This is a genomic window from Sphingomonas sp. EU05-FHT14C10 (genome assembly GCF_058790595.1).
Map to the genome: position 1 here is coordinate 49,877 of NZ_JBYTEN010000002.1, position 55,387 is coordinate 105,263.

Here is a 55,387-nt window from a genome sequence, read left to right on the forward strand (position 1 = left end):
TCATGCCCGCGAACGGACCGGGGCCGATGCCGGCAATCTCGATGATCCTTACCCCCGCAAGCGCACCTGCCATGCCGTCTCTCTCCCCATTTGTTCTCGTCTCTTTTACGCCGGCTTCCGCCGGACCAGCGCCATGCGCAGGCAGCGGCAGACCGTCTCGTCGCGCTGGTTGAGCATGCGGTGTTCGAAGGTGACGATGCCCGCCTCGGGTCGCGACTTGCTGTCCTTCAACTCGACCACCTCGGTCTCGCCGCGCAGCGTATCGCCGATGAACACCGGCTTGGGCATCACGACCTTGTCGTAGCCGAGATTGGCGACGAGCGTGCCGAGCGTCGTATCGCCGACCGACACGCCGACCATCAGCGCGAAGGTGAAGGTGCCGTTGACGAGGATGCGGCCGAACTCGCTGTCGCGCGCCGCCTCGGCATCGAGATGGAGCGGTTGCGGATTATGCGTGAGCGTCGAGATCAGCAGATTGTCGGTCTCGGTCACGGTGCGGCGGATTTCGTGGACGATCCTGTCGCCCACCTGCCATTCGTCGAACCAGCGCCCGGCCATCAGCTTCCTTCCTCAACGCGTTTGCAGTCGGGCTACAGGATCGCCTAGCTGTCGCACAAGGGACGCTGGGTTAAAGGGGACGAGTATGCGCGCTTTGGCGACGATGAGCCTGTTGCTGGTGACGGTTGGAAGCTCGGCACCGGTGCTGGCTCAGCAGGCGGCGAGCGCTCCGCAAAGCGCGGACGCGCGGCTGAAGGCGCTATACGACGGCTATTGGGCCTGGGCACAGGCCGACGACGGTCGCGTGAAACAGGGCGACCGCTGGGTCGGCATGCACCTTCCCGACGTTTCGGTTCCCGCGCAGGAGAAGCGAATCGCCAATTGGCGGCAGGCGATGGCGACACTCGACACGATCCCGGTCGACCAGCTTTCGCCCGAAGAGAAGATCAACGCCGCGGTGTTCCGCGAAATCCTGCGCGCCAATATCGCGCGATCAGCTTTCCGCGACTGGGAGATGCCATTCAACAGCGACAGCAATTTCTGGTCGGACCTGGCGCGCGAGCGCGGCACCGACGGCAAGGCCGATGATTATCAGCGCGCGATCGACCGGATGCGCGAGATCCCCCGCTATTTCGACCAGCAGATCGCCAATATGCAGGCCGGGCTGAAGCGGGGCTTCAGCGTGCCGCAGGCGACGCTGGCGGGCCGCGCCGATTCGATCGCGCCCTATGCCGACCCGAACCTCGACAAGAATCCCTTCTACGCCGCGTTCAAGGACCTGCCCAAATCGGTCCCGGCCGCCGAACAGGACAAGCTGCGCGCCGATGCGAAGGCCGCGATCACGACGTCAGTCATTCCGGCCTATACGAAGCTGCTTGCCTTCATACGCGACCAATATGTGCCGCAGGCGCGCAAGACCGTCGCGGCCGAGGCGATGCCTGACGGCAAGGCCTTCTACGCGACGCAGATCAAGGAATATACGACGCTCGACCTGACGGCAGAGCAGATCCACGCGATCGGCCTGCAGGAAGTGGCGCGGATCGAGGCCGAGATGAAGGACACGATGGTCCGGAGCGGCTTCAAGGGCAGCTTTGCCGACTATCTCACATTCCTGAAGACCGATCCGCAGTTCGTCGCCAAGACGCCCGACGAGCTAATGGGCGTCAGTTCCTACGTCGCCAAGCGCGTCGACGGGAAGCTGGCCGAGGAGTTCCTGATCCTGCCACGTTATCGGTTCACCATCATACCGGTGCCCGACGCGATCGCGCCTTTCTACACCTCGGGGCGCGGCGGGCTGCAGGCCTGCATGATGAACACCTACGACCTGCCCTCGCGCCCGCTCTACAATATCCCTGCCCTTACCCTGCACGAATGCGCGCCCGGACACAGTTTCCAGGCTGCGCTCGCGCTTGAGCAGCCGAGCAAGCCCGAGTTCCGCCGTGCGACCTATTTCTCGGGCTATGGCGAAGGCTGGGGGCTTTATTGCGAGTGGCTGGGCCGCGAAATGGGCATCTATCGCAACCCCTATGAGGAGTTCGGCCAGCTATCCTATGCGATGTGGCGCGCGGTGCGGCTGGTGATCGACACGGGCGTGCATCATTATGGCTGGAGCCGCCAGCAGGCGATCGACTATCTCGCCAGCCATACCGCGCTGTCGCAGCATGAAGTTGAAACCGAGGTCGATCGCTACATCAGCTGGCCGGGACAGGCGCTGGCCTACAAGCTGGGCGAAATGACGATCCGCCGGCTGCGCGCGAAGGCCGAGGAGGAACTGGGCGCGAAGTTCGACAAGCGGACCTTCCACAATGCCATCCTCTCGACCGGCGCGGTGCCACTGCCGGTGCTGGAGGAGCAGATCACGCTGTTCATCGCGACGGAAAAGGCGAAGCCCGCGAAGTCCGCAGCCCCGCCGACATCCTGACCCCCGCGCGCTATTCCGAGCGGGCGAGCAGGTCGATCAGTTCCTGCTTCCAGAATTTCGCCCAAGTGTGCGTGCCATGCCCCCGCGTGTCGACGCTGGCGGGGATGAGGACGAAGCGGCCCTTGGGCAGGCGCTTGGCCGCGGGCTCGGCGATGCCCAGATCATAGGGGTTGATGAAGTCGTCGGCCGAATTGACCCAGGTGACGGGCATGGCGGCGCGCTCCAGCCCCGCGATCGGGTTATAGGTACGCGAGGCGTCGATCTGGTAGATCAGATCGTTGGCGTCGGTGCTCTTCATGTAGCTCGTCACGCGCTCTTCCATATAGGTGCCTGCGGCATCGCGCGTGGGATAGGCCTTCTGCAGATAAAGCGGCGCGGCGCCCGCCACGGTCAGCAGGCTGGCCGCCGTGCGCAGCCCCTGCGCAGGCTGAGCCTGATAATCGCCATTGGCCCAGGCCGGATCGGCCTTGATGCCGTTGATCGCGCCTTGCCGCCACATGCGGTTGAGCCCGGCAATCTCCACGGGCAGGCAGGCGAGCGGCATCATCGCCTGGATCATCTCGGGATGCGCCTCACCCCAGACGAAGCCGTGCATACACCCCATCGACGTGCCCATCAGCAGGCGAAGCCTCTTCACCTTCAGCCCATCGACCAGCAGGCGGCGCTGCGCCTCGACCATGTCGGCATAATCATATTTGGGGAATTTCATCCGCAGCCCGTCGCTGGGCTTGGACGATTTGCCGTGGCCGATGCCGTCGGGAAGGATGATGTAATAGCGACTGATGTCGAGCGGCTGGCCGGGGCCGTAAAGCTCCTGCGCGAATTGCGGCGCGAGGAATTGCCGGCCGGTGCCGCCGGTGCCGTGGAGAATCATCACCGCGTTGACGATCGCACCGCTCGCGTCGCGGCGCGGCGTGCCAAGCGTCGCATAATGGATATTAAGCGCCGGAATCCGTTCGCCCGATTCGAACGCGAAATCGCGAATCACGAAATCGCCGTCCTTCAGTTGCGCGGCGTAATCGACCTGCGCCGCAGCCGGAACCGCGAGAAAAGCAAGGAAAAGGGCGAAAAGGTGACGCATCAGGCTCTCCCGGAAAGGCTGCGGCGCGACACTATGGCGCATCAAGAAAAGCACAAGGCGATGATGGTGCTTGCGCCGCCGCGCGAGCCCCGCTAAAGCGCCCGCCTCACGGGCGTGTAGCTCAGTGGTAGAGCACTGTGTTGACATCGCAGGGGTCGCAAGTTCAATCCTTGCCACGCCCACCATAAAACCCGCCATTCCAATGGAATGGCGGGTTTTATTATATGCCAATCTGAGAATTGGAGAAGTGTCCGGCTCAGCCGAGCGCAGTGCCCATTTCGAACATGCGATCGATCTCGTTGACCAGATCGCGCAGGTGGAAGGGCTTCGATAGCACCTTTGCCTGCGGCATCGCCGAGCCTGCCTTGAGCGTGACGGCTGCGAACCCCGTGATGAACATGACGCGCATGTCCGGCGCGATTTCGCTCGCGCGCTGCGCAAGCTCGATCCCGTCCATCTCGGGCATGACGATATCAGTGAGGAGCAGATCGAATTTGCCCGGCCCAATCAGCGGCATGGCGGCAGTACCGCGATCGACCGCGACGACCAAATAGCCAGCCTTCTCCAATGCGCGAGCGAGATACTCACGCATGATGTCATCGTCTTCGGCCAGCAATATGCGGATCATCGCCCCCTCGCGTCAGCGCCAGCCCATGCGGCGCACCCTGCCCCTCTATGATGCAAGCATTTAATTTTTTCCAGCCGGAGAGATGGTTGACGCCACGGCTCCAATCCCCAAGATCAACCTTAATGTTCGATTTCATCGCCCCGGAAGGCGCACCGACGCCGGTCATCGTCTCCGTACCGCATGCCGGCCGCACCTATCCCGACGACATCGCCGCGCTGCTGCGCGTGCCCCCGGTCAAGTTGCGCGCGCTCGAGGATCGCCATGTCGACCTGATCGCGGCGCGGGTGTCCGGGACCGGTGCCGCGCTGCTCGTCGCGCGTACGCCGCGCGCCATGATCGATCTCAATCGCGCCGAGCGCGACGTCGACCCTGCGATGATCGATCCTCCGATCGGGCTTGGCGCAAGCGCATCCGCCAAGGTGCGAGGCGGATTGGGGCTGGTGCCGCGCCGGCTGGCCGGTATCGGCGACCTGTGGCAGGCGCCCTTGCCGCGCGCCGCGCTCGACGAGCGGATTGCGACAGTCCACCGCCCCTATCATACCGCGCTTGCGAAGCTGCTGGCCGAGCGCCAGACGCGCTTTGGCGTGGCTGTGCTGATCGACCTGCATTCGATGCCACCGATCGTCACACAGGAAGGATCGGACGTGCCGGACATCGTGATCGGCGACCGCTTCGGCAACAGTGCGGGCGATCGCTTCACCGCCCGGCTGCGCGTCGAATGTGAAGCCGCGGGGCTGAGCGTCGCCGAAAACAGCCCCTATGCCGGGGGGCACGTGATCGAACGCCACGGCGCGCCGGGACGCGGCATCCATGCCGTGCAAGTCGAGGTCGACCGCCGGCTTTACCTCGATCCCGCGCTCGTCGAGCCCGACCCGACAGGCATCGCGCGCATGACGCGGCTCGTCGCCACGCTGGCCAGCGCGCTTGCCGAGGAAGCGCTGGACGGCGGCCTGCCTGTCGCCGCCGAATAACTCACCAAGAAAAAAGCCACCCCGTGCGATGCACGGAGTGGCCTAGGTTCAGGGAGGAGGTACATCCCGAAGGACGTACCGACCGGCGGGGGTGAAAGGGGGGGAACACCCCGGCGGGTCATCCGATATATGGATCGGAGGTCTGTGACTTTCAAGACACGCCCGCAATTTTTTTGTGCGGGCGCGTCTCGGCAGACGCGAAGGGCCGGTCCCCGAAAGAACCGGCCCGTTTCTTACTGGTCCGCGCCGATCATCATTTCGGGCAGCTTGCCCATCTGGACCTGGCGATCGAACATCTCGCTGAGCAGGCTGAGCGAGAAGAAATGCGCGTGGATGAGCGACAGTGCCCCATTTTGCTGCCACTTGCGAAGCTGGTCGCCGCGCGCATTCTGGAACTTGTCCTGATTGATCATCTGGAAGCCGCGATAGAGGAAGGGCTTGTCGTTCCCCGTCTGCTCGATCTTGATCTCTCCATCCATCAGCAGGTCGGCCTGCTTCAGCTCGTTCATGAAGAAGGCGGTGTGCGCGGCGCGCGTCTCGAAATCCTCGCAGAACTTCAGGATGAACTGCGTGACTTCAGCCGGCTGGCCGTCCTCGGTGAACAGCGCATCGCCGTCACCGTCGGGCGCGATCGCGTCGGCCGTGGGATCGAAGCAAAGCGACAGTTCCTCGGCCTGCGGCTGAAGGCGGGCGAGAATGAAGGGATAGCGGCGAATATAGGCAGGCACATAGGCCTCGCGGCGCATCGTGCCGTCTTCCGCGATCACGGTGTTCATGCCGGCATTGAGCGCCATGAGGGCGATCGGCACCGGATTTTCGCCGAGCGTGAAGACGATCGGATAGTGGCGCTGGATTTGGAAGAATTCATCCGTGGTTACCGGCACGGCGTGTTCGGTCGACGCATAGGGCGCCGTGTCGTTACGGCGTACCTTCCAGTCGCGATGATCGTCGCTCGAGAGCGGAACAAGGTCTTTATAGAGCAGCGGAAGGCCGACCGGCGGCAAGCTGGCCATGTGGAAATCTCCGAACATTATCGTTGTGCTTCCCGGCATGCGCCGGCTGGGGTTGCCGTCTATGGCGTCGGCGTGCCGGGCGCAAGGCGCACCAGCTTTCCGGGGTTCATGATCCCGGCGGGATCGAGCGCGTGCTTGATCGCCCTGAGCGCAGCGAGACGCGCCGGATCGCTCAGCCTTTCAAGCTCGTCGAGCTTCATCTGGCCGATACCATGCTCGGCCGAAATCGATCCGCCCGCGGCGACCACCATGTCGTAGACGCGGTGGCTGGCCACCTTTCCTTCGCCCTCGACCCAATCGCGCGGCGCGCCTGCGGGCGCCCGAACGTGGAAATGGACGTTGCCGTCACCCAGATGGCCGAAAGCCGTAGCATGCGCGCCGGGAAACTCGGCTTCGATCGCGGCGGCGGCGGAAATCATGAAATCGGGCATCGCGGCGACGGGAACCGAGATATCATGCTGATTGGCCGGGCCTGCGGCGCGCTCCGCTTCCGAAATGCTGTGCCGCAGATGCCAGAGCGCTTCTTCCTGTGCATGGCTTGAAGCCACCACTGCATCGTCGCCCAATCCCTCGCTCAGCGCCTCTGCCAATGCTTCCTCAAGCGCGAGGCGCGCCATGCCGGCGGCGCCGACATGCTCGATCAGCGCATTCCATGGCCATGCACCGTCCAGCGGCGCGCGCGTGCCGGGAATATGCTTCAGGACCAGGGCGAGCGAATCGGCGGGCACGAGCTCGAAGCTCTCGATCGATTCGGGAAGCGCTTTTTCGAGCCTGCGGAGCAGCGCAAGCGCGACCTGGGGGCTCTGCATTCCCACCCAGGCGACCGCGCGATCGGGGATTGCGGGCACGAGACGCAAAGCGACGGCGGTGATCAGGCCCAGCGTCCCTTCCGCGCCGATCAGCAGCTGCTTCAGATCATAGCCGCGATTGTCCTTCCTGAGCGGCGACAGACCGTCGAAGATCGAGCCATCGGGCAGTACCGCCTCGACCCCCACGACCAGCGCCCGCATGGTTCCGAAACGCAGCACCTGCGTGCCGCCGGCATTGGTCGACGTCAGCCCGCCGATCGTCGCCGATCCCTTGGCGCTGAGCGAAAGCGGAAAGCGACGCCCCTGCGCTTCGACCGCGTCATGGAGGTCGGAGAGGATGACGCCAGCCTCGGCAATGGCGAGATTATCTTCCGGCGAAATAAGGCGGATCCGGTTCATCCGCCGCGTCGAGAGGATCAGTGCGCTGCCGTCCGCGGGCGGGGTCGCCCCGCCGACCATCGATGTGTTGCCGCCCTGGGGGACGAGCGGAACACCTGCATCATCCGCAATGCGGATCGCGTCCGCCGCCTCTTCGGTCGATGCCGGTGCGACGATCGCCGGGCTTGAGCCATGATAGCGCCCACGCCAGTCGCTGAGCCAGGGCGCAATATCCTGCACATCGGTGATCAGCCCCTTGGGGCCAAGCCGCGCGGCGAGACGGTCGAGCAGGGCGGAATCGATCATGCCGACGCCTTAGCCCAACCGGACAATTAATCCCATGTTCAACCGCGCTGACGCATCGCCGGGTCGATGGCATCCATCGGAATCCGGATCGCGGCGGCGGCAGCCACGCTGGTCGGCGCGGCTGCGCCCGCGCAACAGGCGCCGCTTTCCTATGCCCAGCTCACCATCCGCCAGAGCGTGATCATCCGCGTGCCTATGGCGAAGCAGCGCCCGGAAGCGCCCGTGGAATGGAAAGAGCGCAGGGGGCCGTCGTGCATCGCAGCCGCCGATCTGGCTGGCGCGCAGATCAATTCCAGCGATCATGTCGACCTGATCCTGCGCGGCGGCGCGCGGCTGCGCGCGACGTTGCACGACAACTGCCCGGCGCTGCGCTATTATTCGGGTTTCTATCTGCGGCCGGGCGACGACGGGATGATCTGCGCCGATCGCGACACGCTCCACACCCGATCGGGCGGCGAGTGCGAGATCGACGCCTTCCACCTGCTGACACCCAAAAAAGGCAAAAAGCGCTGAAAACTTGACAAGCGCGCGCCCTTTCACCAAGCGCTGACCGTCCGGCACAGGGGCCGGCGCCATCCATATTTCCGGAAACGCGATGAGCTTTGCCGATCTCGGCCTGTCTGACGAATTGATGCGCGCGGTTGGAGAGGCCGGCTATAACGAGCCGACGCCGATCCAGCGCCAGTCCATCCCCAGCGTCCTCATGGGCCGCGACCTGATCGGCATCGCGCAGACGGGCACGGGCAAGACAGCTGCCTTCGTGCTGCCGATGATCGACATTCTCGGCCATGGCCGCAGCCGCGCGCGCATGCCGCGCTCGCTGATCCTAGAGCCGACGCGCGAGCTGGCCGCGCAGGTTGCCGAGAATTTCGAGAAATACGGCAAATATCACAAGCTCTCGATGGCGCTGCTGATCGGCGGTGTTTCGATGGGCGACCAGCAGAAGGCGCTGGAAAAGGGCGTCGACGTGCTGATCGCGACGCCGGGCCGTCTGATGGACCTGTTCCAGCGCGGCAACATCCTGCTCACCGGCTGCAACCTGCTGGTGATCGACGAGGCCGACCGGATGCTCGACATGGGGTTCATCCCCGACATCGAGGACATCTGCTCGAAGCTTCCCAAGAACCGGCAGACGCTGCTGTTCTCCGCGACCATGCCGCCGCCGATCAAGAAGCTGGCGGACAAGTTCCTCAACGAACCCAAGTCAGTCGAGGTTGCGCGCCCCGCGACCGCCAATGCGCTGATCGAACAGGCGCTGGTGCCCGTCACGTCGCGCAACAAGCGCGATACGCTGATCGACCTGCTGTCGGCCGAGGACCTGCGCACCGCGATCATCTTCGCCAACCGCAAGACGACGGTCCGCGACCTTGCGACCGCGCTCAAGCGCGCGCGCTTCGCCGTCGGCCAGATCCACGGCGACATGGACCAGCCCGAGCGGCTGCGCGAGCTCGATCGCTTCAAGACGGGCGAGATCAATATCCTCGTCGCCTCCGACGTGGCGGCGCGCGGGCTCGACGTGAAGGGTGTCAGCCACGTCTTCAACTATGACGTGCCCTGGCATCCCGACGACTATGTCCACCGCATCGGCCGCACCGGTCGTGCGGGCGCGAGCGGAAAGGCCTTCACGCTGGCCGCCACCGACGATGCGGAGGCCGTCGCCAATATCGAGAAGCTGACGGGGCAGAAGATTCCCCGCCTCGCCAAGGCCAATACGCTCGAGGCCGACGATGCCCCGGCCGACGCGGCACCCGAAAAGCCGGCAAGGAAGTCGCGCTCGCGACGCGGCGGCAAGGACCGGCCGGCCGAAGCGCCCAAGGCAGAGACGCCCAGGGCCGAACAGCCGAAGGCCGCCGAGCGCACGCCGCGCCCCGAGCAGCCCCGGCCTGCACCGCGCCGTCGCGAGGAACGCGCCGACGACGCGCCCGATACCGGCGGCTGGAACGGCCCGATCCCGAGCTTCCTCGACTTCAAGATCGGCGATTGAGCGCGGGCGGCGTCGCCTCGCCCTGCATCAATATCTGCAGGCTCGACAGGACCGGCCGGCTTTGCGTGGGGTGCCTGCGGACGATCGACGAAATTGGCATGTGGGGCGAGGCCAGCGATGCTGAGCGGCGCGCGATCCTCGATGCCGTCGCCGGGCGACGCGCGCTATTGGCGCCTCAAGCAAATCTGCGTCGCTGACCGGCGGGGCGCCTTTTAGGGAAAGCGGCAAAGGAGTCGCCAACCCAATGAAAAAAATGCCCGCTTTCCTCTGCATCGCCCTCCTCGCCTCGGCCGCGCAGCCGGCCTTCGCAGCGCCCGCGCCGCGCGTCGGCATCACCAGCATCAACCAGCTGAGCCAGCCGCTGCCCAAACCCTATGACGAAACCGCCAATGCCGATGCGGCGGTTGCCACCGCGCTCAAGAAGGCGAAGGCGACGCGCAAACGGCTGCTGATCGATCTTGGCGGCAATTGGTGCGCGGATTGCCGTATCCTTGCGGGCGTGATGGAAGAACCATCCCTAAAGAGCTTCATCGACAAGCATTTTGTCGTGGTGACCGTCGATGTCGGCCGCTTCGACAAGAATCTGCAGATCCCGGCGCGCTATGGCATCACCAAGCGGCTCGAAGGCGTGCCAGCGATCCTTGCGGTCGACCCGCGCACCAACAAGCTGCTCAATGCCGGCCGTGTCTCGGCGCTTGCCGATGCGCGGAGCATGAGCCCGCAGGCGCTGGCCGACTGGCTGGCACAATGGGCCGCGTGACGGCGATCAGTCGTTGAAGACGCCGAGCGGGGTTTCCCGCTCGGCCAGCCCTTCGAGCCGTGTGTCGAGCGCTGCATAGTCGACGCCGAAGCTCGCCTTGAAGGCGGCGAAATGCGCGGCCGTCTCCCAGCGATCGACGGTCAGGAAGCAGCCGGGTTGCCCGGCATCGCGCAACAGGCTGGTGCCCAGAAATCCGTCGCCCTGCGCAAACAGCCGGGCCCAATCGCCATCCGCCCGGTAAGCGCGCTCGAAAGCCGCCGCGCGATCGGCGGGGACGATGAATTCCCAGATCAGCACATGGCTCATTGCCCGCCACGATAGCGCGCACGAAAGCCGTCGGCGAATTCCTTCAGCCTGCCTTCGGCGATCGCATCGCGCAGATGCTGCATAAGTCGCTGGTAGTACCAGAGATTATGCTCGGTCATCAGCATCGCACCCAATATCTCGTTCGAGCGGACGAGATGGTGGATATAGGCTTTCGACCAGCCGGCGACCGGCGACTCCGGATCGAGCGGCGACTGATCTTCGGCGAACCTGGCGTTGCGGATGTTGATCGGTCCGTCCCAGGTGAAGGCCTGCCCGGTCCGCCCGCTCCGCGTCGGCATCACGCAATCGAACATGTCGACGCCGCGCTCGACCGCGCCGACGATATCGTCGGGCTTGCCGACACCCATCAGGTAGCGGGGCCGATCGGTGGGAAGCATCGCTGGCGCATAATCGAGCACGCCGAACATCGCCTCCTGGCCCTCGCCCACCGCGAGGCCACCAATCGCATAACCGTCGAACCCGATGTCGCGCAGCGCATCGGCCGAAGCGCGGCGCAACCCTTCGTCGAGCGCGCCCTGCTGGATGCCGAACAGCGCCGAACCCTCCGCATGCGCGCCACCCGCATCGAAGCCTTCGCGCGAGCGCCGCGCCCAGCGCATCGAGCGTTCCATCGCCGCCGCCTGCACCTCGCGCGTCGAGGTGGTGGGGACGAGTTCGTCGAAGGCCATGACGATGTCGCTGCCGATCAGCCGCTGGATTTCCATCGAGCGTTCGGGGCTGAGCATATGGCGCGTGCCGTCGAGGTGCGACTTGAAGGAAACGCCTTCCTCGCTGACCTTGGTCAAATCGGACAGGCTCATCACCTGATAGCCGCCGCTGTCGGTGAGGATCGGTCGATCCCAGCCCATGAAGCCATGCAGCCCGCCAAGCCGCGCGACACGCTCGGCGCCCGGACGAAGCATCAGATGATAGGTGTTGCCGAGGATGATGTCCGCGCCGGCGGCGCGAACGTCGGCCGGCTTCACCGCCTTGACGGTGCCTGCGGTGCCAACCGGCATGAAGGCCGGCGTGCGGATTTCGCCCCGCCGCATGCGGATGACGCCGGTGCGCGCCGCGCCATCGGTCGCGGCGATCGAAAAGGTGAAACGATCGGTCATGGCGCGCGGCTATAGAGGCTGATCCCCCGACGTGGAAGCGGCACTGGCCCGCTCACCACGATCAGGCGAGGCCAAGTTCCCAGGTCTCCCCCTGCTCGGGCTTGCCGAAATCATAATGGACCGAAACGTCGGTGATGACGAAGCCGCGCGCGGCATAGATGCGGCGCGCGCTTTCAAGCACGGTGTGCGTCCAGAGCACGATACGCCGGTAGCCGGTCTCGCGTGCAAAGACGATGCATTGGTCGACCAGCGCGGTGCCGATCCCCAGCCCACGCGCCCACGGCTCGACATAAAGGAGCCGCAGGCGCGCGACCTTCGCGCTTTCCTCGACGATGAAGACCGATCCGGCCATCACGCCGGCGCGCTCGGCGACCCAGCATTGCTCGCGCCCTTCGCGGAAATTGCGCAGGAAGGCCGAGGTGATCTCACCCTGCAGCGCTTCCATCGGGCGGCCCCACCCATAGGGCGCGTAAATGATCGTCTGGCGCGCGGCGATCATGCCCATGTCCCCCGGGCGGAAGGTGCGCAGAGACCAGGGCGCACCGCCCTCGCCGCCCAGCAGCGCACGCGTCGATCCGAGCGCTGCGACCAGAGTGCGCTGATCGGTGTCGGGCAGCGCTTCCAGCCGCGCCGCCGTATGATCGCGCGTGCGCGCATCGAGCGCATCGAACAGAGCGCGGCCATGATCGGTGAGCACGATCGGGCGACTGCGCGCATCCTCGCCGCGCGTGCGGACGATCAGCCCGTTCTTCTCGAAACGGCGAAGGATGCGGCTGACATAGCCCGCGTCGAGCCCGAGTTCGCCTTGTATTTCCGATGCGATCTGCCTTCCTTCACGCGCGATTTCATAGAGGATGCGCGCCTCCGCGAGCGAGAAGTCGCTGTCCATGTAATGCGTGTCGAGCACGCCGGCGAAGCGGGTGTAAAAGCGATTGAAGGCGCGCAGCGCAGCAACGGCATCATCCATGCCGCGCAGCATGGATTATTAGTTGCCAGAGTCAACTATTTCCGCTTGCCCATATCCGGCCGCTTGAAGCGCATGGTCAGCAATTCGGCGCGCGTGATGCGGCCGTCATGGTCCTTGTCATATTCGGCGAAGCGGCGGTCGAACTCGGCCTTGAACTCGTCCCAGCTGATCCGGTCGTCCTCGTTGCGATCGAAATCGAAGCGGCCGGGGAGCGCGCCCTGATCACCCAGCTCGGTTTCCGCCCAGTGGCTGAGCTCGATCAGCGAGATGAAACCATCCTTATTCTCGTCGCCTAGCGCGAAGCTCGCCTTAACGCCCGCGTCGAATTCGGCGCGCGTGACGACACGGTCATGATCGGCATCGAAACTGGCGATGAGGATCGCCGCGGGCGCGGCCATGACGGTGATGCCGGTATCGACGGGGGGAATGGATGGCGGCGCGGGTTGCTGGGCCGGTTGCGCCGGCTGGCGCGCGGCGGCGAGCAGCAGAAGGCAGGCCAGCGCGGCAGCGGGGCGCGTCGTCTTCATCTCGTCTCCGGTGCGGGCAGCAAAAGGCTCGCATCGCCATAGGAGTAGAAACGATAGCCCGTGGCAATGGCGTGGGCGTAGGCGTCCAACATCCTCTCGCGCCCCATCAGCGCGGAGACGAGGACGAACAGCGTCGATTTGGGCAAGTGGAAATTGGTCATCAGCCCGTCGATCGCACGGAAGCGATAGCGAGGTGTGATGAAGATGTCGGTGTCGCCCTCGAACGGGCGGATGACGCCATTCTCTCCGGCTGCGCTCTCGAGCAGGCGCAGGCTGGTGGTGCCGACCGCGATCAGCCTGCCGCCGGCTGTGCGCACTGCGTTGAGCCGGTCGGCAGTGGCGGCGTCGATCCGTCCCCATTCGCTGTGCATGCGATGATCGTCGGTATCCTCGGCCTTGACCGGGAGGAAGGTGCCGGCGCCGACATGGAGAGTGAGCGTTTCACGCCCGACGCCCGCACCGGCAAGCGCCTCGACCAATGCGGGGGTGAAGTGCAGCGCCGCGGTGGGGGCTGCGACCGCACCGGCCTCGCGCGCGAACATCGTCTGATAATCCTCGGCGTCGCGCGCATCGGTCGCGCGCTTGCCTGCAATATAGGGCGGCAATGGCATGGTGCCGGCGCGTTCGAGCAGCAACTCGACAGGCTCGTCGCCCTCGAAGCTGAGCAGCAGGCTGCCATCGTCGCCGCGCGCGCTGGCGATCGCGCTGACGCCTGCCGCGAAATCGATCCTGTCGCCGTCGCGCACGCGCTTGGCATTGCGGACGAAGGCGCGCCAGTCGCGCGGCCCCTCGCGCTTGTGGAGCGTCGCGCCGATCCGCGCATCGCCACGCCGCCCCTCGAGCTGCGCGGGGATAACGCGCGTGTCGTTGAAGACGAGGCAGTCGCCAGGGCGGAGCAGCGAAGGCAGGTCGCTGACGATCCTGTCTTCCCGCGTCCCACCGTCGATCAGCAGCAGCCGCGCCGAATCACGCGGCGACGCGGGCCGCAGCGCGATCGATTCAGGCGGCAGGACGAAGTCGAACAGATCGATGCGCATGGCCGGTCAGCCTTGCGGCCGCATCACTTCTTCGGCTTGGGAGCCGGCTTCGCCTTAGGGGTGGCGAGCGTGGTCGGGGCAGCCGGAAGGTCGGTCTTGAGAGTCGGCGCCGGGGCGAGCGCGACGGGCGGCGGCGGGCCATCCGACTCGATCCACGCTCGGGTAATGCGCGTGGGCGTTTGAGGGGGCTCGCCGCGCGCGATCTGGTCCGCCGCCGTCATGCCACCAATCACCCGGCCGAAGACCGTGTAGCGATTGTCGAGCTGAAGACGCGGCATGAGCATGATGTAGAATTGGCTGTTCGCCGAATCCTTGTCCTCCGCACGCGCCATCGCGACGGCACCGCGCACGTGCGGCAAGTCGTTGAACTCGGCCTTCACGTTGGGAAGTTTGGAGCCGCCCTGCCCCGTACCCTCAGGGTCCCCACCCTGCGCCATGAAGCCTTCGATCACGCGGTGGAAGGTCAGGCCGTTGTAGAAGCCCTGGCGCGTCAAGGTCTTGATCCGCTCGACCGTGAGCGGCGCCTTGTCGGGGCGTAGCTGGATGCGGACGGTGCCGCCAGTCGACAACTCGACGTCCCAGACGTTCTGCGCCTCGACGGGCGGGGGCGCGATCGTCTTGTCGACGAGCTTCTGCTCGGGGGGCAGCTTGTCCTTCTGCTGTGCCGATGCGCCGGAGGCGAGGGCAATCAGGGCAACGGCGCCGATCAGGAAACGCATCGAAATCATCACTCCGGCTTTGGTCGCGTGGCCAATGGCATTGGCGCTAGAATGTGGCGGCTTAGCGGCGACTGAACGCGCGCTCAACTGCCGCGACGCAATCCGACCGCTTCGATCCGCCCGGTCACCTCGGCCTCGACAGCCGGGGAGACGAACCGGTGGATCGCGCCGCCAAAAATCGCGATCTCCTTCACCAGCCGCGAGGCGATGGGCTGAAGCGCGACGTCGGCCATCAGGAACACCGTCTCTATGCGGTTGTTGAGCTGCTGGTTCATCCCCGCCATCTGATATTCATATTCGAAATCGGCGACGGCGCGCAGGCCGCGGATGATGACGCCGGCCCCTTCGCGTTCGGCGAAGGTCATGAGCAGCGAATCGAAAGCAACGACATGGATTTCGCCGTCGATCCCGGCCACTTCGCGGCGAACCATGTCCATCCGCTCGTCGAGCGAGAACATCGGCGACTTCGACGGATTGGTCGTGACGCCGATCACCAGCCGGTCAACGAGCGTAGCCCCGCGCCGGATAATATCCATATGGCCGAGCGTGATCGGATCGAAGGTGCCCGGATAGACGCCTGTCCTTATCAACGCCCTTCTCCCTTATCTGTCGCGATCAAGCGTGAAGCGCGCGATGGCGCGCAGCAAATCGGCTTCCGGCCCATAGGCGCGGAGATGATCGATCGCCTGACCGACCAGCGCCTCGGCCTGCGCGCGTGCGCGATCGCGGCCGAGCAGCGAGAGGAAAGTCGCCTTGCCGGCGGCTTCGTCCTTGCCCAGCTTCTTGCCGGCCAGCTCCTCATTGCCTTCGGCGTCGAGCAGGTCGTCGGCGATCTGGAAGGCCAGCCCGACATCGCGTGCATAGCCACGCAGCCCCGTGCGCCCTTCGGGGGGCACGCGACCCAGAATGGCGCCACCTTCGAGGCTGAAGCCGATCAGGGCGCCGGTCTTGAGCTGCTGGAGGCGCGTGACGGTCGCGAGATCGAATTGCGCGGTTTCCGCCGCGATATCCATCATCTGTCCGCCCACCATGCCGTTGATGCCCGATGCGCGCGCCAGTTCAAGCACGAGTTCGGTGCGGACGAAGGGGTCAGGATGAGTCTCTTCCGACGCCAGCAGCTCGAACGCGAAGGTCAGCAGCGAATCGCCGGCGAGGATCGCCTCGGCCTCGCCAAAGGCCTTATGCACCGTCGGTTTGCCACGGCGCATGTCGTCATTGTCCATCGCCGGCAGATCGTCGTGGATCAGCGAATAGACGTGGATGCATTCGATCGCGGTCGCGACGCGAAGCGCGGCGCGGCGATCGACATTGAACAGCTCGGCAGTCGCGACGACGAGCAGCGGACGCAGTCGCTTGCCGCCGCCGATCGCGCCGTGGCGGATCGCCTCGAACAGGCGCGCGCGGGGATCGTCGGGCACCGGGAAAAGCGTATCGAACGAGTCGTCGATCTCGCGGGCAATGCGTTCCAGCGCCGGCGCGAGGCTGATGGTGGCAGTGGTCACGCGATCACTCTGCATCGAAGGGCTTGAGGCCGGCCGGCTTGCCTTCGCCGCCGAGCACGATCTGGTCGATGCGCGCCTGCGCGGCCTTCAGCCGATCCTCGCAGCGCGCGCGCAGGCGATCGCCTTCGGCATAGAGCTCGATCGACCGGTCGAGCGGCACGTCGCCGCTTTCGAGCTGGGCAACGATCGCCTCGAGGCGCTTCAGGGCATCCTCGAAGGACAGGTTGGCAATGGGATCGGCCGTATCGGACATGCGCGGCTTGTGGAGCGGCCACCCCGCGCGGTCAAGCGGCTGTCGATGCCCCGCCCTTCCCCGCCGCGCGGTCGCGCTCTTCCTGCTGCAATTCCTTGCGGCTGAGCTTTCCGATCATCGTCTTGGGCAGCGCATCGCGAATCTCGACCGCGACGACGCGCTCATGCTTGCCGAGCTGCGGGTTGAGCCAGGTCTTGAGCTCGCCGCCCGTTGCTTCCACGCCCTCGGCCAGTGTGACGAAAGCCTTGGGCATCTCGCCATGATAGGAATCGGGTACGCCGATGACGAGCGCCTCCTTGATCGCGGGGTTGCGATAAAGCACCGCCTCGATCTGGCTCGGAAAGACCTTGAAGCCGCCGACTGCGATCATGTCCTTCACGCGATCGACGATCTTGATGTAGCCGTCTGCATCGATCGCCGCGACATCGCCCGTGCGCAGCCAGCCATCGACAAAAACCGCAGCGTCTTCCTGTGGACGCTTCCAATAGCCCTTCATCACCTGCGGCCCCTTGATGACGAGTTCGCCCGGCTCGCCATCGGCCACGGCCTTGGTCGGATCCTCCTTGTCGACGAGACGGACATGCGTGCCGGGGATGGGCTGGCCGATCGTCCCGTCCTTGTTGAGCGCTTCATAGGGATTTGTCGAAACCACACCCGAGCTTTCGGTGAGGCCATAGCCCTCGACGACGCTGGCGCCCGTGCGCTCCTCGAAACGCGCTTTCAGCTCGGCCGGCATCGGCGCACCGCCCGAGATGCAGGCGCGCAGCGAAGACAGATCGGCTCCGGCGATCTTTGGGTGATCGAGCAACGCCTGATACATGGTCGGCACGCCGGGAAGCGCCGTGCATTTTGCGCGCGCTATCGCCGCCAGCGTCTGCGCTGCGTCGAAACGCGGCAGCATCACGATCTCGCCGCCCCGCAGCACCGTGCGGTTGAGCACGCAGGTATTTGCGAACACGTGGAAGAAGGGCAGCACTCCCATGATCCGGTCTTCCGCATCGGGCTGCGGATCGATCGCCTGCACCTGCCGCGCATTAGCGGTGAGGTTCTGGTGGCTGAGCATCGCTCCCTTGGGCCAGCCCGTGGTGCCGCCGGTATATTGGATGAGCGCGATATCCTTGTCCGGATCGATGGGCGCGGAATCGCCCGATCCGTCATTGTCGATCAGCGCTGAGAAAGCGGTGATGCGCGGATCATGCGGCCGATGGGCGACCTCGCGCGAACGGAACAGGCGATAGAGAACCGACTTGGCTGGTGGCAGGACGCCGGCGACGGAGCCGACCACCAGCCGTTCGAGCGCGCTGTTCTCAAGCACCTTGATCGCCGTCGGCAGCAGCGCCGTGGCGGATACAGTGAAGATCAGCCGCGTGCCTGAGTCCGCGACCTGATCGGCAAGCTCGGCCGCGGTATAAAGCGGCGAGAAATTCACGACCGTCGCGCCGATCGACAGCGCGCCATAATAGGCCGCGACATAATGCGGCACGTTCGGGAGGAAGAGGCCGACGCGATCGCCCGGTGCGATGCCGAGATCGCGCAACCCCTTGCCGACGCGGCGGACGCCGTCCGCTACCTGGTCATAGCTATAGCGCCGCCCGAGAAAATCGAGCATCGGCGCCGGCCCGCGCCGTGCGACGCTGGCAAAGAACATGTCGGGAAGGGACATGGGCGGAAAATCCTGATCCCATGCTGTGGGGTGCTGATACGCCTGACGCCAGACCTGTTCGAGATCGCTCATTCACACGGGTGTAAGTGCGTTGAGCGGTCTCGGCAATCGCCTCGTCAGGCGCTGAACCACCAGACGTCGTCGCGCACGTCGCGGCGCGCGCGGCCGGCGCGCTCCAGCCAGCGGAGATGGGCAAGCGCCTCACCCGTCGCGAGCCCGATGACCGAATCGTCGATCTCGCGGCCGAAGAGCGTGACGAAGCAATCGACCGCCCGGCGCGGCGCCTCGCGCAGCAGCAGTTCAAGCGCATCGAGCCGGTCGGCATGGCCTTCGACGAGAGCGGCAAGGCGAACATGCGCGCCAGTAAAGGGCTCGCCATGCGCTGGCAGGACCAGAATGGCGGGATCTAGATCCCGCCGGAAGCGCGCGAGCGAAGCAAGCCAGTCAGCCAGCGGATCCGCCTCGGGCTCCATCGCGCCAAGCGAGATGTTGCTGCTGATCCGCGGCAGGAGCTGGTCTCCGGCAATCATCAGCCCGCCCTCGACATCGACAAGCGCGCAGTGCTCAGGCGTGTGGCCCGCTCCCGCCATCACCCGCCAGCGACGCGCGCCGATCGTCAGTTCGTCGCCCTCGGCGAATGCGATATGTCCGATGGGAAGCGGCGCGGCGATCTGCGCGAAACGCCCCCAGCCCATGCCACGCTCGGCATCGACCTGCGCCTCGCTCCAGCCCGCCGCGACGCGCTGCGCGACCTGCTCGGGAGGTGGCTCGGGACGCTGATCGGCGATGGCGAGACGCGCGAGCAGATATTCGGTGCGGTTCATCCACAGCGGCACATCGAAGCGACGGCAGAGCCAGCCCGCAAGACCGACATGGTCGGGATGAAAATGAGTGACGATGACGCGCGTCACGTGACGTCCGGCTAGCCCGCCGGCGAACAGCGCGTCCCATGCGTCACGGCACTGGGCGATGTCGAGCCCGGTATCGACGAGGGCGACACCGTCGCCATCATCGAGCGCCCAGACATTGATGTGGCGCAGCGAGCCCGGCACCGGCAGCCGTGCCCAGCCCACGCCATCGGCGACCGGAATCAGTTTGCCAGTCGCCGGGCCTTCGCGTCCGAAGGGATAGACCAGCCCTTCGTCCGGCTGGCGACGGGCGTCCGTCGCCACGCGATCAGCGCTTGAAGGGATCGACGACGCCCGGGGGCAGCAGCGACGAACTCGACGTCTCGACTTCCTCGACGCCACGCGCTGCGGCTTCGCGCTCGGCGCGGAGTTGCTCGATCAGCGCCTCGCGGTCGCCCGCCAGACGCTCGTCAACCGGCGCCTCGATACCCGCAGCCTTCGCGGCCTTGGCGACGATGGCGTCGAGTTCGCGCTGCGAGCTCAGGCCCAGCGTCACCGGATCCTTCGGCGTGATATTGGCGATATTCCAGTGCGTGCGGTCGCGGATCGCGGCGATCGTCGTGCGCGTGGTGCCGATCAGCTTGCTGATCTGGCCGTCCGACACTTCGGGGTGGTTGCGGATGATCCAGGCGATGCCATCGGGCTTGTCCTGACGCTTCGATACCGGCGTGTAGCGCGGCCCCTTGGTCCGGCGAACCTGTTCCGGCCCCTTGGTCATCTTCATCCGGTAGTTCGGATCCTTCTGACCCTTTTCGATCTCCTCCATCGTCAGCTCGTGTGCGCGAACGGGATCGCGGCCGGTGAGCTTCGTGGCGGCGGTATCGTCGGCGATCGCCTGCACCTCGAGGATGTGAAGGCCGCAGAAATCGGCGATCTGCTCAAAGCTGAGCGCGGTGTTATCGACCAGCCAGGAAGCGGTCGCATGGGGCATGAGCGGCTGGGCCACGGGGCGGAATCCTCAGGACAAAATAAGGGCCGCCCCTCACGGAGCGGCCGAACCATTGCGGCATGATCTAGTCGCGATGGCGGGCAAGGGCAAGCATTTGCGCTTCCTCGCCCGCCATTATCCTTTATTCGCGCCCGTCATGGCCCGTTATCCGCGCAGCGTGACGCCAAGAGTGACAGCCAGAGATTCCCGGCCAAGCACGCGCTTGCCTGCCATCAGATCGAGGCTGACCCCGCCCTTGGGGCTGTTCCAGCGCAGATCGGCCTGCCCGCCCGGCTTGCCGTCGTCATGGCCGAAGCCCTCGACGATCAGCTGCCAGCGCGGCGCCAGCGTCAGCTCGGCCTGCGCACCGGCGAACAGACGATGCCCGCGCGCGCCGCGACTCCATTGCCAGCCGAGATTGAAGTTGAGCCGCGCCCAATCGGTCGCGGGCACCGTCACCGGAACCGTGACCGAGGCGCTTTCGAGGCGGCCGCTTTCGATGCCGATTCCCGCCGTGCCCTCCAGCCCGATGCCGACACCCAAACTTTCCGGCCGCAGGTTGAGCTTGGGGGCGATGCCGATTTCGGTCGAAGTCGGCGCGCCATTGCCCCAGGCGCGGGTCATGAAGCCGCCAATCTCGAGATCGGGCATGGCCTTGCGCGTGCAGGCGGGCGCGATCGTGATCTGGCGCTGTCCGCCGCGCGCCAGCGTGCCCCAGCTTTCGAGATGGCACATGCCCGGCGTCTCGGGCGCGGAATCGTCGACGACGTCGCCGCCGCCAGCCGCCAATGCCGGGACCGCGGAGCAAAGCAGGATCGGCACGGTGAACAGCCGCGTGCGAAACCACCGTCCATATGCGGATAATATGCGAATGGCGCCCCGCCCTTCTCGAGAATCAACGCATCAGGGGATTATGTCCGGACCCTGGCAGTCGCCAATACTGCTTCAGGATTATCCGTACCGGGACAAGCTATGCCGCTCGATCCGCTCATCGCCTTCCTGATCACCTTCGCGCTCTGTACGATCGCGCTGCTTCTGGTGATCCGCAAAAGCCGGGAGGAACGCGCCGCGCGGCTCAGGCCGCGAGCGGTACGGCCGTCCGGATCGGTTCGAGCGCGTCGAGGAACTGGCGGGCGCTTTCCGCCCAAGTGAAGTCCGCCCCGCGCGCCGCGCAGACCGCGCGGTCGAGGCCGAGCGCAGCGCGGATCGCCACCGAGAGATCCTCGTCCATCACCCCGGTTTCAGGGGTCAGGATATCGATGGGGCCTGTGACCGGATAGGCGGCGACGGGCGTGCCGCAGGCCATGGCCTCGATCATCACCAGACCGAAGGTGTCGGTGCGGCTGGGGAAGACGAATGCGTCGGCACCGGCATAGGCGCCGGCCAGATCGCGCCCCGAAAGCATGCCGAGGAAGCGCGCCTCGGGATAACGCGCCTCAAGCTCGGCGCGTGCCGGGCCGTCACCGACCACGAACTTCACGCCCGGCGCATCAGCGGCAAGAAATGCCTCGATATTCTTCTCGACCGCGACCCTGCCGACGTAAAGCAGGATCGGCCCTTCGACATCCGCATAGGCGGGATGCGGCGGCACGCCCGGCCCGAAGCAATCGAGATCGACGCCCCTGCCCCAATGCTTCAGCCGGGTCAGGCCATGATCGCTGAGCGTCGCGCGGATCGACGGGGTGGAGGCGAGGATCGCGCTCGCGGGCCAGTGGAACCACTGGATATAGCGCCACACCCATTCGGCCGGCACGCCGGTGCGCTTCGCGACATAATCGGGAAACTGGGTGTGATAGGCGGTGGTGAAGGGATAGCCCTGCCGAAGGCACCAGCGCCGTGCGGCGACACAGAGCGGCCCTTCGGTCGCCAGATGGATCGCATCGGGATCGAAATCGGCGATCATCGCGCCCACCGTGTCGGTGCGCGTCATCGCCAGCCTGATCTCCGGATAGGTCGGGCACGGCAGCGAGATGAACAGGTCGGGCGAAATGACCTTCACCTCATGCCCCTGCCGCTCCAGCTCGGCCCGGACCGACTGGAGCGTGCGGACGACGCCGTTGACCTGCGGGCTCCAGGCGTCGGTGACGAGCGCGATCCTCACGCGGCGAGCTTCACGATCCGCGCGCCTTCGGCGCGCTCTCGCGCGGCGATCTCGTCGGCCCAGTGGAGCACTTCCATCCGGCCGTCGAAATGCTCGACAAGCGCGGTGCAGCCCTCGACCCAGTCGCCGTCATTATAATAGGCGACCCCGGCGATATCCCTGATCTCGGCAGTGTGGATATGGCCGCAGACGACGCCGTCGACGCCGCGCGTCCCGGCCTCATGCGCCACCACTTCCTCGAAACGGCCGATGAACTCGACGGCGTTCTTGACCTTGTGCTTGGCGTGCTTGCTGAGCGACCAATATGGCAGCCCAAGCGCCTGGCGCACGCGGTTCACCACGATGTTGAGCTTCATCATCAGTTCGTAGGCAGCGTCGCCGACGAAGGCGAGCCAGCGATGCGCGAGCATGATCGTGTCGAACTCGTCGCCGTGGAGGACGAGCAGCTTGCGGCCGTCCGCGGTCTCGTGGATCGCCTTGCGGCGGATCTCGATCGGCCCGAAGCTCATCCCCGTGAACTGGCGGAACATCTCGTCATGGTTGCCGGGAATGTAGATGACGCGCGTGCCGCGCCTCGCACGCTTGAGGATGCGCCAGACGACGTCGTTGTGCGCCGCCGGCCAGTAGAATTTCTTGCGCATCCGCCAGCCGTCGATGATGTCGCCGACCAGATACATGGTCTCGCTGTCGGTGCGGTCGAGGAAGTCAATCAGCATCTGGGCGTTGCACCCGCGCGTACCCAGATGGATGTCCGAAATCCAGATCGTGCGATAGCGGCGGCGCTCGATGCCCATCGGCTCGGGATGGTGCGGCGTGTCGGCCGTGAACTCAGCCAGATCGCCGTCGCCGGCGATGCGTGTAAAGGCGTCCATGCGTACCCCGTCGGACGTTTCTGACGCCCGGAGCCTATGACCTATTCTTGTTACAGGCGGACGCGATCGGGATGACGCTTTTGCGACAGTCAGGCGTCGATCGCGACATATCCGGGGCTGGCCGCGACCGTGGTGAGCCAGCGGCCGACGGCGGGATAAGCTGCAAGATCGAACCCGCCCTCACCCGCCAAATGGGTGTAGGCATAGAGCGCGATATCCGCGAGGCTGAGCGCATCCCCGACGAAGAAGCGCCGCCCGGCCAGATGCTTTTCCATGACATCCAGCGCAGCCTCGCCCGCCGCGCGCTTCGCCGCGATCTGCGCACGCTGGATATCGCTCAACGCGTCGAGGCCGACGAAGGCGATCCAGAAGCGTAAGGTCGCGATATTGGGCTCGTGATTATACTGTTCGAAGAACATCCAGCGCAGCATGTCCGCGCGGTCGAAGCGATCGTCGGGGATGAGGGCGCTGCCATCGGCCAGATAGAAGCAGGCAGCGTTGCTTTCGGGCAGGAAGGCATCGCCGATCTGCAGCACCGGGATGCGGCCATTGGCATTGACCGATGCCAGAAAGGCGCCGGTGCGCGTCTCGCCTTTCAAAATGTCATAGTCGCGGCGCTCGAGCGCGAGCCCGAGCAAGGCGGCGGTAAGCCGGATCTTGTAGCAATTGCCCGACGCGGCATATTCGTGGAGCACCAGCCCTTTCATTTATCCGATCTCCCTCACCATGCCGATTGGCGATCGCGCCAAGGCACGCTATGCCTCGTTTTTCATTATGGAAAATAAGGGGTGCGTCATGAAATATTTTGCCCTCTCGCTTGCTGCCGCGCTGCTCGTCGGGGCCGCCCCGCCACCCGTTTATGACGTGATCATCAAGGGTGGAACCATTTATGACGGATCGGGCGGTGCGCCCTATGTCGGCGACGTCGCGATCAAGGGCGACAGGATCGCCGCAGTCGGCACGGTGAAGGGCAGCGCGGCGAAGACCGTCGACGCCAAAGGCCTCGCGGTCGCCCCGGGCTTCATCAACATGCTGAGCTGGGCGACCGAATCGCTGATGGTCGACGGTCTGGGGCAGAGCGACCTCAGGCAAGGCATCACGCTGGAAGTGATGGGCGAAGGCTGGTCGATGGGGCCGCTCACCCCCCAGATGAAGAGCGTGCTCGAAACGCGCCAGGGCGATTTCCAGTACAAGATCGGCTGGTCGACGCTAGGCGATTATCTGAATTTCATGGAGAAGCAGGGCATCGCGCCGAACATCGCCAGCTTCGTCGGGGCAACCACCGTGCGCGTCAACGTGCTTGGCGAAGGCGATGTCGATGCCAGCCCGGCCCAGCTCGTCCAGATGCAGGGGCTGGTGCGCCAGGCGATGGACGAGGGCGCGATGGGCGTGGGCAGCGCGCTGATCTACGCGCCCGGCACCTACGCGGAGACCGGCGAGCTCGTCGCGCTCGCCAAGGCGGCGGCGGGATGCGGGGGCAGCTATATCAGCCATATGCGATCCGAAGGCGATCGGCTGATCGAGTCAATCGACGAACTCATCGATATTTCGCGCCAGTCGGGCGCCCCCGCGCAAATCTATCACCTCAAGATGGCGGGGAAGGAGAATTGGGGGAAATATGACGCCGCTATCGCACGCGTGAACGCCGCGCGCGCCGCCGGCATGAAGATCAGCGCCAACATGTACACCTATACTGCGGGCGCGACGGGCCTCGACGCCTCGATGCCGACATGGGTGCAGTCCGGCGGGCTCGAGGCGTGGATCGAGCGGCTGAAGGATCCCGCGACGCGCGCCAAGGTCGCCACCGAGATGAAGGCGCCCGGCAAGGGCTGGGAGAATCTCTTCTACGGCGCGGGGCCCGAAGGGATGCTGTTCACCGGCTTCAAGAATCCGGTACTGAAGCCGCTGACCGGCAAGACGCTGGCCGAGGTCGCCAGGATGCGCGGCAAATCGCCCGAGGAAACCGCGATCGATCTGGTCATCGAGGACGGCAGCCGCGTCGACACCATCTATTTTCTCATGTCCGAGGACAATGTCCGTAAGCAGGTCGCGCTGCCCTGGATGAGCTTCGGGTCGGATGCCGAGGCGCAGGCGCCCGAGGGGGTGTTCCTCAAATCGTCGACGCACCCGCGCGCGTACGGCAATTTCGCGCGCGTGCTTGGCCGTTATGTGCGCGACGAGCAGCGCACGTCGCTGGCCGATGCGGTGCGTCGCCTCTCCGCGATGCCCGCGGCCAATATCGGGATCGCCGACCGCGGATCGCTGAAGCCGGGCAATTATGCCGACGTCGTGCTGTTCGACCCGAAGACGATCGCCGACCATGCGACCTTCGAGAAGCCGCAAGTCTATGCGACGGGCGTGCGCGACGTGTTCATCAACGGCGTGCAGGCGCTGAAGGACGGCGTGCCGACCGGCGCCAAGCCCGGCCGCGCGGTGCACGGACCGGGCTACAAGCAGTGCCCGGCGGTGGGCGCCGGCTAAGCTGGACCTTCCAACCCCGATCGTGGTGGCCCGGCGATTGGGCCTCCCGTCATTGCGAGCGCAGCGAAGCAATCCAGCCAGACGCCGAGCACTCCTGGATTGCTTCGCTCCGCTCGCAATGACGATGCCGGACTGGGCGTCGCTTCCGGCGAAGCGAGGCGGCTAGATCGCCTCCCAGCTGCTATAATTGCTGTAATGGTCGTTGGCGCGGGCGAAGTTGGTGAAGCTCATGCTGATCGTCTGGTCGAGCCCTTCGACATGATGCCACCAGCCGATCGGGATGAAGAGCGCATCGCCCGGCTCCATTATGCACTCGATGACCTCGGGGCGGCCGGGCGCCGCCGGGCCGGGCACGAGTTCGCTCCCCCAGTCGCTGAAGCAATGGCGGCTGTTCTTCATCAGCGGCGTATCGTGCGCGGCGACCATCCGCACGCGCTTGCGACCAACGATCTGGATCAGCAGATTGTTAGTGAGATCGTGGTGGAAAGGCGTGATCGTGCCCCTCGGGCCGATCCACAGGAAACCCGCCTGAGGATCGGGATTGAGATAGCCGGGGATCGGCGCGATATCCTGCCAGAGCGGAGCAAGCGCGCGGCGGTTACGGCTATCATTGTTCGCCGTCATGTAGAAATCGTTGGTCGGCTCCGGGTCGCGGAGCCTTTCGATCACGCGGCCGAAGGGCATGGTGTGGGTATGCGCGCCCTTGTTGAGCTCATAGCCCGCGTCGCTCTCACGCCCCCATTGCACATCGACGCCCGCGTCGGCGAAGCGCTCCAGATAGTCGAGCGTCCAGAGCTTCGTCGCCGGCCATGCATCGATCAGGCCGCCGATCAGCACCGGACGATTGGTGCTGTAATGATCAGCGAAGAAGCTCTCCGGATCGAGCCGGTCGCGACGCGGGACGCCACGCCAGCCGGGTTCGGCAGCGGCAAGGCGCGTATAATTGTCGAGCAGCCAGTCGCGCTTGGCGAGGCGCGCGGCCAGCCGCTGCGACGCGCGGAAATAGGGGCTGGCCTGCGCACGATCGACTTCCTGCGTCGCGAGCGCGAAGGGAACGCCCTGCCCCGCCACGCGCTGCGCGACGCGATCGGGCTCCTCGCCGAAGAGAAGCGCCTCGGCGATGCGGCGGCGGAGGTCGTCATTGACCACCGCCCCCGTCGCTGCCGCACCGCGCCGCTTCGCCTTGTTCGACATCAGATCCCCTATTTCGCCAGGCCGGCGGCGGCGATGATCGTCGCCAGATCGATCGCCATGTAGCGCACCGTGCCCGGCCGATCGAGAATCAGCGATTCATCGAGTGCGTGCGATCGCTCGCTTTCGAAACCCGATCCGATGGTGATCGCCGGGATGCCGAGGCTCATCGGCAGGTTCGAATCCGTCGAACCGCTTTCGAAACCGGCCTTGCCGCCGCCCGCCTTGAGCGCCGCGACCGCGACCTTCACCAGCGGCGCATCTGCCGAGGTGTGGCCGACGGGGCGATCGCCCAGCAGGTCCATCTTGTAGCCGATCTTGCCCTTGGCGGTGGAGCGCGCCGCATTCTCGGCATCGACCGCGCCCGGGAGCAGAGCCTTCAGATAGGCATCCGATCTGGCGAGCGCCTCGGCGCTTTCGGAGCGCATGTCGACGGTCATGTCGGTTTCGAAGGGAATCGAATTGACCGAGGTGCCGCCCTCGACCACGCCGATATTGAAGGTGGTCTTGGGCGTCTCGGGCACGGGCATTTTCGCGAAGGCGACCATGGCGTTGCCCATCGCATAGGCGGGATTGACCAGCCCGAACGCGCCGTAGCTGTGCCCGCCCGGCCCCATGAAGCGCACCTTGTAGCGCAGCGACCCGACGCCGCCGGTAGTGATGCCGTCGCGGCCGGGCTCGACCGAGATGAACTGGGCGATGCGGCCCTTATATTTTCCTTGCGTGAAAAGGTGACGCATGCCGCGCAGATTGCCCGGCCCTTCCTCACCCACGTCGCCGACGAAGAGGATATCGCCCTTCGTCCTGATCCCGGCGGCGTCGAGCGCGCGCGCGAAGGCGAGCAGCACGGGCAGGCTGCACGTATCGTCGCCGACGCCCGGCGCGTAGAGTCGGTCGCCCTCGCGGCGGACCTTGACCGGGGTGCCTTCGGGGAAAACCGTATCGAGGTGCGCCGCGACGACGAGCAGCGGACCGTCGCCTACGCCCTTGCGCAGCCCCATGACGTTGCCGACCTCGTCCATCTCGACATCCTGGAGGCCGGCGGCGCGCATCATCTCGAGATAGGCCTTGCCGCGCGCCTGCTCCTTGAAGGGCGGCGCGGGGATTTCGGTCAGCGTGATGATCTCGCCGACGATCCGGTCATAATCCTTGTCGAGCGACTGGCGCGCGACGCCGAACGCCTTGCTCTTGTAGAGCGCGGCCATCTCGGCATCGGCGCTCTGCGGTGCAGCGGCAAGCGCGGGAGCGGACGACATCGCTGCGGCGGCGACCAACGGCAGTGCGAGGCTGTTCTTCATGAGTCTCCCTTTGATCCCGCCGAGAATCCGGCCGCCAGAGGCTTAGCGCGCCCGGGCGGGCTTCGCACCCCTGCAAACGGGGCTGCATTCCCAATTCAAATCGTCATTGCGAGCGCAGCGAAGCAATCCAGGGGCACACCGGCGTCGTCTGGATTGCTTCGCTGCGCTCGCAATGACGAGAGGCAGCGTGACGATGGTTGCTGTAGGGAATGGCGGAAAAGCGTGATTCCGGTCCTCGGAAGTTGACAAAGTTGAGAGGCTGGAGGGGTGTTCTCAACATGTAAGCGCGGGCGTTGCGCAAGAGCGGGATGGACGAGGGCTACGCGAGCTTAGCATCGCGGGGCCGCTGTAGGACAGCTTCCCGAATCCGAGGCACATGTTCGTCCCGAGCGTAGTCGAGGGACTTTGGCGCGATCTCGACGTCCCTCGACTACGCTCGGGACGAACGCGGCAGGTGACACGCAGCAAGGCTCCCCACCCGAAAACTGCCGGCCCAACCTAACGGTAGCGCGACATCGCATAGGGCCGTGCCGCCGGCGCGGTCGCCCATCCTTTGTTGGGCGTCGCCTGCATGGCGAAGCGCAGTTCGCCGCCGGCCATGATTTCGGCGTGGCGGATGAAGGCGCGGTCGAACGGACGGCCGTTGAGCGTGACCCTGCCGATGTAGCGATTGGCGTCCGACAGGCCCTGGGCGATCACGGTGAAGCGCTTGCCGTTCGGCAGGTTGAGCGTCGCGCGATCGACGAAGGGGCGGCCGATGACATATTCGCCGCTGCCCGGCGTCACGGGATAGAAGCCCAGCCCGGCGAAGACCAGCCAGGCCGACATCTGGCCGAGATCGTCATTGCCCGCGAGGCCATCGGGCGCGGGCTTGTACTGGCTGTCGACGATCTGCTTGAGCCGTTCCTGCGTGCGCCATGGCGCGCCGGCATAGGCATAGAGATAGGCGACGTGGTGGCTGGGCTCGTTGCCGTGGATATATTGGCCGATCAGCCCGGCGATATCCTCGGCATGGCTGTAGTCGATACCGCTATTGTCATAGTCGAACATGCGATCGAGCTTGGCGACCACCGCCTTGTCGCCACCCATCGCGGCGATCAGTCCGGCGACGTCCTGCGGCACGAACCAGCTATATTGCCAGGCATTTCCCTCGGTATAGTCGCTGCCATAGTTGATCGCAGTGGGATCGAAGGGCGTGCGATAGCTGCCGTCGGCCTTGCGCGCGCGGAGGAAGCCGGTTTTCGCGTCGAAGCTGTTGCGCCAGTAGGCGGCGCGCTTCTCGAAGGTGGCTGCGATATCGAGGCGGCCGAGACGGCGCGCCATCTGCGCGATCGTCCAGTCGTCATAGGCATATTCGACGGTCTTGGACGCAGCTTCGGGCTCGCGATCGATAGGCACATAGCCGAGCTTCATATAGTCGCCGAGGTCGCCATAAGGGGCGTAGGTGGCGCTGGCGACCATCGCGTCGAGCGCGGCATTGGCGTCGAACCCCGCCACGCCCTTCAGATAGGCGTCGGCGATGACCGGAACGGCGTGATAGCCGATCATCGTCCAGGTCTCGCGCCCCTGATATTGCCAGACGGGGAGGATGCCGAAGGGGCTGTCCTTCGCGCCGGCGACGAGCGAGCGGACGAAATCGGCGTTGACGCTTTCGGGCTGGACCAGGGTCAGCAGCGGATGTTCGGCGCGGAACGTATCCCAGAGCGAGAAGGTCGAGCGGAAGGTGAAGCCTTCGGCGCGGTGCACCGCATTGTCGGGGCCGCGATACCGCCCGTCGGCATCGCCCGCGACGGAAGGGGCGAGCAGCGCATGATAAAGCGCGGTGTAAAGCGATGTGCGCATGGGCGCGGGCGCATCGATCTCGATCGCGCCGAGCGCCTTTTCCCACGCGGCGGCGGTCTGCGCGCGGACCATATCGAAATCGCCCGGTTCGGCATCGAGATTGGCGATCGCGCCGGCCTCGTCGACCGAGGAAAGCGCGACCTTCACTTCCAACGGCTTTTCGAGGCGGCCGAAATCAAGACGCGCGACGATCGCCCTGCCCTGCTGCTCGGCGAGTTCCTCGGGCCCGCGCCCGGGGCCCTTGAAGCCCTTGTAGATCACGTCCTTCTCGCGATTTTCGAAAGCGTGGCCGGCGAGCGGCGCCGAGAAGCGGATCGCGAAGAAAAGCTGGCGGTCGGGCGCCCAGCCGCGCGTCTGCCGTGCGCCGGTGATCGTGCCGTCGGGTCGGACGCGGATCGACGACCACAATATCTTGCCCGGATAATCGTAAAGCGAGGTGCGCAGATCGAGCACGAGATGCGCCGCCTTGCCTTGCGGGAAGGCATAACGGTGGACGCCGATGCGCGTGCCCGCCGTCATCTCGGCGCGGACGCCGGGATCGCTGAGCGTCACCGCATAATAGCCCGGCTTCGCGACTTCGCTGTCGTGCGAGAAGCGCGAGCGATAGCCCGATCCCGGCACCTTCGCATCGCCCGGTTCGAGCGGCACGGCATCGCCCGAGACGGGCATGATCAGGAAATCGGCAAGGTCCGAATGACCCGCGCCCGAGAAATGGGTGTGGCTGAACCCTTCGATCGTCGGATCGTCGTAGCGATAGCCGGCGGCCCATTTGTAGCTGTCGCGGATCTGGTGGCCGGTATCGGTGTCCGGGCTCAGCTGGACCATGCCGAAGGGCGCGACGGCGCCGGGGAAGGTGTGCCCCTCGCCGCCCGTGCCGATGAAGGGATTGACCGCTTCATAAGGCGTCTCGGCCGGGGCGGCCGATGCTAGCAGCAGCGCGGATATCGTGGAGAATTGGGCGATCGGACGCATGAGACCTCAATCGAATGTGACGGGCTGACCGAAGCCCCCGTCGCGCGCGGCGGCGGCGAGCCAGGCGGCGCAGGCGAGATCCTGCACCACGCTGCCGATCGATTTATAGACCGTGACCTGCTCCGCCGTCTCGCGGCCCGCGAGCGTGCCGGCGAAGACCTGCCCGATCTCGCCCACGACATGATCGTCGTCGACCAGCCCGGCCGCCTTGGCGAAGAGGAACTCGCCGCCCTGCGCGATGATGCCGGCGCGGTGATCGGCGACGAAGCGCGACCGGGCGACGAGCGCATTGTCGATCTCGGCGACGCCGGCGCGGCTCGACCCAACGGCGTTGATATGCGCGCCGTCCGGCACCTGATCGGCGAACAGGATCGGATCGGCCGCCGCCGTCACCGCGCAGACGATGTCGGCGTCGCGGACGGCCGACGCGACATCGGTCGCAGGCGTGGCCGCTATGCCCAGATCGCGCTCGACCCGCCGGGCCAACGCCGCCGCTTTGACGCCGTCACGCCCCCAGATGGCGACGTGGGAGACCGCGCGGATCTCGGCGATCGCCAGCACGTGCCGCCATGCCTGCTCGCCATAGCCGAGGATGGCGAGGCGGCTGGCATCGGGACGGGCCATGGCGTCGGTGGCGGCGGCCGAGGCCGCGGCGGTGCGGATCGCCGTCACCTCGCCCGCCTCGATCAGCGCGGCCGGCGCGCCGCTGGCGCGATCGAAGATCAGGATCGCGCCCTGATGCGACGGGATGCCCTTCGCGAAATTGCCGGGATAGACGGTGATCAGCTTCGCCCCCACCGCATCGCCCATCGCGCCGGGCATGACGCCGAACGCGTCGCCGCCCTCGAGATCGAGGATGCTGCGCAGCAACTGCCGCGTCTCCCCACCCGCCAGGGCGATCATCGCTTCGCGGACAAGGCCGATGCAGGTGGGGTAATCGAGATGGCGCGCAACATCCTCACGCCCGATGATGATCATTCAGCTACCCCAGATATCGGTCGCGTAGCGCATGAAGTTGGCGCCCATGATCTTCTCGATCCGCGTCGCCGACCAGCCCTTTGCGGCAAGCAGGTCGGCGAGCTTGCGGAACTGATCGGGGCCGCGCAGATCGACGACGAAGGGATAGGTGTCGGGCCGTTCGCCCGGCGCGCTGATCCCGGCGGCGCGGCGCGAGGCGATTTCCTTCGCCAGCACCGCCTCATAAGCCGTCAGATCGTCGATCTGGGTCACATAGCCGTCGGTGCCGATGCCGACATGATCCTCGCCGCAGACATTCACCGCATGTTCGAGGTGCGCGACGACATCGGCCGCGCGGGCATGGCCGGTGGGGTTGAGGAAAGGCATGAAGTAGATGCCGACGAAGCCGCCCTTCTCCGCCACCAGACGCAATTCCTCGTCGGTCTTGTTGCGCGGCAGATCGGTGACGGCGCGGCAGCCGGTGTGATTGATCGAGATCGGCGCCTTGGATATCTGCGCCGCTTCGAGGCAGGTGCGCTGGCCGCTGTGCGAGAGATCGACCATCACGCGCTTCGCGTTGAGCCGCTCGATCACTTCGCGGCCGAAGGGCGTGATGCCGCGATTGTCCGCGACCGTCGATCCGTCGCCGATCTGGTTGGGGCCATTGTAGGTAAGCTGAATCACGCGGACGCCGAGGTCGGCGAAGATATCGACGCGCGTGGCGTCCTTCCCCATCATCGCGGCGTTCTGGAAGCCGAGGATCAGCGCTAGCTTGCCCTCGGCCTTGGCGCGGCGAATGTCGGCGGCGGTGAGCGCGTGGACGAGCCGGTCGGGATAGCGGCGGAGCAGCGCCTGCGTGTCGGCGACATCGCGGACGCTGGTCTCGAAAGGCTCCTTGTCGCCGAAGACGTAGCCGATCGTGATGTTGACCGCGGTCAGCCCCGAGGCGCGGATATCCGACAGGATGCGCGGGCTGAGCATATTCGAACTCTCGCGCACATTGGGATCGCCGATCCCGCCGAGCGCATTGATGACGATCATGTCGCGGATCGGATCGACCGTCTGCGCGATCGCGCGCGCGGGCATGGCGGCAGCGGCGGCCGACAGGGCAAGGAAAGTACGGCGGTCGGCGTTCATTGGGCTTCCTTCAGTTCGGCGGCATCGAGCGGCCTGAAATCGGTGCGCGGATAGGCGCGACCGCGCTTCACCACGGTCTCGACGCTTTTGACGTTGTGGATATCGGCGAGCGGATCGGCGGTGAGGACGACGAGGTTGGCGAGCTTGCCCGGCTCGATCGTGCCCATGTCCTTGTCCGCCCCCGCCGCGCGCGCGCCGACGAGCGTTGCGGAGCGGATCACCTGCGCGGTGGGCATGTGGACGCGGTTGGCGAGGAAATCGAGCTCGTCATAAAGCTCGGGCCAGACGCTCTCGGCACCGGCGTTGCCGTCGGTTCCGGTCGAGATCTGGACGCCCAGCTTCCACGCCTGCGCGATCATCCGCGCCGCGACATCTGCGGTGCACAGCGGTGGCTTCGCGCCGGGGCGGGCGGCACCGGCTTCATATTCCAGATAGACCCGGCCGGTGGCGTCGAGGATGATGTTCTTCGCGACCATCTGCCTGAACAGCTGGGTTATCACGGGGTTCTCACCCTGCAGGCGGCTGTAGGGAACGGGCACGCGCTGCTGGTAGGAGGCGGGAACCTGATCGGCGACCTGATAGGCCATGTAGCAGACATGGCTGGTCACATCGGGCGCGGCATCGATAACCTGTTGAGGCGTTGCGGGAAATATCGCGCTGTGCGTCCACACCGCGATGCCCTGGCGATGCGCCTCGGCGACGATCTTCGCGACGAGATCGCCCGGCAGGTTGGCGTAGATCTTGATCGCCGAAGCGCCCGTTCCGCGCGCGATCGCGACGGCGATCGGCATGTCGGTCTGCTCGGTGATCGCCTGCATCCACGGCACCTTGCCGGCGGTCACGCCGCGGCTGACGGCGTGGGTGCGCGGATCGTCGAAGAAGCTCGGCCCGGCCATCAGCGCGGCGAAATAGATGTCGGGCGACGCAATCTCGCCGACCAGCGCGGCGCGGGTCAGCTCGGCGACCGAGCGGAGATCGTCGGCCATGTCGCGCACGGCGGTGACGCCGCCATAGAGATCGCGGCGCAGGATCGCCTCGGCACGCCGGCGATTGGGCGGCGTCGCGGTATGGACATGCGTGTCGATGAGGCCGGGGATGAGATAGCGGCCGGAAAGATCGACGACCGATGCACCCTCGCGCTGGGCGGCGGAAAGCTGCTTCGCGGGCAGCACGGCGGCGATGCGCTCACCTTCGACCAGCACGGCCATGTCGCGACGCGCGGGGCCACCATTGCCGTCGATCAGCGTGGCGCCGGTATAGAGCGTCCGCGCCGGCTGCGCATCGGCGGCAAGCGCCGCGACCGGCTGGACGACAACCGCCGCCGCCAGCATCAAACCCAATAGCCGCTTCATTATCTGTCGTTCCTCACGATCTTTCCGTCCTTCATCACCAGCCTGACGGCGCGAACCGCCTTGATATCCTGCGTCGGATCGCCCGTGACGGCGACCAGATCGGCGACGAGGCCGGGGCGGATCGCGCCCGCCCTGCCCTCGATCCCGAACAGCTTCGCATTGCCCGAGGTCGCCGCGATCAGCACCTGCGGAGCGGGCATCCCGCCCGCGACCATCAATTCCATCTCGCGCGCATTCTCGCCATGCGCGAACACGCCGACATCGCCGCCGACGCACAAGGCGACGCCCGAGGCGAGCATCGCGGCGAAACCCCTGCGCGCATCGGCGACGGCCGGCGGCGCGGGATCGGCGCCGTTCCAGCCGCGATAGCGCGCGACGGCATCGGAAGCCGCGAGCGTCGGGCACAGCCCCACGCCGCGTTCGCGTATCAGCCGCAGCGTCGCCGCCGAGGCGCCCGCGCCATGCTCGATCGTGTCGGCGCCCGCGCGGACCGCGCGCGCGATCGCCTCGTCCGTATAGGCGTGAATCGCAACCTTGCGCCCCGCCGAATGGGCGGCGGCGATGGCGGCGCGCAGCTCATCCTCCGAGAAGGTCGGGCGGCTGTCCTCGCCGGGCCGCCAGCGATAATCGGCGTAGATCTTCACGACATCGGCCCCGCCGCCGATCTGGCGGCGGACGGCGGCGACGAGGCCGGGGCCATCGGCTTCCTCCGCCCCGAGCGGCACGGCGACGCCGGGCTCGAAGCCCTTGGGGCCGTAGGAGCCGGTCGCGACGAGGGCGCGCGTCGCGACGATCATGTGCGGCCCCGGCACGATCCCTTGATCGATCGCCTGCTTCAGCCCGACATCGGCATAGGCTGCACCTTCGGTGCCGAGATCGCGCGTGGTGGTGAAGCCCGCCATCAGCGTGGCCCGCGCGGCGACGGTCGCACGCGCGACACGCAGCGCGAGCGGCTCATGGAGCACCTGATCGTCCCAGCTCGTCTCGTTATAAGGGTGGAGCAGCAGGTGCGAATGGCCCTCGATCAGGCCGGGGATGAGCGTCATGCCGGGCAGATCGACGACCTCGGCATCGGCAGGTGCCTTCACGTCCGGCCCGGCGGCGGCGATGCGGCCATCGGTGACGAGGACCGCCCAGCCCACATGCGGGCGCGCATCGACGCCATCGAAGACCCGATCGGGCCTGAGCAGGATGCTCGCGGCGTCGACGGGCATCGCCACGACGAAGGCAAGCAGGACGAAAAGGAAACGCATCGATCCCCCCGGAGCAAGGGAGCGAACGATAGTCCCAAAGTCGCACGACGGAAGGGGGTTCGCGGGTGAAGCGAGAAGTTTTTCGCGCCGCGATGCCAGACGACGGAAACAGGTCGGCACGGGCCGGGGGAGCCAGTAGCGGCGCGGAGATATTTAAGTTGACTAGGAAACATTATGCATATAGTTTCCTAGTCAACAACTCGGAGCACTCCATGCCCGTCATTTCTGATCTCACAGCCCATATCGGCTATTTGTTGCGCGCGGTGTCGAACGCCGTGTCGCAGGAGTTCGCCCGCAAGGTCGCGCGCGAAGGCGTGACCGTGGCGGAGTGGGCGATGCTGCGCTCGCTATACGACAGCGACGCGATCGCGCCTTCGGCGCTGGCGCAGAAGATGGGCATGACGAGGGGCGCGATCAGCAAGCTGGCCGACCGGTTGCTGGAAAAGGGCCTGATCGAGCGCGTCGGCAACCCCGACGACAAACGCGGGCACAGTCTTTCATTGTCGGACGCCGGGCTGACAAAAGTTCCTCGGCTTGCGGGCCTCGCCGACGAGAATGATGCGATGTTCTTCGCGGCCCTGACCAGCGAGGAGCAGGATGAGCTGCGGAGGCTGCTGCGCACGTTGATCGACAAGCACGGGCTGTCGGCCATGCCCGTCGACTGACCCCCGATACTTCCCGTTATCACTGAAGAAAGGAACTGCGCATGGACGCGGAACGGATTGCCATTGCCAAAACCTGCCTCGATGCCGCCCATCGCGGCCATCTGAGCTTCCCCGAAATCATCGGCACGCTGGTGGATGCGGGCTTCGAGGGTTATGCGGTCGATTATCGGCGGTGCAGCCAGACCTACTATCTGCCGGACGGCGACAGCATCGAGCTGGACATGCCACATTCTGCCGGATCGGTGGCGGCGGCATTCGACGGCGCCGGCGTGGAAGCGCTGGTCCGCTGGGCGCAGGCCAACGGCCCCGACTACAGCTATGTGGCTTTTTGCGAGAAGGTGAAGGCGGCCGGCTGCGCGGGCTATCTCGTCTCGTTCCTTGGCCGCCGCGTCGTCTATTATGGTCGCACCGCCGAGACCCATGTCGAGCTGTTCCCGCAATGACCCTCAACAACATCGCGATCGGCGGGATCATCCCGGCAATCTGCCTCGGGCTTGGCACCGTGCTGATGCGCGCCAGCATCGGCGCGGGCGCCAGCATTCCGGTCTATCTCGCCGGCGTCGGCACGATCATCGCGCTGATCGGCTGGACCACGGCGGCGGCCCACGGTTTTGCCGGAGCCACGATAACGGGCATCGGCCTTGCCGTTGGCATGGGTCTGGTCTGGACGATCGCGATAAGTTGCATGGCCTATGGGTTCGGCACGCTGAAATTGCCGGTATCGATCGTCGCGCCGCTCACCAACAGCAACGCGATCGTGGCTGTCCTTCTGGGCAGCCTGATCTTCGGCGAGTGGCGCTCGCTGCACATGCCGCAGGTAGCGCTGGGCACGCTCCTCATCTGCGCGGGCGCAACATGCGTCTCGCTGGCGAAATAACCACCATGCGACCGACAGAGCCGACCATTCGCATGTCGTGAGGCAAATGACGGCAGCCGAAGTCAGCCGCCGTCGCCCGCGCCCCAGCCCGTGAGAAATCGATCGACCGCGAGATCGACTTCGCGCGCGCGCGCCGCTTCGTCGGGCGGCTCGATCAGCCCGAGCACGCAGAGATGCGGCGAGCCGTGGTGACACAGGCCGGCGAAGTGATGCGCGGCGAGCACGGGATCGCCTTCGCGCAACGCGCCGCGCGCCATGGCGTCGGCCAGAAAGGCGGCGAGCTTCGCCTTGCCGCGCACCGCGCCGCGTTCATAATAGATGCGCGCAAGCTCGGGGAAGCGCCCCGCCTCGCCCGTCACCAGCCGCTGCATGTCGATCGCCGCCGGCAGCATGAGCGTGTTGAGCAGCGCAAGGCCGAGCCGGCGCAGCGCCGCGCCGACATCCTCGCCGGGGGTAAGCTGCACCGACAGCGCAGTGTTGTAGCGATCGAACAGATCGTCGAGCACCGCGACGAACAAATCCTGCTTCGACGGAAAATAGCTCCACAGCGTCGTCTTCGACCCGCCGACCTTCGCCGAAATGGCCGACATCGATGCGTCGCCATAGCCGCGCGAAAAAAAGGCCTCGCGCGCGGCGGCGACGAAAGCGGCGCGGCGGCGGTCGCTGGGCGACGCCGGCATATCCTCTACCTTGGTATGATCGGGGGTACTGGACAGTATCATTTCGTTTGACAACCGATCTCCGATGAACGAGAGGCCGAACCGTACTGCACAGTATGGTGACTCGCGTGCGATCAATCAAACATCTTCTGACGGCCGCAGCCGCGCTCTCACTGGGCGCGTGCGTAGGCGCGCCCGAACTGGGGCCGAAACCCCAGCCGATCCAACCAGCCGCGCTGGCCGCCGACCAGGCGTTCGCCGCGCCGCGTGCCGACTGGCCCGCGACCGATTGGTGGCACGGCTTCGGCGATGCGCAGCTCGACTCGCTGATCGCCGAGGCGCTGGCTGGATCGCCGGACATGAGGCAGGCCGACGCGCGCGTGAAAGCCGCCGAGGCGCTCGTCCAGCAAAGCCGCGCGCAGTTGCTGCCCCATGCCGATGTCGAGGGGAGCGTCGTCGGCAACCGGCAGAGCAAGAATCTGGGCATCCCGCCGATGTTCGTGCCCGACGGCGTGAAGGATGTCGGCAAGCTCACCGGCAATGTCTCGCTCGACCTCGACCTGTGGGGGCGCGATCGCGCCGCGCTTGCCGCCGCCACCTCTGACGCCCAGGCGGCGCGTGTCGACGCCGAGCAGGCGCGGCTGACGATCGCGACCTCGGTCGCCGCAGCCTATGCCGATCTGGCGCTTTACTATGAGGAGCGCGATGTCGCCGTCGACGCGCTGAAGGTGCGCGAGACGACGGCCGAGCTGACGTCGCAGCGCGTGCTGCAGGGCCTCGACACGCGCGGCGAGCTGCGCCAGGCCGAGGCGCGCGTGCCGGCGGCGCGGGCCGATATCGCCGCGCTCGACGAGTCGATCGCGCTGACCCGCAACCGCATCGCCGCATTGCTCGGCAAGGGCCCCGACCGGGGGCTGGGCATCGAGCGGCCGCACTTCACCCTGCCCTCGGCCGGGCTGCCCGACCGGCTGGCGCTCGACCTGATCGGGCGGCGGCCGGACATCGTCGCCGCGCGGCTGCGTAGCGAATCCGCGGCAAGCCGGATCAAGGTCGCCAAGGCCAATTTCTACCCCAATATCAATCTTACCGGCCTTGTCGGGGTCAACTCTCTGGGGCTGGACGATCTGTTCAAGGCGGGATCGCTGATCACTACCTTCGGCCCGGCGATCACGCTGCCGATCTTCGAGGGCGGGCGTCTGAAAGGCGAATATCGCGGCGCGCGGGCGAACTATGACGAAGCGGTCGCGCGCTATGACGGAACGCTGGTCAACGCGCTGCACGAGGTGGCCGATGCGGCGACCAGCCTGCGGGCGCTCGACACGCGGCTGGCCGAGCAGCGCGAGGCGCTGGCCCGATCCGAGGAAGCGAGCGCGATCGCGCGGCTGCGTTACAAGGGCGGCCTCGCCAACCAGCTGACCGTGCTGACCACCGACGACGCGATGCTCGCCAACCGCCGCGCGGTGGCCGATCTCGAAGGGCGCCGCCGCGCGCTCGACATCATCCTTATTCGCGCGCTGGGCGGCGGTTTCGCTAGCCCCGCGCCCAGCCTTGCAGGAAACAACTGATGGCCGACCAGAACCCCGCCGCGATCGCCCCCGAGAGCGACGAGACCGCCGCCGACGCCGCGCGCGGCGCCAAGCGCAAGCGGCTGCTGACCATCTTCGTCGCCGTGCTGGTGATCGTCGCCATCGGCGCAGGCCTTTGGTATCTGATCTTCGCCGCCGGGCGCGTTTCGACCGACAACGCCTATGTCGGCGCCGAATCCGCGCAGGTGACGCCGCTGGTCGCAGGGCCGGTCGCCGAAGTGCGGGTGAGCAACACGCAGGCGGTGAAGAAGGGCCAGATCCTCGTCGTCATCGACCCGGCCGACGCGCAGATCGCGCTCGACCAGGCGCAGGGCGCGCTGGCGCAGGCCGAGCAGCGCTATAACCAGGCGCAGGGCAATGCCGATGCGGCCAAGGCGCGCGTCGTGGCGCGCGATGCCGACATCCGGCAGGCGCAGGCGCAGCTGGTGCAGGCCAATGCGACCTTCGAGCGGGCGCGGATCGACCTGTCGCGGCGCGAGGCGCTCGTTTCGAGCGGCGCGGTTTCGGGCGAGGAACTGACGACGGCGCGTGCGGCCTTCGAATCGGCGCGCGCGGCGCGCGATCAGGCGCAGGCGGCGATCAACGCGGCCAAGGCGACGCAGGGATCGGCGGGTGGCGACCTCGACGCCAGCGAGGCGCTGGTGCGCGGCACGACGATCCGCACCGCGCCCGACGTGGTGGCGGCGCGCGCGCGCGTCGAGCAGGCCAGGCTCGACCTGAGCCGCACCGTGATCCGCGCGCCGATCGACGGCGTGGTGACCGGCCGGCAGGTGCAGGTCGGCCAGCGCGTCGCGCCGGGCGTGGCGGTGATGACGATCGTTCCGATCAACGCCGCCTATGTCGACGCCAACTACAAGGAAAACCAGCTCGCCAACGTTCGCCCCGGCCAGCCGGTCAAGCTGACGTCGGACTATTATGGCGACGACGTGGTCTATGACGGGCGCGTGATGGGCTTTGCCGGCGGCACCGGCGCGGCCTTCGCGCTGATCCCCGCGCAGAACGCGACGGGCAACTGGATCAAGGTGGTCCAGCGCCTGCCCGTGCGCATCGCGCTCGACCCCAGGCAGCTGCAGGAGCATCCGCTGCGCGTGGGCCTTAGCATGGAAGCCACCATCGACACGCGGAGCAAGTGACGTGGAAAGCGCGGCCGAGCCCCAGCCGCTAAGCGGCTGGCGCCTGCTGGTGGGCGCCTTCACTCTGGCGCTTGCCAACTTCGTGGTCGTGCTCGACACGACGATCGCCAACGTATCGGTGCCGCATATCGCCGGCGGGCTTGCCGTCTCGCCGACGCAGGGGACGTGGGCGATCACATCCTATGCCGTTGCCGACGCGATCAGCGTACCGCTGACCGGCTGGCTGGCCGCGCGCTTCGGCAGCGTGCGCTGGTTCCTTTATTCGCTGATCGGCTTCGGCTTCTTTTCGCTGATGTGCGGGCTTTCGCACACGCTGGGGATGCTCGTGACCTTCCGCATCCTGCAGGGTCTTTCGGGCGGGCCGCTGATGCCGCTGACCCAGACGCTGCTGCTGCGCATCTTCCGCAAGGATCAGGCGGCAATGGGCCTCGGCATATGGGCGATGACGACGACCGCCGCGCCGATCGCGGGGCCGATCCTCGGCGGCTATATCAGCGACAACTGGACCTGGCCGTGGATCTTCTTCATCAACCTGCCCGTCGTCGCGCTCTGCTTCTTCGGGGTGATGCGGATCATCAAGCCGTTCGAGACCAAGACCGCGAAAATGCCGATCGACGTCGTCGGGCTGATCCTGATGGTGGTGTGGATCGGCGCCTTCCAGATCATGCTCGACACCGGCCGCGACAATGACTGGTTCGGATCGGCGTGGATCTGGATGCTCGCGATCATCGCCGGCGTCGGCTTCATCGCCTTCGTCATCTGGGAACTGACCGACAAGCATCCGATCGTCGACATCCGGGTATTGCGGCATCGCGGCTTCACGGCGGGGGTGATCGCGATATCGCTGGGCTTCGGCGCCTTCTTCGCGACCGTCGTCATGACACCGCTGTGGCTGCAGCAGGTGGTGGGCTATACCGCCACCAACTCGGGCTATGTCGTCGCGTGGATCGGGCTGTTTTCGGTCCTGGGATCGCCTTTTGCGGCGCGGCTCGTCGGCAAGTTCGACGTGCGCATCATGGTCTTCGCGGGTCTGTTGTGGCTGGCGGCGATGACAGTGGTGCGGACCTACTGGTCGACCGATTCCGATTATTGGCAGCTTGCCTTCCCGCACATCCTGCAGGGCATCGGCATGCCTTTCTTCTTCATCGGGCTGACGACGCTGGCGCTGGGCGCGGTCGAGCCCAAGGAGACGGTATCGGCGGCGGGCATCATGAGCTTCCTGCGCACGCTGAGCGGCGCGATCGGCACCGCCGTGGCGACGACGATGTGGGAAGACAAGACACGCGACGTGCGCGAGCAACTGACGCCGACGCTCAACGACCCGGCCGGCGCGATCTCGATCTACCGCAGCCTCGGCATGAGCATGGATCAGGCCCGCGCGGCGCTCGAGCGGCTGGTGGAGTCGCAGGCGTCGACGATCGGTGCGACCGATGTCTATCGCACCTCGGCGATGATCTTCATCATTGCCGCGCTGGCGGTGTGGGTTGCGCCCAAGCCCGAGGGACCGGTCGCGCCGGGAGCCGCGCACTAGGCCCAAACTAACCTTCGTGCAGCCCCTGGAGCGGCGCGCCGAGCTCACGGTCGCGCGCGGCCTGCGCCGGGCGCAGCATCAGCCGCGGCATCGCGAAATAGGCGTTGGGCGTCATCCCCATGAAGCGCCGGAACTCGCGGATGAAGTGCGACTGATCGACATAGGCGTCGTCGACCAGCGTCGCCCAAGGTTGATCGGGGCGCTCGCGCATCGTGCCGAGCGTGCGCAGGAAGCGCTGGCGACGAAGCAGCAGTTTCGGCGCGAAGCCGAAATCGCGGCGGCACAAGGTGCTGAGCTGGCGCTGGGTGACGCCGATCGCGTCCGCAAAGGCCTCGACGGTCTCGATCGCGGGATCGAGCAGCACGCGATGCGCGGCACGCGTGAGGGCGCTGGCGGCGGGCAGCGGACGCACGACGCGACCGACATAGGCGTCGAGCAGCGGGACCATTTCCGCCTCGCTCTGCGCTTCCGCGAGACCTGCAAGCAGATCATCGACATGATCGCCGTGCCCGGCGCGCGGATCGGTGATCCGATCGGCGAACTCGGCCGCTTGGCCGCCAATGATGCGCGCCCAGCCGATCGGCGTCAGCCCGATGCCAACGATCCTGCCGCTGCCGCAGCGCACGGGCCGGGCCCTGCTCGTCGGGCCGAACAGCAGCGCATCGGGCGCCGGCACGAACCCGCCCTGCCCGTCGGGCACCGACCAGCCGCGACCGAGACAGAAGCGGATATTGGCCCATTCCGGGTGAAGGAGGTCCTCCGCCACGATAGCGGGATCGTTGACCGTGATGACATAATAGGCCGTGATGAGATCGGCGAAGGCCGCGCAGGGGCGATGAAAACCTATGCCGACGGGTGGTTTCAAGCCGCGACCACCGCCCTGTCGGCAAGATCGGCGATGAGGCCGGTCATCCGCCCGACCTGCGAGGGCGGCAGATCGTGCGCCATCTGCTCGATCAGCACGAACTCGGCACCTGCAATGTGGCGCGCCGTGTCCTCGCCGCAGGCGGCGGGGACGAGCGGATCGGCGCCGCCGTGGATGACCAACGTCGGCGCGGTGATGCGCTTCAGCCGGTCAACGCGGCTGCCGTCGGCAATCACCGCAAGGAGATGGCGGCGCCCGCCCTCGGGATTATAGCCGCGATCATAGGCGCGCGCCGCATAGTCGCGGAAGGCATCGGGATCGCGCGCCGGATCGAGATAGGAAATGCCGCGCTGCGTCTCGACGATCTCGCCGATCACCGTATCGCGCGAGGCATCGACCGCGCGCCGGCGGAGCATCCGCGCGCGCAGCTCGGGCGTCGGCCCCGGCAGGCCCGGCGCGCCGCTGCTCGACATGATCGACGTGAGGCTGAGCACGCGATCGGGCGCGAGCGCCGCGACATTCTGCGCGATCATGCCGCCCATCGACGCGCCGACGACATGCGCGCGATCGACGCCGAGCGCATCGAGCAAGCCGATCGCATCATTCGCCATATCGGTCAGCCGGTACGGGACGGCCGGGCGCAGGCCAAAGCGCATCGAGGCGAGCAGCCAGAGCGGATGCGGGCCGCGCACGCCCTTGAACCAGGTCGACTGGCCGATGTCGCGATTGTCGAACCGGATGACGCGATAGCCGCGCGCGACGAGCCCTTCGATCATCGCATCGGGCCACGCGATCATCTGGGTGCCCAGCCCCATGATCAGGAGGATCGCGGGATGCGCGGCATCCCCGAAACTCTCATAAGCCAGCTCTACGCCGTTGACCGCTACCTTGCCCATCGGCGGAAATGTGAAACGGTTTGTCGATTGACGCAAGCGTTAAGGGCAGGTGGCGTGGCGCCCCCATGTCTCCGCCCCACCGGTCCATCACAGCCGCTTTTCACTTGGTCGCCGCGCGAAACCGGCAAGATGCATCGTCCGCCGTCCAGTCGATCTCGTAGGTCGCCGGCACCGGCGTGACTACTTTTTCCGCCGCGCCCGACCCCTTCGGATCATAGCTTATCCACGCCATGCTGTTGTCGAAACCGGGGAGGCGGGCGTTGTCGCGCAGCGCCGTGGCTGCGCTCACCTCCCTTTGTTCGACGCGGCGGCCGCGGATCATGCGCAAGGCGCCATCGCGCACATCGAAGACTCGATAATAGGATATTCCGAACATATTCGTGCTGATGTCCGCCTTGTGCGACCATTGGGCTGGCCGGGTCGTGGAAGGCAGACGAACAGTCGTTACGCGGCAATCATATTCGGGCCTGTTATAGTAGGGCAGGCTCTGATCCTGCCCAGCCGCGCGGATACGCTTTTCCGGCGGATTGAAACCGCCGCCGGGAAGCGCCAGCGACTTTTCACCGTCGCCGTCATCATCCCAGTCGACCGTTCCCGTACCGACTATAGTCAGCACACTCGCCTGCGCCTTCTGGTCATAGCGCCACTGGACATCTTCGATCGTCTGCCAGACGTCGCCGATCATCTTCTCGCGAAAGGCGTCCCGCACCTGTGCCGGCGTCAGTGCAGAAAGCTGCACCTGCATCTTCAGGCCATCGATTCCGCGACTGATCATGGTGCTGCTGATCCGCGCCGGCTTGTCGAACCCGGCGCGCGCATCGATCTCGAACAGCGTGATATCGTCGGGTCGCTCGGTGGGCTTCCAATCGATATGTTCAAGCGCGCTGCCTTGTTCGGTCAGTGGCAAAACCCACTCATGCGGCATGACGGGCGAAAGGCCAGGTGGCACGACAGGGGGCATCGTGCCATCCAACCAATAGACTTTGCCCGCCACGCGGGCACGGACCATCACATGGTCGAACATGCGCGGGCTCGCCAATCGTTGATCGAGGCCATCATCGTTGCCGGTGTTGACCAGAACGGCCTGCGCCTCGACACCCAGTTCACGAAGCAGGGCCAGCAGCAATGCGGTCTTGGCCTTGCAGTCGCCATAGCGTCGCTCCCAGGTTTCATCCGCCGTTGCAGGCGTAAGGTTGCCGCCGTTGAGCCCGACATAGATATAGCGGACATCCTGCTGGACCAGTTTGAGCGCGGCGGCGGCTCGATCGAGCGGTTGCGCATATGTCGCTGCGATGCGCGCGGCTTCGGCCTTGAGAGGTGAATTGGTATCGAGCCGGGATGCGCTTGCAAATATCGGCGCAAAACGACGCGACAGATCCGTCCAATCCGCGAAGCTGCTATATTCCACGATCCGCTGCCAGGCGTAGCGCGGCGGCGCATCCTTGGGCGGCGTAAGCGCGGGTGGATTTTCAAATCTGTAATCGATCGCCCGCGCGCTTGGTTGCGCGGGAGCGATCATCTCCGGACTCATCCTGACGAACGGCTTCTGCGCCTCCTCCCAGCTAAGACGCAGATGATACCGCCCCGGTGCCGGCTGAGCCCCGAGGAAAAGCAGGCCGGCATCGCTATTCCCAAGCGTGGGGTCGCTCGAGCGGAGCGTCATGCCGAATTCCAGTTCGTCGCCGACGCGCAGATCGGGGACGCGCAGCACGGCGGTGAGGTTCCCGTCAAGCTTGGCCGCTTCGAGCTGATCTTCCCGTCGCAGGACCTCAAAAGTCGCTTTCTGCAGGACGTCGATCACCTGCCCGTCGCGATAGATTTTGAGGACGTGCACCGTCGGTGCTCCGGCCGCAGGATTCCAGAGCGCCGAGATATTCCCCAGTTGCAATGCGCTGGGGTGCAGGATCCTGACGCGATAGGCAGTATAAAGCGCCTGCCCCTGAGCATCGAGATGAACCTCTGAATCCTGATACCGTATGAATATGGCGCCAGCGGCGTCCGCGGGCACGGGCAGCGGCTCCGACTGGACAACCCAGCCCGGCACGGGTCCGAGCCCCACCTTGCCATTGTCCGCATGAGCAGCACTTCCGGCGAGGATGATCGCCAGACACATCGAAATCGTAAGACGCACTACATCCCCCTGAACAGCGCCATAATCTTCACCATTGCCAAATAAGCAAGGGGTTGATTGGCGCGACGCAGAGCATCCTGCGGGTTACGCGAAACAGCTGGCGCCGACGATCAGAGATGCAGGAACAGGCTGGCAATGCGATCAACGGCCGTCGCGGCCCCTCAAAGCCAGGCGAAATCCCTGGCCTGCTTCGCTTCATAGTCGTCGATGCGGTCGCCGAGGTCGAGCGTGAGGCCGATCTCGTCGAGGCCTTCCATCAGGCAATGCTTGCGGAAAGGATCGATCTCGAAGGTGAAGCGATCCTGGAAGGGCGTCGTGACCGTCTGGTGATCGAGGTCGATATGGACCGGATCGGTCTTCGCGACTTCGACGAGGCGGTCGATCGCTTCCTGGGACAGGACGACGGTCAGGATGCCGTTCTTGAAGGCGTTGCCCGAAAAAATGTCAGAAAAGCTGGGCGCGATCACCGCCTTCACGCCCATGTCGGCCAGCGCCCATGCGGCATGCTCGCGGCTCGACCCGCAACCGAAATTGTCGCCTGCGATGAGAATCGGGGCGCCGGCATAGCGGGGATCGTCGAAGATATTGTCGGGATCGGCACGCACCGCTTCGAATGCGCCGCGGCCGAGCCCGTCGCGGCTGATCGTCTTCAACCAGGACGCGGGGATGATGACGTCGGTATCGACGTTCTTCGCGCCCCAAGGATAGGCGCGCCCCTCGATGCGATCGACGGGGTTCATCGCTGCGGTGCGGCCTCGGTCTCGGGCCGATCGGTCTTGGCGGTGGCGGCATAGGCGGCCAGCCCGCTGAGTGCGGCCCCGGCAATGAGCAGGATCAGCGCCCGTTTCATATCAATTCCCCTTCCCCATCAGATCCCGAACATCCGTCAATCGGCCCGTGACGGCAGCGGCGGCGGCCATGGCGGGCGACAGCAGGTGCGTGCGGGCGCCCGGCCCCTGACGGCCAACGAAATTGCGGTTGGACGTCGAGGCGCAACGCTCGCCCGACGGCACCTTGTCCGGGTTCATCGCGAGGCAGGCCGAGCAGCCCGGCTCGCGCCATTCGAACCCCGCCTCGGTGAAGATGCGATCGAGGCCCTCGGCCTCGGCCTGGCGCTTGACCAGCCCCGAACCGGGCACCACCATCGCCTGCCGCACGCCGCCCGCGACATGCCGCCCCTTCACCACCGCGGCCGCCGAGCGCAGATCCTCGATCCGGCTGTTGGTGCAGCTGCCGATGAAAATATTCTCGACCGCGACGTCCTGCATCCGCTGCCCCGGCGTGAGGCCCATATAAGCCAGTGATTTGCGCGCCGCCTCACGTTTGGCTGGATCGGCGAAGCTCTCTGGATCGGGGACGCTGCCGGCGATCGGCACCACATCGTCGGGGCTGGTGCCCCAGGTAACGTTGGGTGCGATCGAGGCCGCGTCGATCAGCACGGTGTGGTCATAGATCGCGCCGGGATCGCTGGGCAGCGTGCGCCACCAGGCCAGCGCCTTTTCCCACGCCTCGCCGGCCGGAGCCATCGGGCGCCCCCTGAGATAGGCGTAGGTCGTCTCGTCGGGCGCGACGAGGCCCGCGCGCGCGCCCCCCTCGATCGACATGTTCGAGATGGTCAGCCGACCCTCGATCGACATGTCGCGGATCGTGGAGCCGGTATATTCGATGACATAGCCGGTGCCGCCCGCCGCGCCGATGCGCGCGATGACCTCGAGGATCACATCCTTGGGCGTGACGCCGAAACCGAGCGCGCCGTCGATCCGCACTTCCATCGATTTCGACTGCTTGAGCAGCAAGGTCTGCGTGGCGAGGACATGTTCGACCTCGCTGGTGCCGATGCCGAAGGCGAGCGCGCCCAGCGCGCCGTGCGCCGACGTGTGGCTGTCTCCGCAGACCAGCGTGGTGCCGGGGAGCGTGAAGCCCTGTTCCGGCCCGACGACATGGACGATGCCCTGTTCGGGCGCGACGGCGTCGATGTAGCGGATGCCGAATGCAGCCGTGTTGCGTTCGAGCGCGGCAAGCTGGCCGGCGCTTTCGGGATCGGCGATCGGCAGGCGATTTCCGTCTGCGTCGACACGCGCGGTGGTCGGCAGATTATGATCGGGCACGGCGAGCGTGAGATCGGGACGGCGGACCTTGCGGCCGGCGACGCGAAGCCCTTCAAAGGCTTGCGGGCTCGTCACCTCATGGACGAGGTGGCGATCGATATAGATGAGGCTGGTGCCATCGGGGCGCGTGTCGACGACATGCGCGTCCCAGATCTTCTGATAGAGCGTGCGGGGTCCGTGTTTGGCCATGCCGCGCGCTCTACATCGTTAACGGCGTGCGGGAAAGCGCGCGATTCACCGTGCCGCGATCGAACGCCCGCCGACGGGACCGTCGAGCTTCAGCCAGTCCCTGCCCTGCAATCCGTAGAGCATGTCGAGCAGCTCGAGCTGGATCGCACCGGGACGGCCGCTCTGCGAATTCCACAGCAGCGCGATGCCCGTGCGCATCTGCGGATCGAACAAGATCGTCGAGCGATAGCCGCGCACCGCGCCCTGATGGCCGATCAGCGCATGACCTTCATAGCTGTAATCGCGCCAGCCGAGGCCGTAGCGCGCCGCACCCATCGCGCGGGCGAATTCGGTATTGCGCCGTTCGGTATCGACGCGCCCCATGTGGATCGTCTGGATGACGCCGGGGCTGAGCACGCCGGGGGTGAGCCCCATCTGCGCCTTCATCCAGAGCGCGAGATCCATGATCGAGCTGTTGACGCCGCCGGCGGCGGGCACGCGGTAATAAGGTTCCTCGACCGCCACGGTGGTGCGGCCGACATGGGGGCGCGCCCAGCTTTTCGACGACATCAGGCCAATGCGCGTCAAGCTGGCATCGTACATGCCGAGCGGGCGGAACAGGCGATCGCGCACTTCCTCCGCATAGGGGCGGCCCGTGACTTTCTGGACGACCTCGCTCGCGGAATCGAAGGCGACATTCTGGTAGCTGTGGCAGGTGCCGGGCTGGCAGAGCTGGCGGAGGCCCGACAGCGATGCACGGATCAGGCGCGGGTCCTGCCCCTGTTCCAGCCGGTCGTCGAAGGCATTGTGGCTGAGGCCCACGCGGTGCGAGAGCACGTCGGCGACGGTCGCGACCTGCTCGCCGCCGCCGGGAAGGCGCAGCGTCGTCGAATAGCGGCCGATGGGATCATCGAGCGAGAGGCGGCCCTCGGCGGCGAGCTCGGCGACCATCGTCGCGGCGACGCCCTTCGACAGCGAGGCCCAGCGGAAGACAGTGTGGACGCCGACGGGATCGCCATCCTTCGCCTGCGTGGTGCCATAACCCTTGAGGAAGCTGATCTCGCCATTTTCGATCACGGCGATCGCCATGCCGACCATGTCGGGCTTGGCCATGAGCTGTTCGAGACGGGCATCGAGGCGCTGATAGTCGATGCGGCTCGGCGCGCGATACAGCGAGGGATCGGCGATCGCTTCGCGCGTGTAGCCCAGTCGCGGCCGTTCCGGCTGCGCCTGGACCGCGCCGCCCGGCGACGCGAACACTGCGACCAATCCTGTCGCGAGCGCCGCCCCCACGGCCATCGCGAACGCAGGACGCCGCCCGCGTAAAATCGCCTTCATATCCCCCAAGACCCTTGCGACCCCATTCACCATCTTCATTTGGTGCTTATGAATCAGAGAATTGGACGCATGACAAGAGACGGCATCGCAAGACACGCCGACCAGCGGCTATTGAGCGACGAATGACGGGAATCCGGCGTTATTGTCTTTCGTCGCTTCCATCATTGCGAGCGCAGCGAAGCAATCCAGTTCGATGCCGGGCTCTCTGGATTGCTTCGCTGCGCTCGCAATGACGGGGCGGCAGGCGCGTGGTCAGGCCAGATAATGCGCCGTGGTGTGCGCGGCGATATCCTTCGCCGTGACGCCGGGCGCGGTCTCGATCAGGCGGAAAGGCGATTTGTGATCGGGGCGCTGGAAGACCGCGAGATCGGTGATGATCATGTCGACGACATTCTTGCCCGTCAGCGGCAGCGTGCAGGCCGGGATGAACTTGGGATCGCCGTTCTTGGACATATGCTCCATCACGACGATGATCTTCTTGACGCCCGCGACCAGATCCATCGCGCCGCCCATGCCCTTCACCATCTTGCCGGGGATCATCCAGTTGGCGATGTCGCCGCCTTCGGAGATTTCCATCGCGCCGAGCACGGTCAGGTCGATATGCCCGCCGCGGATCATCGCGAAGCTCTCCGCCGAGGAGAAATAGCTCGACGAAGGCAGCTGGCTGATCGTCTGCTTGCCCGCGTTGATCAGATCGGGATCGACTTCGTCGTCATAAGGGAAAGGCCCGATGCCGAGCATCCCGTTTTCCGACTGGAGCGTGACTTCCACGCCGGCGGGCACATGGTTGGCGACGAGCGTCGGGATGCCGATGCCGAGGTTCACATAATAGCCGTCCTTCAGCTCCTGCGCGGCGCGGGCGGCCATTTCGTCACGGGTCCAGGGCATCATTTCGCTCCTTGATCGGCGGGCTGCGCGGGATCGGACCAGCGCTTGTCCTGCGGGAATATGTCGTCGAAGCCGCCCTTGAGGCCGCTTCCGTAGACGGGGTTGGGCAGCACGAACCAGCCGCGCCCCCACAGCTTCGCGACCGGGCCGGCCATGGCGGCGGCGCGGCGCTGCGCGACCCCGGGGATCGCGGCGAAAAGATCGCTGAAATCGCCGAGCTGATCGCCGGCCATGGCGATCACGCAGTAGCGCGCGGCGATCGTGGCGCGGCGGCCATCCTTCTTCGTCCCCTCGGCATCGTCGCCGGCGAGGAACAAGCTGGTGCCGTGGATCGCGGGACCAAGGCCGGCGCGGCGGATCGCATCGGCGGTCCATGCCGCGTTGGCGGCGGCGCGATTGCTGTTGAAGACGACGGTGACGCCGGCCTTGCGCAGCGCAGCGATGCCTTCGACCGCGCCGGGTGCAGGGGCAACCTTGTCGGCGCCGGTCTGTTCCCAACGTTCCCAGCGCGCCTGATCGTAGGGCTGGCCGCTCTTCGCGTCCTGATATTCGTAGCCGAGGTTGAGCAGCACCGTCTCATCGACATCGAAGACGACGGCTGCCGGCTTGTCTCCGCAGCGGACGAAGCCCGGCGCGGCGAGCGTCGCGCCCTTTTCGAGGACGACGCCTTCTTCCGGATTGCCGCCGCGATTTTCGGTCACATAGTCGACCAGCGCGTGCCACGCCTGGATGCTGAGCGCCGCCGCCTCGCCCGAACCGTAGAGATATTGCATGGCGGCCGGCGGATTGACGGGGGCCGCGGGCACGGGCGCAGGCTCAGGCGCGGTGGCGCAGGCGGAGAGGAACAGCGCCGCGACCAACGCGATTTTTCCCCGGCGCGCCGCCATGTCCCTCGACGGCGCCCGGGACGAACGGGTCGACTGGACGACCATCGGATCAGGCCGCCGCGCGCTCGCGGACGGTGCGGAACTCGATCTTCTTGTCGTAGGGCGCGCCGAGGACGAGGCGCTTCACATAGATGCCGGGCAAGTGGATGCAGTCCGGATCGAGGCTGCCGACGGGAACGATCTCCTCCACCTCGGCGACGGTCATGTGGCTGGCGGTCGCCATCGGCTGGTTGAAGTTGCGCGCGGTCTTGCGGAAGACGAGGTTGCCCGCTTCGTCGGCCTTCCAGCCCTTGATGATCGACAGGTCGGCGCGGATGCCGCGTTCGAGCACATAGGTCTCGCCGTCGAACTCCTTCAGTTCCTTGCCCTCGGCGACGAGCGTGCCGACGCCCGTTTTGGTGTAGAAGCCGGGGATGCCCGCCCCGCCCGCGCGGCAGCGCTCGGCGAGCGTGCCCTGCGGGCAGAATTCGACCTCGAGCTCGCCGCTCAGATACTGGCGCTCAAACTCCTTGTTCTCGCCGACATAGGAGCTGATCATCTTTTTGATCTGGCGCGTGCGAAGCAGCTTGCCGAGGCCCTCGCCGTCGATGCCCGCATTGTTCGAGACGCAGGTGAGATCTTTGACGCCCGACGCCTGGACGGCATCGATCAGCCGCTCGGGAATGCCACAGAGGCCGAAGCCCCCGGCGCAGATCGTCATGCCATCGAACAGCAGGCCATCAAGTGCGGCGGCGGCATCGGGATAAAGCTTCTGCATGGCGATCCTTTCCAGCTTTGCCCCGCGCTTTGACCCAGCCGGACGGGAGGGTCAAGGCGAGTTGAACGGGCTTTCAACTTGAAGACAGGCCCAAGTCGTTGACCTGCAAGCCGAACCGGGCGAAGCTCGGCGACGGAGGAGTTTTCGCCATGAATGTGAACGCGTTCCGGCGCCCGGCGCCGCTGCTGGCCGCCCTCCTCGCCTGGCATGGCCCTGCCCTCGCCCAGCAGCAAGACGCGGCGGCACCGGCCGAGGATGAGGCGATCGTCGTCACCGGTCGTGCGGAGGAAGAAGCCAGGCTGAAGGAACAGGCCCGCGCCTTCGTCCGCGGCGTCGAGGCGACTCCGGTCGACGGCCAAGTCGGGCGCTGGAACAGCCCGATCTGCCCGACGATCCGCGGCGTGAATGCGCAGATCGGGGCGATCGTCGCGACGCGCATCCGCGCCGTCGCCAGATCGGTGGGCGCCCCTGTCGCCGAGGGCAAGTGCAAGACCAATATCCTGGTAAGTTTCACCGACGACGCGAAGGCGCTGGTCGATGCGATGCGCGCCAAGCGCGGCGGGCTGCTGGCCGACGTTCCCGCGCCCGAGCGCGAGGTGCTGCGATCGGCCGAAGCGCCGGTGCGCTGGTGGTACACGACGCTGACCGACGAGGCCGACGGTGGATCGATGGGCAGCGAGCATCCCGCGCTGGCGCTGCAGGGCATGGACGTATCGACCGCCGGACGCGCGCGCACCGTGTCGCGCTATACGAGCAGCCTGATCAAATCGAGCGTGAAGGTGAATATCAACACGGCGGTGATCCTTGTCGACGTGAACAAGGCCGAAGGCCACAAGCTCGATTCGGTCGCCGATTATGTCGCCTTCGTCGCGCTGTCGCGGATCAGGGTGGGGATGACGCCGCCCGACGCCCCTTCGATCCTCGGCATATTCCGCGACGGGCCGGGCGGATCGCCGACGCTCAGCCGCTGGGACAGCGCCTATCTGAAGGCGCTGTACGAAACGCAGGCTGATCGTGCCGCCAGCGTCCAGCGACGCAATATCGCCGGACGCATGGCCAAGAAGGTGATCGAATGAGCCGGCTTCAGTAGCGCAGCCTGAGCCCCGGCCGCGCCCAGCGCGTGCTGACCAGCCGGCCGCTGCCCGACAGGGTGATATAGGCCGTCATCATATCGGACCCGCCCCAGCAGATATTGGTGGTGAAGATGTCGTCGGTGGCGACGAATTCGACCAGCTCGCCTTCGGGCGAAATGACGCTGATCCCGCTCTCGCCGATCGTCGCGACGCAGACATTGCCGTCGGCCTCGACGCCCAGCGAGTCGAAATATTTGAAGCCGGCGGGGCGATAGACGTGCGTGCCCGGCCCTCCGGGACCGCCGGCGCCATCGACTTTGCCGGGGGCGACGACGTTGAACTTCATCAACCGGCATGTGTAGGTCTCGGCCGCGTAAAGCGTGCGCCCGTCGGGCGAGAGGCCGACGCCGTTGGGATTCTCGCTGGGAAAGATCACTTCCTCCAGATGGCTGCCATCGGCCTTCGCATAGAAGATGCCGGTCACGTCGCGCTCGCGCGGGCGGGTCTTGCCGTGATCGGTGAACCAGAAGCCGCCATGATCGTCGAACACGATGTCGTTGGGCCCACGCAGGATGCAGCCGAAATCGCCGCTCTTGTAGAGCGTCTCGACCTTGCCGGTCGCGAGGTCGATGCGTTCGATACGGCCGCCCGAATAATCATCGGCCTCCCCGTGCGGCGCGAGATAGCCGTTCGCCTCATGCCAGTTGAAGCCGCCATTATTGCAGCAATAGAGCTTGCCCCCCGGCCCCATAGCGAGGCCGTTGGGCCCGCCGCCGGGCTCGGCCACCGTTTCCTTGCCGCCATCGGGGCGCACGCGGGTGATCCGGCCCGCCGCGATCTCGACCAGTATCACGCTGCCGTCGGGCATCGCCACCGGTCCTTCAGGGAAACGCAGTCCGTTCGCCACCTCGATGAATCGGGTCATCCTCTCGCCTCTCCTCTTGTCGTTGACAGCAAGGACAGCAAAGCCCAGTCCCGCACGCAATAAGGAACAAGAGGAGCAGGCATGACGGGCGGGCGCAGCGGCGGACGGATATTGGTCGACAATCTCGTGGCGCAGGGTTGCGACCGGCTGTTTACCGTGCCCGGCGAGAGTTTTCTCGCCGTGCTCGACGCGCTTCACGACGAACCGGCGATCGACGTGGTGGTGGCGCGGCAGGAAGGCGGCGTGACCTTCATGGCCTGCGCCGACGGAGCGATCACGCGGCGGCCCGGCGTCGCCTTCGTCACGCGCGGCCCCGGGGCGACCAATGCCTCGATCGGCGTCCATGTCGCGATGCAGGATTCACAGCCTATGATCCTGTTCATCGGCGATGTGGCGCGCGGCGACCGCGATCGCGAGGCCTTCCAGGAAGTCGATTTCGGCCAGATGTTCGGCCCCCTCGCCAAATGGGTGGCGCGGATCGAGGATGCGCGGCGCATCCCCGAATATGTCGCGCGCGCCTATGCGACGGCCATGAGCGGACGCCCCGGCCCGGTGGTGATCGTGCTGCCCGAGGACATGCTGACCGATGTCGTCGAGGCGGAGGACCGGCCGCGCGTCGAGCGGCCGGCGCAGGCGGCCGATGCCGGCGCCGTCGCAGCGGTCGCGGCGAAGCTGGCCGCAGCGAAGGCCCCCGTCGCGATCATCGGCGGCGCGGACTGGGACGAGGCGGCGGCGGACGCTTTCCGGCGCTTTGCCGAGGTGGCGGGGATCCCCGTTGCGACCGCCTTCCGCCGGCAGGATGCCATCGACAATGACAGTCCGGCCTTTGCAGGCAATCTGGGCTATGGCCCCAACCCCAGGCTGCTCGACCGGATCAGGGCGGCGGACCTGCTACTCGTCGTCGGCGCGCGGCTGGGCGAGGCGACGACCGACGGCTATGCGCTCATCACGCCCAATCATCCGGGCCAATATCTGATCCACGTTCATCCCGATCCCGAGGAACTCAACCGCGTCTATCGCGCCGACTTGGCGCTGTGCGCGGACATGGCGCGCTTTGCCGAAGCTCTGGCCGCAGCGGCGAGCCCCCTGCCCTCGGCCGACGCGGCAAAGCAGGCGCATGCCGAATGGCAGGCGTGGAACAGCCCCAGCCCCCGCGAAGGCGCGACG

At 66.2% G+C, this 55,387-nt stretch carries 55 protein-coding genes and 1 tRNA gene (2 of these 56 cut by a window edge); 16 read left to right on the forward strand and 40 right to left on the reverse strand.

The genetic code is table 11. The features are described from left to right. A protein-coding gene (locus tag AC3WT0_RS02925) for a CaiB/BaiF CoA transferase family protein (protein ID WP_492751334.1) crosses the window boundary here: on the reverse strand, window positions 1–73 show its 5' end (the start). Its footprint begins 986 nt before the window's first position; the window shows 73 of its 1,059 coding nt (coding positions 1–73); it begins with the start codon at window positions 71–73; its stop codon lies off the left edge, out of view. Window positions 74–105: 32 nt separating this feature from the next. Then, window positions 106–558 (reverse strand): MaoC family dehydratase, encoded by a 453-nt coding sequence (locus tag AC3WT0_RS02930; RefSeq protein WP_492751336.1) that lies wholly within the window; start codon window positions 556–558, stop codon window positions 106–108. A gap of 85 nt (window positions 559–643) precedes the next feature. Here AC3WT0_RS02930 and AC3WT0_RS02935 point away from each other — a divergent pair, with 85 nt between their 5' ends. Then, window positions 644–2,419: a DUF885 domain-containing protein gene (locus AC3WT0_RS02935; RefSeq protein WP_492751338.1), complete on the forward strand. Its 1,776-nt coding sequence runs from the start codon at window positions 644–646 to the stop codon at window positions 2,417–2,419. Window positions 2,420–2,429: 10 nt separating this feature from the next. Here AC3WT0_RS02935 and AC3WT0_RS02940 read toward each other — a convergent pair whose 3' ends face one another. Continuing rightward, entirely contained in the window at window positions 2,430–3,500 is a 1,071-nt protein-coding gene (locus AC3WT0_RS02940; RefSeq protein WP_492751340.1) for an alpha/beta fold hydrolase, read from the reverse strand. A 110-nt stretch (window positions 3,501–3,610) separates the two neighbouring features. Between AC3WT0_RS02940 and AC3WT0_RS02945 the strand changes: the two genes are divergently transcribed. Continuing rightward, window positions 3,611–3,685 (forward strand) — tRNA-Val (locus tag AC3WT0_RS02945). A gap of 71 nt (window positions 3,686–3,756) precedes the next feature. On the opposite strand, the gene cpdR is transcribed toward AC3WT0_RS02945, so the two are convergent. Next, window positions 3,757–4,128, reverse strand: a complete 372-nt coding sequence (gene cpdR / locus AC3WT0_RS02950) for a cell cycle two-component system response regulator CpdR (RefSeq protein ID WP_492751342.1) — start codon at window positions 4,126–4,128, stop codon at window positions 3,757–3,759. Window positions 4,129–4,250: 122 nt separating this feature from the next. On the opposite strand from cpdR, the gene AC3WT0_RS02955 reads away from it, so the two are divergent. After that, the gene (locus AC3WT0_RS02955) at window positions 4,251–5,099 is read left to right on the forward strand and encodes an N-formylglutamate amidohydrolase (protein WP_492751344.1); all 849 of its coding nucleotides are present in this window, start codon (window positions 4,251–4,253) and stop codon (window positions 5,097–5,099) included. A 233-nt stretch (window positions 5,100–5,332) separates the two neighbouring features. Here AC3WT0_RS02955 and AC3WT0_RS02960 read toward each other — a convergent pair whose 3' ends face one another. Together AC3WT0_RS02960 and AC3WT0_RS02965 are read right to left on the reverse strand one after the other, a co-directional pair. Continuing rightward, window positions 5,333–6,112, reverse strand: coding sequence for a SapC family protein (locus AC3WT0_RS02960; RefSeq protein ID WP_492751346.1), 780 nt, complete (start codon window positions 6,110–6,112; stop codon window positions 5,333–5,335). A 59-nt stretch (window positions 6,113–6,171) separates the two neighbouring features. After that, a complete protein-coding gene (locus AC3WT0_RS02965) occupies window positions 6,172–7,605 on the reverse strand; it encodes an FAD-binding oxidoreductase (RefSeq protein WP_492751348.1) in 1,434 nt (477 codons plus the stop codon). A 66-nt stretch (window positions 7,606–7,671) separates the two neighbouring features. Here AC3WT0_RS02965 and AC3WT0_RS02970 point away from each other — a divergent pair, with 66 nt between their 5' ends. From AC3WT0_RS02970 to AC3WT0_RS02985, 4 genes are all read left to right on the forward strand, one after another. Continuing rightward, window positions 7,672–8,118, forward strand: coding sequence for a hypothetical protein (locus AC3WT0_RS02970; RefSeq protein WP_492751350.1), 447 nt, complete (start codon window positions 7,672–7,674; stop codon window positions 8,116–8,118). An 82-nt stretch (window positions 8,119–8,200) separates the two neighbouring features. Further along, a complete protein-coding gene (locus AC3WT0_RS02975; RefSeq protein WP_492751352.1) occupies window positions 8,201–9,589 on the forward strand; it encodes a DEAD/DEAH box helicase in 1,389 nt (462 codons plus the stop codon). Continuing rightward, complete coding sequence (locus AC3WT0_RS02980; protein ID WP_492751354.1) at window positions 9,586–9,786, forward strand: DUF1289 domain-containing protein; 201 nt, start codon at window positions 9,586–9,588, stop codon at window positions 9,784–9,786. Before AC3WT0_RS02975 ends, AC3WT0_RS02980 begins: the two co-directional genes overlap by 4 nt. A 56-nt stretch (window positions 9,787–9,842) precedes the next feature. Next, entirely contained in the window at window positions 9,843–10,349 is a 507-nt protein-coding gene (locus AC3WT0_RS02985; RefSeq protein WP_492751850.1) for a thioredoxin family protein, read from the forward strand. 6 nt (window positions 10,350–10,355) lie between these two features. Here AC3WT0_RS02985 and AC3WT0_RS02990 read toward each other — a convergent pair whose 3' ends face one another. From AC3WT0_RS02990 to AC3WT0_RS03065, 16 genes are all read right to left on the reverse strand, one after another. Then, window positions 10,356–10,655, reverse strand: coding sequence for an antibiotic biosynthesis monooxygenase family protein (locus AC3WT0_RS02990; RefSeq protein WP_492751356.1), 300 nt, complete (start codon window positions 10,653–10,655; stop codon window positions 10,356–10,358). Further along, window positions 10,652–11,773, reverse strand: coding sequence for a tRNA guanosine(34) transglycosylase Tgt (gene tgt / locus AC3WT0_RS02995; protein WP_492751358.1), 1,122 nt, complete (start codon window positions 11,771–11,773; stop codon window positions 10,652–10,654). The genes AC3WT0_RS02990 and tgt overlap by 4 nt, the downstream gene beginning before the upstream one ends. Before the next feature lie 61 nt (window positions 11,774–11,834). Continuing rightward, window positions 11,835–12,740, reverse strand: coding sequence for a bifunctional helix-turn-helix transcriptional regulator/GNAT family N-acetyltransferase (locus AC3WT0_RS03000; protein WP_492751360.1), 906 nt, complete (start codon window positions 12,738–12,740; stop codon window positions 11,835–11,837). 35 nt (window positions 12,741–12,775) lie between these two features. Continuing rightward, on the reverse strand, window positions 12,776–13,267 hold the full coding sequence (locus AC3WT0_RS03005; protein ID WP_492751363.1) for an EF-hand domain-containing protein: 492 nt from the start codon (window positions 13,265–13,267) through the stop codon (window positions 12,776–12,778). Then, window positions 13,264–14,304: a tRNA preQ1(34) S-adenosylmethionine ribosyltransferase-isomerase QueA gene (gene queA / locus AC3WT0_RS03010; RefSeq protein ID WP_492751365.1), complete on the reverse strand. Its 1,041-nt coding sequence runs from the start codon at window positions 14,302–14,304 to the stop codon at window positions 13,264–13,266. The genes AC3WT0_RS03005 and queA overlap by 4 nt, the downstream gene beginning before the upstream one ends. Window positions 14,305–14,327: 23 nt before the next feature. After that, window positions 14,328–15,023, reverse strand: a complete 696-nt coding sequence (locus tag AC3WT0_RS03015) for a peptidylprolyl isomerase (protein WP_492751367.1) — start codon at window positions 15,021–15,023, stop codon at window positions 14,328–14,330. Between the two features lie 83 nt (window positions 15,024–15,106). Then, window positions 15,107–15,610: a pantetheine-phosphate adenylyltransferase gene (coaD, locus tag AC3WT0_RS03020; RefSeq protein WP_492751851.1), complete on the reverse strand. Its 504-nt coding sequence runs from the start codon at window positions 15,608–15,610 to the stop codon at window positions 15,107–15,109. Window positions 15,611–15,625: 15 nt separating this feature from the next. Then, entirely contained in the window at window positions 15,626–16,540 is a 915-nt protein-coding gene (locus AC3WT0_RS03025) for a polyprenyl synthetase family protein (protein WP_492751368.1), read from the reverse strand. Beyond that, window positions 16,530–16,778 carry an exodeoxyribonuclease VII small subunit gene (locus tag AC3WT0_RS03030; protein ID WP_492751369.1) on the reverse strand — a complete coding sequence of 83 codons (249 nt, stop codon included), beginning with the start codon at window positions 16,776–16,778 and terminating at the stop codon, window positions 16,530–16,532. Before AC3WT0_RS03030 ends, AC3WT0_RS03025 begins: the two co-directional genes overlap by 11 nt. Before the next feature lie 31 nt (window positions 16,779–16,809). Continuing rightward, the gene (locus tag AC3WT0_RS03035) at window positions 16,810–18,513 is read right to left on the reverse strand and encodes a long-chain-fatty-acid--CoA ligase (RefSeq protein ID WP_492751370.1); all 1,704 of its coding nucleotides are present in this window, start codon (window positions 18,511–18,513) and stop codon (window positions 16,810–16,812) included. A gap of 44 nt (window positions 18,514–18,557) precedes the next feature. Beyond that, window positions 18,558–19,613, reverse strand: a complete 1,056-nt coding sequence (locus AC3WT0_RS03040) for an MBL fold metallo-hydrolase (protein ID WP_492751372.1) — start codon at window positions 19,611–19,613, stop codon at window positions 18,558–18,560. A gap of 4 nt (window positions 19,614–19,617) precedes the next feature. After that, a complete protein-coding gene (locus tag AC3WT0_RS03045; RefSeq protein WP_492751373.1) occupies window positions 19,618–20,295 on the reverse strand; it encodes a DUF1013 domain-containing protein in 678 nt (225 codons plus the stop codon). A 147-nt stretch (window positions 20,296–20,442) separates the two neighbouring features. Then, window positions 20,443–21,099: a PA4824 family protein gene (locus AC3WT0_RS03050; RefSeq protein ID WP_492751375.1), complete on the reverse strand. Its 657-nt coding sequence runs from the start codon at window positions 21,097–21,099 to the stop codon at window positions 20,443–20,445. Between the two features lie 253 nt (window positions 21,100–21,352). Beyond that, window positions 21,353–22,378, reverse strand: a complete 1,026-nt coding sequence (locus AC3WT0_RS03055) for a glycosyltransferase family 4 protein (RefSeq protein ID WP_492751377.1) — start codon at window positions 22,376–22,378, stop codon at window positions 21,353–21,355. Beyond that, complete coding sequence (locus tag AC3WT0_RS03060) at window positions 22,375–23,250, reverse strand: UDP-2,3-diacylglucosamine diphosphatase (protein WP_492751379.1); 876 nt, start codon at window positions 23,248–23,250, stop codon at window positions 22,375–22,377. Before AC3WT0_RS03060 ends, AC3WT0_RS03055 begins: the two co-directional genes overlap by 4 nt. An 89-nt stretch (window positions 23,251–23,339) precedes the next feature. After that, window positions 23,340–23,957, reverse strand: coding sequence for a glutathione S-transferase family protein (locus AC3WT0_RS03065; RefSeq protein WP_492751381.1), 618 nt, complete (start codon window positions 23,955–23,957; stop codon window positions 23,340–23,342). An 88-nt stretch (window positions 23,958–24,045) separates the two neighbouring features. On the opposite strand from AC3WT0_RS03065, the gene AC3WT0_RS03070 reads away from it, so the two are divergent. Next, a complete protein-coding gene (locus tag AC3WT0_RS03070) occupies window positions 24,046–25,731 on the forward strand; it encodes an N-acyl-D-amino-acid deacylase family protein (protein ID WP_492751382.1) in 1,686 nt (561 codons plus the stop codon). A gap of 162 nt (window positions 25,732–25,893) precedes the next feature. On the opposite strand, the gene AC3WT0_RS03075 is transcribed toward AC3WT0_RS03070, so the two are convergent. From AC3WT0_RS03075 to AC3WT0_RS03105, 7 genes are all read right to left on the reverse strand, one after another. Next, window positions 25,894–26,925 (reverse strand): cupin-like domain-containing protein, encoded by a 1,032-nt coding sequence (locus AC3WT0_RS03075; RefSeq protein WP_492751383.1) that lies wholly within the window; start codon window positions 26,923–26,925, stop codon window positions 25,894–25,896. A gap of 8 nt (window positions 26,926–26,933) precedes the next feature. Further along, window positions 26,934–28,220 (reverse strand): M20/M25/M40 family metallo-hydrolase, encoded by a 1,287-nt coding sequence (locus tag AC3WT0_RS03080; protein WP_492751385.1) that lies wholly within the window; start codon window positions 28,218–28,220, stop codon window positions 26,934–26,936. Between the two features lie 498 nt (window positions 28,221–28,718). Beyond that, complete coding sequence (locus tag AC3WT0_RS03085) at window positions 28,719–31,034, reverse strand: GH92 family glycosyl hydrolase (protein WP_492751386.1); 2,316 nt, start codon at window positions 31,032–31,034, stop codon at window positions 28,719–28,721. 6 nt (window positions 31,035–31,040) lie between these two features. Beyond that, complete coding sequence (locus AC3WT0_RS03090) at window positions 31,041–32,012, reverse strand: ornithine cyclodeaminase family protein (RefSeq protein WP_492751387.1); 972 nt, start codon at window positions 32,010–32,012, stop codon at window positions 31,041–31,043. Next, window positions 32,013–33,128, reverse strand: coding sequence for a dipeptidase (locus AC3WT0_RS03095; RefSeq protein WP_492751388.1), 1,116 nt, complete (start codon window positions 33,126–33,128; stop codon window positions 32,013–32,015). It abuts the gene before it with no gap. After that, on the reverse strand, window positions 33,125–34,480 hold the full coding sequence (locus tag AC3WT0_RS03100; RefSeq protein ID WP_492751389.1) for an amidohydrolase family protein: 1,356 nt from the start codon (window positions 34,478–34,480) through the stop codon (window positions 33,125–33,127). Before AC3WT0_RS03100 ends, AC3WT0_RS03095 begins: the two co-directional genes overlap by 4 nt. Next, a complete protein-coding gene (locus AC3WT0_RS03105) occupies window positions 34,480–35,733 on the reverse strand; it encodes a metal-dependent hydrolase family protein (protein ID WP_492751390.1) in 1,254 nt (417 codons plus the stop codon). The genes AC3WT0_RS03100 and AC3WT0_RS03105 overlap by 1 nt, the downstream gene beginning before the upstream one ends. A gap of 212 nt (window positions 35,734–35,945) precedes the next feature. Between AC3WT0_RS03105 and AC3WT0_RS03110 the strand changes: the two genes are divergently transcribed. From AC3WT0_RS03110 to AC3WT0_RS03120, 3 genes are read left to right on the forward strand one after another with little or no spacing between them, the layout of a single operon-like run. Continuing rightward, entirely contained in the window at window positions 35,946–36,398 is a 453-nt protein-coding gene (locus tag AC3WT0_RS03110) for a MarR family winged helix-turn-helix transcriptional regulator (RefSeq protein ID WP_492751391.1), read from the forward strand. Between the two features lie 41 nt (window positions 36,399–36,439). Then, window positions 36,440–36,841, forward strand: coding sequence for a DUF1398 domain-containing protein (locus tag AC3WT0_RS03115; protein WP_492751392.1), 402 nt, complete (start codon window positions 36,440–36,442; stop codon window positions 36,839–36,841). Continuing rightward, on the forward strand, window positions 36,838–37,275 hold the full coding sequence (locus AC3WT0_RS03120) for a hypothetical protein (RefSeq protein WP_492751394.1): 438 nt from the start codon (window positions 36,838–36,840) through the stop codon (window positions 37,273–37,275). Before AC3WT0_RS03115 ends, AC3WT0_RS03120 begins: the two co-directional genes overlap by 4 nt. Window positions 37,276–37,337: 62 nt before the next feature. Here the strand turns inward: AC3WT0_RS03120 and AC3WT0_RS03125 are convergent, their stop codons facing one another. After that, window positions 37,338–38,009, reverse strand: a complete 672-nt coding sequence (locus AC3WT0_RS03125; RefSeq protein WP_492751396.1) for a TetR/AcrR family transcriptional regulator — start codon at window positions 38,007–38,009, stop codon at window positions 37,338–37,340. 53 nt (window positions 38,010–38,062) lie between these two features. Between AC3WT0_RS03125 and AC3WT0_RS03130 the strand changes: the two genes are divergently transcribed. The 3 genes from AC3WT0_RS03130 to AC3WT0_RS03140 are packed head-to-tail and all read left to right on the forward strand — an operon-like array spanning window position 38,063 to window position 42,184. After that, entirely contained in the window at window positions 38,063–39,499 is a 1,437-nt protein-coding gene (locus AC3WT0_RS03130) for an efflux transporter outer membrane subunit (RefSeq protein WP_492751397.1), read from the forward strand. Further along, on the forward strand, window positions 39,499–40,653 hold the full coding sequence (locus AC3WT0_RS03135; RefSeq protein ID WP_492751399.1) for an HlyD family secretion protein: 1,155 nt from the start codon (window positions 39,499–39,501) through the stop codon (window positions 40,651–40,653). The genes AC3WT0_RS03130 and AC3WT0_RS03135 overlap by 1 nt, the downstream gene beginning before the upstream one ends. Window position 40,654: 1 nt before the next feature. Further along, window positions 40,655–42,184, forward strand: a complete 1,530-nt coding sequence (locus tag AC3WT0_RS03140; protein ID WP_492751400.1) for a DHA2 family efflux MFS transporter permease subunit — start codon at window positions 40,655–40,657, stop codon at window positions 42,182–42,184. A 7-nt stretch (window positions 42,185–42,191) separates the two neighbouring features. On the opposite strand, the gene AC3WT0_RS03145 is transcribed toward AC3WT0_RS03140, so the two are convergent. From AC3WT0_RS03145 to AC3WT0_RS03185, 9 genes are all read right to left on the reverse strand, one after another. After that, the gene (locus AC3WT0_RS03145; RefSeq protein WP_492751401.1) at window positions 42,192–43,049 is read right to left on the reverse strand and encodes an AraC family transcriptional regulator; all 858 of its coding nucleotides are present in this window, start codon (window positions 43,047–43,049) and stop codon (window positions 42,192–42,194) included. Further along, a complete protein-coding gene (locus tag AC3WT0_RS03150) occupies window positions 43,046–43,945 on the reverse strand; it encodes an alpha/beta fold hydrolase (RefSeq protein WP_492751402.1) in 900 nt (299 codons plus the stop codon). Before AC3WT0_RS03150 ends, AC3WT0_RS03145 begins: the two co-directional genes overlap by 4 nt. A 100-nt stretch (window positions 43,946–44,045) precedes the next feature. Continuing rightward, window positions 44,046–46,076 carry a DUF3857 domain-containing protein gene (locus tag AC3WT0_RS03155; RefSeq protein WP_492751403.1) on the reverse strand — a complete coding sequence of 677 codons (2,031 nt, stop codon included), beginning with the start codon at window positions 46,074–46,076 and terminating at the stop codon, window positions 44,046–44,048. A 161-nt stretch (window positions 46,077–46,237) separates the two neighbouring features. After that, window positions 46,238–46,816 carry a 3-isopropylmalate dehydratase small subunit gene (gene leuD / locus AC3WT0_RS03160; RefSeq protein ID WP_492751404.1) on the reverse strand — a complete coding sequence of 193 codons (579 nt, stop codon included), beginning with the start codon at window positions 46,814–46,816 and terminating at the stop codon, window positions 46,238–46,240. Between the two features lie 111 nt (window positions 46,817–46,927). Beyond that, window positions 46,928–48,373, reverse strand: a complete 1,446-nt coding sequence (leuC, locus tag AC3WT0_RS03165; RefSeq protein WP_492751405.1) for a 3-isopropylmalate dehydratase large subunit — start codon at window positions 48,371–48,373, stop codon at window positions 46,928–46,930. Between the two features lie 45 nt (window positions 48,374–48,418). Further along, a complete protein-coding gene (locus tag AC3WT0_RS03170) occupies window positions 48,419–49,690 on the reverse strand; it encodes a serine hydrolase domain-containing protein (protein ID WP_492751406.1) in 1,272 nt (423 codons plus the stop codon). 252 nt (window positions 49,691–49,942) lie between these two features. Continuing rightward, window positions 49,943–50,578, reverse strand: coding sequence for a 3-oxoacid CoA-transferase subunit B (locus AC3WT0_RS03175; RefSeq protein ID WP_492751407.1), 636 nt, complete (start codon window positions 50,576–50,578; stop codon window positions 49,943–49,945). After that, on the reverse strand, window positions 50,578–51,465 hold the full coding sequence (locus tag AC3WT0_RS03180; protein ID WP_492751408.1) for a 5'-nucleotidase, lipoprotein e(P4) family: 888 nt from the start codon (window positions 51,463–51,465) through the stop codon (window positions 50,578–50,580). The genes AC3WT0_RS03175 and AC3WT0_RS03180 overlap by 1 nt, the downstream gene beginning before the upstream one ends. Window positions 51,466–51,514: 49 nt before the next feature. Continuing rightward, a complete protein-coding gene (locus AC3WT0_RS03185; protein WP_492751409.1) occupies window positions 51,515–52,222 on the reverse strand; it encodes a CoA transferase subunit A in 708 nt (235 codons plus the stop codon). 149 nt (window positions 52,223–52,371) lie between these two features. Here AC3WT0_RS03185 and AC3WT0_RS03190 point away from each other — a divergent pair, with 149 nt between their 5' ends. After that, window positions 52,372–53,298 (forward strand): hypothetical protein, encoded by a 927-nt coding sequence (locus AC3WT0_RS03190; protein ID WP_492751410.1) that lies wholly within the window; start codon window positions 52,372–52,374, stop codon window positions 53,296–53,298. 7 nt (window positions 53,299–53,305) lie between these two features. Here AC3WT0_RS03190 and AC3WT0_RS03195 read toward each other — a convergent pair whose 3' ends face one another. After that, window positions 53,306–54,220: an SMP-30/gluconolactonase/LRE family protein gene (locus AC3WT0_RS03195; RefSeq protein WP_492751411.1), complete on the reverse strand. Its 915-nt coding sequence runs from the start codon at window positions 54,218–54,220 to the stop codon at window positions 53,306–53,308. An 81-nt stretch (window positions 54,221–54,301) separates the two neighbouring features. Between AC3WT0_RS03195 and AC3WT0_RS03200 the strand changes: the two genes are divergently transcribed. After that, window positions 54,302–55,387, forward strand: the 5' portion of a protein-coding gene (locus AC3WT0_RS03200; RefSeq protein ID WP_492751412.1) for a thiamine pyrophosphate-dependent enzyme. Its footprint extends 564 nt past the window's final position; the window shows 1,086 of its 1,650 coding nt (coding positions 1–1,086); it begins with the start codon at window positions 54,302–54,304; its stop codon lies beyond the right edge, outside the window.

What these genes read in the sequence shown, in the direction of transcription:
- AC3WT0_RS03120 (WP_492751394.1), top strand. Translation starts at nt 36,838, where the DNA reads ATGACCCTCAACAACATCGCGATCGGCGGGATCATCCCGGCAATCTGC.
- AC3WT0_RS02940 (WP_492751340.1), bottom strand. Translation starts at nt 3,500, where the DNA reads ATGCGTCACCTTTTCGCCCTTTTCCTTGCTTTTCTCGCGGTTCCGGCT.
- AC3WT0_RS03085 (WP_492751386.1), bottom strand. Translation starts at nt 31,034, where the DNA reads ATGCGTCCGATCGCCCAATTCTCCACGATATCCGCGCTGCTGCTAGCA.
- leuD (WP_492751404.1), bottom strand. Translation starts at nt 46,816, where the DNA reads ATGAACCCCGTCGATCGCATCGAGGGGCGCGCCTATCCTTGGGGCGCG.
- AC3WT0_RS02930 (WP_492751336.1), bottom strand. Translation starts at nt 558, where the DNA reads ATGGCCGGGCGCTGGTTCGACGAATGGCAGGTGGGCGACAGGATCGTC.
- AC3WT0_RS03180 (WP_492751408.1), bottom strand. Translation starts at nt 51,465, where the DNA reads ATGGCGGCGCGCCGGGGAAAAATCGCGTTGGTCGCGGCGCTGTTCCTC.
- AC3WT0_RS03105 (WP_492751390.1), bottom strand. Translation starts at nt 35,733, where the DNA reads ATGCGTTTCCTTTTCGTCCTGCTTGCCTTCGTCGTGGCGATGCCCGTC.
- leuC (WP_492751405.1), bottom strand. Translation starts at nt 48,373, where the DNA reads ATGGCCAAACACGGACCCCGCACGCTCTATCAGAAGATCTGGGACGCG.
- AC3WT0_RS03150 (WP_492751402.1), bottom strand. Translation starts at nt 43,945, where the DNA reads ATGGGCAAGGTAGCGGTCAACGGCGTAGAGCTGGCTTATGAGAGTTTC.
- AC3WT0_RS03110 (WP_492751391.1), top strand. Translation starts at nt 35,946, where the DNA reads ATGCCCGTCATTTCTGATCTCACAGCCCATATCGGCTATTTGTTGCGC.
- AC3WT0_RS02935 (WP_492751338.1), top strand. Translation starts at nt 644, where the DNA reads ATGCGCGCTTTGGCGACGATGAGCCTGTTGCTGGTGACGGTTGGAAGC.
- AC3WT0_RS03115 (WP_492751392.1), top strand. Translation starts at nt 36,440, where the DNA reads ATGGACGCGGAACGGATTGCCATTGCCAAAACCTGCCTCGATGCCGCC.
- AC3WT0_RS03075 (WP_492751383.1), bottom strand. Translation starts at nt 26,925, where the DNA reads ATGTCGAACAAGGCGAAGCGGCGCGGTGCGGCAGCGACGGGGGCGGTG.
- AC3WT0_RS03030 (WP_492751369.1), bottom strand. Translation starts at nt 16,778, where the DNA reads ATGTCCGATACGGCCGATCCCATTGCCAACCTGTCCTTCGAGGATGCC.
- queA (WP_492751365.1), bottom strand. Translation starts at nt 14,304, where the DNA reads ATGCGCATCGATCTGTTCGACTTCGTCCTGCCGCCTGAATCGATCGCG.
- tgt (WP_492751358.1), bottom strand. Translation starts at nt 11,773, where the DNA reads ATGACCGATCGTTTCACCTTTTCGATCGCCGCGACCGATGGCGCGGCG.
- AC3WT0_RS02985 (WP_492751850.1), top strand. Translation starts at nt 9,843, where the DNA reads ATGCCCGCTTTCCTCTGCATCGCCCTCCTCGCCTCGGCCGCGCAGCCG.
- AC3WT0_RS03015 (WP_492751367.1), bottom strand. Translation starts at nt 15,023, where the DNA reads ATGCGTTTCCTGATCGGCGCCGTTGCCCTGATTGCCCTCGCCTCCGGC.
- AC3WT0_RS03095 (WP_492751388.1), bottom strand. Translation starts at nt 33,128, where the DNA reads ATGAACGCCGACCGCCGTACTTTCCTTGCCCTGTCGGCCGCCGCTGCC.
- AC3WT0_RS03060 (WP_492751379.1), bottom strand. Translation starts at nt 23,250, where the DNA reads ATGGACGCCTTTACACGCATCGCCGGCGACGGCGATCTGGCTGAGTTC.
- AC3WT0_RS02970 (WP_492751350.1), top strand. Translation starts at nt 7,672, where the DNA reads ATGGCATCCATCGGAATCCGGATCGCGGCGGCGGCAGCCACGCTGGTC.
- AC3WT0_RS03195 (WP_492751411.1), bottom strand. Translation starts at nt 54,220, where the DNA reads ATGACCCGATTCATCGAGGTGGCGAACGGACTGCGTTTCCCTGAAGGA.
- AC3WT0_RS03065 (WP_492751381.1), bottom strand. Translation starts at nt 23,957, where the DNA reads ATGAAAGGGCTGGTGCTCCACGAATATGCCGCGTCGGGCAATTGCTAC.
- cpdR (WP_492751342.1), bottom strand. Translation starts at nt 4,128, where the DNA reads ATGATCCGCATATTGCTGGCCGAAGACGATGACATCATGCGTGAGTAT.
- AC3WT0_RS03000 (WP_492751360.1), bottom strand. Translation starts at nt 12,740, where the DNA reads ATGGATGATGCCGTTGCTGCGCTGCGCGCCTTCAATCGCTTTTACACC.
- AC3WT0_RS03170 (WP_492751406.1), bottom strand. Translation starts at nt 49,690, where the DNA reads ATGAAGGCGATTTTACGCGGGCGGCGTCCTGCGTTCGCGATGGCCGTG.
- AC3WT0_RS03135 (WP_492751399.1), top strand. Translation starts at nt 39,499, where the DNA reads ATGGCCGACCAGAACCCCGCCGCGATCGCCCCCGAGAGCGACGAGACC.
- AC3WT0_RS03080 (WP_492751385.1), bottom strand. Translation starts at nt 28,220, where the DNA reads ATGAAGAACAGCCTCGCACTGCCGTTGGTCGCCGCCGCAGCGATGTCG.
- AC3WT0_RS03100 (WP_492751389.1), bottom strand. Translation starts at nt 34,480, where the DNA reads ATGAAGCGGCTATTGGGTTTGATGCTGGCGGCGGCGGTTGTCGTCCAG.
- AC3WT0_RS02990 (WP_492751356.1), bottom strand. Translation starts at nt 10,655, where the DNA reads ATGAGCCATGTGCTGATCTGGGAATTCATCGTCCCCGCCGATCGCGCG.
- AC3WT0_RS03090 (WP_492751387.1), bottom strand. Translation starts at nt 32,012, where the DNA reads ATGATCATCATCGGGCGTGAGGATGTTGCGCGCCATCTCGATTACCCC.
- AC3WT0_RS03185 (WP_492751409.1), bottom strand. Translation starts at nt 52,222, where the DNA reads ATGCAGAAGCTTTATCCCGATGCCGCCGCCGCACTTGATGGCCTGCTG.
- AC3WT0_RS03005 (WP_492751363.1), bottom strand. Translation starts at nt 13,267, where the DNA reads ATGAAGACGACGCGCCCCGCTGCCGCGCTGGCCTGCCTTCTGCTGCTC.
- AC3WT0_RS02965 (WP_492751348.1), bottom strand. Translation starts at nt 7,605, where the DNA reads ATGATCGATTCCGCCCTGCTCGACCGTCTCGCCGCGCGGCTTGGCCCC.
- AC3WT0_RS02960 (WP_492751346.1), bottom strand. Translation starts at nt 6,112, where the DNA reads ATGGCCAGCTTGCCGCCGGTCGGCCTTCCGCTGCTCTATAAAGACCTT.
- AC3WT0_RS03035 (WP_492751370.1), bottom strand. Translation starts at nt 18,513, where the DNA reads ATGAGCGATCTCGAACAGGTCTGGCGTCAGGCGTATCAGCACCCCACA.
- AC3WT0_RS03070 (WP_492751382.1), top strand. Translation starts at nt 24,046, where the DNA reads ATGAAATATTTTGCCCTCTCGCTTGCTGCCGCGCTGCTCGTCGGGGCC.
- AC3WT0_RS03175 (WP_492751407.1), bottom strand. Translation starts at nt 50,578, where the DNA reads ATGCCCTGGACCCGTGACGAAATGGCCGCCCGCGCCGCGCAGGAGCTG.
- AC3WT0_RS02975 (WP_492751352.1), top strand. Translation starts at nt 8,201, where the DNA reads ATGAGCTTTGCCGATCTCGGCCTGTCTGACGAATTGATGCGCGCGGTT.
- AC3WT0_RS03025 (WP_492751368.1), bottom strand. Translation starts at nt 16,540, where the DNA reads ATGCAGAGTGATCGCGTGACCACTGCCACCATCAGCCTCGCGCCGGCG.
- AC3WT0_RS03190 (WP_492751410.1), top strand. Translation starts at nt 52,372, where the DNA reads ATGAATGTGAACGCGTTCCGGCGCCCGGCGCCGCTGCTGGCCGCCCTC.
- AC3WT0_RS02955 (WP_492751344.1), top strand. Translation starts at nt 4,251, where the DNA reads ATGTTCGATTTCATCGCCCCGGAAGGCGCACCGACGCCGGTCATCGTC.